Genomic DNA, 55,817 nt, shown 5'->3' on the forward strand with positions numbered 1-55,817 from the left:
AACGCCTCGCCGAAGAGGTCGATGGCCGCCTGTCGTGGGCCGGAGGACTCGGCGGAGAAGGGGCTCAGCGGCGAGGTGGGTTCCGCCGCCGTCTTGAAGAAGGTCGCCGCGAAGCCGTGTGAGGGCGTCAACACGTCGATCCCCGCGTGCAGCACTCCGGCGAGCCGGGGACCGAACGCCTCTTCCCGATCGAGCACGGGCTGCGCGGCGGCCCGGTGCTCGACCTGGGACTGGGCGTAGAACTCCTGAATCAGGTGGTCCTTGGAGCCGAAGTAGTAGTAGGCGTTGCCGACCGCCACGCCGGCCTCCTGCGCGATCGCCCGCATGGTGGTCTGGGCGTATCCGCGTTCGCGGAACAGCCGCATCGCGGTGTCCCGGATCAGCTGCCGGGTCTGCTCGCCTCGGGCGGTGGCTGGGTCACCCGCAGTGGTCGTCTGCGCAGGCTGTTCGGTCATCGAGGTCACCGTATCCCGCCGGTTCGTCGGTCGGCTCGGCCCACGGGTCGCGGATCCGCTCGCGGATCGCCGAGGCGGCGGCCACCGTCTGGCGGGCGAGGGGCAGCAGGTGCGGTCGGGCCAGCCGCTCGGCCGTGGACCGGTGGTCGGTCAGCGCCCAGAGGCAGGCGAACCAGGCGCCGTCGCCCGCGTACACCTCGCCGGTGTCGGCGATGACGGTGAGGTCGCGCAGCGTCGCGTCGTGGTTCAGGCCGGGGAAGCGTCGCCGGGCCTCGGCGGACCCGGCCGGCACGAACTCCAGGGGTACGAGCTGGGCGCGGGACGACAACCAGCGGCGGGCGGCGCGGCAGATCGGGCAGGCGGCGTCGAACAGGACGGTGAACCCCCGGATCCCACCGCCGGATTGAGCGGTGGGATCCGGGAGCCGACCGCCGCCACCGGTCGGGGGTCCGGTCATCGGGTTTGTGGGTTGTTCGTCGGGCCGACGCCCGGCTGCGGGCCAGCCGGCGGGGGTCCTGCCGGGTGTGCACCGGTCGGCTGCGGTCCGCCCGGGTACGCGCCGACCAACTGCGATCCGGGAGGAGCGGACGGCATGGGGAGTCGGCCGATCGGAGCGAGCGGGGGGTGGGTGGCGAGCTGGCGGAGTCGGTTTCGGCGGTAGCGGCCGAGCGCGAAGACGTTGAAGAAGTGCAGCGCGCCGAGCACCAGCAGCACCAAGCCGATCTTGAGAGACAGCTCCTCCATGGCCTGGCTGGTCGAGTCGACCGGGTCGGGGTGCTTCATCGCCACCGTGACGTAGCCGAGGTTGAGCAGGTAGAAGCCGACCACCAGGAGGCTGTTGACAGCCCGGGCGAGTCGTTCCTCGGCGAACACCTCCTCCAGGAAGACCTGCCCGTTGCGGGACAGCGCTCGCGCCACCCAGATGGTCAGGCCGATGCTGACCGCGAGGTAGATCACGTACATCCAGACCTTGGTGTCCATGTGGACGCCCTTCTTGAACGTGTTCAACTACCGACGTCATCAGACTAGGGCCGATGTTGAACATGTTCAAGAAGTGGCGACCAGTGACTGTGGACACTTCGGGGCCGGTGCCGGAGCGCGACATCCGGCCGAGCTTTTCAGCCCGGCCGGAGAACGCCGCGGCTCAGCCGGCCAGGCCGAGCACCTCGGCCGCCGCGCGACCGTTGGCGTGGCTCGCGCCGTAGGTGGTGACGAAGGCGCGGACGCCGACGGGCCGCCACTGTGCCGGCCAGCCCATCTCCACCACTGTCACCGGGTGCTGGGCCGCCAGGTCGGCGATCAGGTCCGGGCCGCCGGGCAGCCGGTGCAGGTGTCGTCCGACCAGGACGATGGGACGGTCGCCCGCCAGCCCGCGCAGCGTGGCCGGGTCGGTCTCGGCGGCGATCACCCGGATCTCCGACACCCCGTCCAGGTGCGGACCGAGGCCCCACGGGACCCGCCCCTCGGCGATCGTCGACTCGGTGTGCAGTTGCACCACAAGCGGCTGGTCCAGGCCGGTGAGCAGGCCATCCACCCGGACCGCTCGACGCGCCGCCGCGTACCCCAGCTCGGTGTCGCTGGTGGCCGGTGACCCGCTGACGGCCCGGGTCCAGGCGGCGAGATCGGCGGCGCGGCCGGCCGCCTCCTCGACCCGCGCCCTCGCCAGCCGGCCGTCGGCGAGCGCGTCGACGATCTCGGCGGCCACCCGCTCGACCAGTTCGGCGTCGACCTTCGCGCCGATGCAGAGCAGGTCGGCACCCGCGCTCAGGGCCCGGACCGCAGCCGGCCCGACTCCACCGGCGGCCACCGCGGCACCCTTCATCTCCAGCGCGTCGGTGATGACGGTGCCGGTGAAGCCGTACTCGGTGCGCAACAGGTCGACCAGGACGGCTCGGCTGAAGGTGGCCGGGTCGGCGCCGGTGAGCGCCGGAACCCGGATGTGCGCGGTCATCACGGCGCGCGCCCCGGCGGCGACGATGGCCGCGAACGGCGGTAGGTCCCGCTGGCGGAGCAGGCCCAGCGGAGCATCCACCGTGGGCAGTTCGTGGTGGGAGTCGGTGACGGTGGCACCGTGCCCGGGGAAGTGCTTGGCGCAGGCGGCCACCCCGGCGGCCTGCAACCCGGCCACGGCGGCGGCCGAGTGGGCGGCCACCCGCACCGGATCCGCGCCGAAGGACCGGGTGCCGATCACCGGGTTGTCGTCGGCGGTGTTGACGTCGACGGTGGGAGCGAGGTTGACGGTGATGCCGAGCGCTGCCAGTTCGGCGCCGATCGACTGGTAGACCCGTCGGGTGAGGGCCACGTCGCCGATCGCACCCAGGGCGGCGTTGCCGGGGTACGGGCTGCCGGTGGCGTGCGCCAGCCGGGTCACGTCGCCACCCTCCTCGTCGATCGCGATCAGCGCGTCGGGTCGACCGGTGCGCAGTGCGGCGGTGCTCGCCGCCACCTGCACGGGGTCGTGCACGTTGGTGCCGAACAGGGTGTGCCCGGCCAGCCCGTCGGCCAGCAGGTCGACCGCCCAGTCCGGCGGAACCGGTCCCGGGTACGCGGCCAGCAGCGTGCCCAGCGCGAGCCGGCGCAGTCCTGGATCCAACCCCACGTGTTTCCCCCTTCGGTGCCCCCGCGGGTACGAAACGTCGTACCGGTGGTGGTCCTGGCCCTGCCGACTCGGCCGAGCGTCCCACCGTCGGGTGACCGTTACGCTACGGCTACCCGTTCGCAGGTCGGTTTACAGTTAGCAAAGTTTACTAAAACTAGAGGACGTGTCATGAGTGCGACCCGGCTGCCCGGCACCCCCCGTCTGTTGCGGGCGCTCAACGACCGTGCCGCGCTGGAACTGCTCCTCGAACGCGGCCCGCTGACCCGGGCTCGACTCGGCGAGCTGACCGGTCTGTCGAAGGTCACCGCCTCGCAACTTGTCGAGCGGCTGGAGGAGCGCGGCCTCGTCGCGCGGGTCGGCGAGCAGGCCGGCGGGCGGGGGCCGAACGCCCAGCTCTACGCCGTCCGCCCGAGCAGCGCGCACGTCGTCGGCGTGGACGTCGGGCCGGACCGGGTGGTGGCCGCGTGCGCCGACATCACTGGCGCGGTCATTGGCCGGGTGGAGCAGTCGACCCGGGACACCGACGACCCGGTGGGCGTGGTGCACAACGCCGTCGTGCAGGCGGCGAGCAGCGCCCAGGCGCAGCTGAGCAGCGTACGACGGATCGTGCTCGGCACGCCGGGCCTGGTCGACCCCGGCACCGGCGACATCACCTTCGCCTTCAACCTGCCGCGCTGGCACAGCGGTCTGCTCGCCGCGTTGCGGGACGACCTGCACACACCTGTGGTCTTCGAGAACGACGTCAACCTGGCCGCCGTGGCCGAGGCGCAGTCCGGCGAAGCGCGAGGGCTGTCGGACTTCGTGCTGGTCTGGGTGGGCGCCGGCGTCGGCCTGGCGATCATGCTGGGCGGGCGGTTGCACCACGGCAGCAGCGGCGCGGCCGGCGAGATCGGCTACCTTCCGGTGCCTGGCGCGCCCATCCCGCGCGACGTCTCGCGTCGCGCCAAGCCGGCCTTCCAGCAGCTGATCGGCGCGGACTCGGTGCGCGCGGTGGCCCGCGAGCACGGCTACCCGGACGCCGACGCCGCCGAGGCGGTCCGCGCGGCCGTCGCGGCCGGCGCTGACGGCGGCCCGATGCTCGACGAACTGGCCCGTCGGCTCGCGCTCGGCGTGGCCAGCACCTGCGTCGTGCTGGACCCGCCGCTGGTCGTGCTCGCCGGCGAGGTGGGCCAGGCCGGTGGGGCGGCGCTCGCCGACCGGGTGCAGCAGGAGGTCGCCGCGATCACCCTGGTCCAGCCGCGAGTGGTGCCGACCGGGCTGACCGAGGAGCCGATCCTGCACGGCGCGCTGCGCACCGCCCTCAACGCCGTGCGCGACGAGGTGTTCGGCTCCACCGTCGGCTGAGCCCGCTGCGGCGGTCATGTGAAGGAATTCTTCACCGCGCCCTCACAGCTTGCAAGCTCCTGCCGGGCGTCGGCTCGGCCGTTCCGTCGGGCCGCCCGGACCCGGGCGACCCGACGGCCTCGACTCAGATCAGGTCGCGGCGACGGAACACGGCGAACGCCGCCGCGGTCAGACCGCCGGTGATCGCCAGCAGCACCAACAGCGCCGGCAGCCAGGTCACCGTATAGAACCCATCGCAGTAGGGGAGCTGGCCGCTGCCCCGGCAGACCTGTTCGTCATAGAACCGCGCCTCGCCGTTGAGCCACGCCCCGATGTGACTGGACAGCATGAACAGGTCCGACTTCCGCGCGTCGATGATCTCCAGGACCACTCGGCCACCCAACTCCCAGACCACCGCGTACGCGGCGAGCGCGCCGAGCGCCGCGGACGTGTGCCGACCCAGCGTGGAGATCGCGAAGCCCAGCGCGGAGGCCAGCAGCACCAGCACCAGTCCACGGCCGTGCACCGCGCCGAGTGAGCGCCAGAAGTCACCGTCCAGCCGGCCCGGCAACCCGAAAGCCTGCCCGATCACCCAGAACGTGGCGAGATAGGCCACCGACGCCAGCAGGGCCAGGACCAGCACCGCGCCGAGCAGGGTGCCCAGCTTGGTCGCGAGCACCGTCAACCGGCGCGGCCGCCAGAGCAGCAGGTTCACCACCCCGCCCGAGGTCAGGTCCGCGCCGATGTAGGAGGCGCCGACCAGGAACCCGAACAACACCAGGAACGCGATGAGGAAGTACAGCAACGGTTCGGCCTGCTCGGCGAAGGTGAACACACCCGGGAGGAAGTCGGCGGCGATCGGGAGGCGGTCCTGCCGGATCGGGTCGATCTCGGAGCAGTCGCTGGGGAAGTACCTGTCCCTGTCGGAGGTCGAGGTGCCGTCCTGGCGGGCCAGGCACTCCTGGTGGGTGGCCTCCAGGTCACGACGCGCCTCGGCGGCCTGCGTCCGCGCCGAGTTCAGCTCACTGACGCTCGGCTTGTGGGAGCCGGCAAGGGTGGTCGCCGCCGTGACGGCGAACGCCAACGCCAACAGGACGACCATGAGCTGCACGAAGCGACGCGCGGACAGTCGCTCCAACTCGGCACGCACCAGGTTCACGCGTCCACTCCCCGATTGAGGTCGATCACAGCTTCGCCCTGCGGCAGCGACGGGTCGCCGACCTGCCGGGGCACCGACGGATGCTCGTACGCGCCGGTCAGCTCCAGGAAGACGCTCTCCAGATCCGGTCGCAGCGGCGTCAGCTCGCCCACCCACAGACCCTGCTCACCGAGCACCCGGCTGATCGCCGTCGGGTCGCTCACCCCGCTCACCACCAACGCTCCGCCGTCCACCACCGCCGTCAGCTCGGCCGCGTGCAGCAGCTCGACGGCCCGCTCCGGCTCGGCCACCCGGACCAGGAACTCGTGCCGGTCGTGGCCCGCCAGCACCTCGTCCACCCGACCGGTCGCGACCCGCCGCCCCCGAGAGATGATCGTGACGTGGTCGCAGATCAGCTGGATCTCGCCCAGGATGTGACTGGACACCAGCACTGTCACCCCGTTGGCCGCCAGCGACCGCATCAGGTCCCGCATCTCCCGGATGCCCGCCGGGTCCAGCCCGTTCGCCGGCTCGTCCAGGATGAGCAGACGTGGGTCCTTCAACAGTGCGGACGCCACCGCCAGACGCTGCTTCATGCCCAGCGAGTAGCCCTTCACCCGCTCATCGCCCCGGTCGTGCAGGCCCACCAGATCCAGCACCTCGTCCACCCGCGAGACCGGCACACCACCGGCGCGGGCCAACAGCCGCAGCGTGCGGTAGCCGGTGAAGTTGCCGAAGAACTGCGGGCTCTCCACGATGGCGCCGACCTGACCCGCCACCCGGGGCAGCAACTCTGGCGACGGTTCGCCGAGCACCATCATCCGGCCACTGTCGGCGCGTACCAGCCCGAGCAGGGCCCGCAGGGTGGTGGTCTTGCCCGAGCCGTTGGGGCCCAGGAAGCCGTGGACCTGGCCCGCCTCGACCAGCAGGTCGAACCCGTCCACCGCCACCCGTTGGCCGCTGCGCAGGCTGCGGAAGCTCTTGCGTAGACCCTCGATCTCGATGACCGCGCTCATCTGCGCAGCTCCGTACGTCGGCTGGGCATGGGTCGTCCTTCGGGCTTGGTGATCAATGACACGGCGCTTCACCCTATGGCTGAGGTGCCGCCCATGGGGGGCACCCCGGCGCTGCGTGGTTGGATGGTGCGGTGAACCCGGATCTGGTGGTCAGCCTCGACGGCGTCGGCGTGCGCCGCTCCGGCACCGCCCTCCTAGAGGACCTGACCTGGCGTGTCGAGTTGGACGAGCGGTGGGTCGTGCTCGGCTCCAACGGGGCCGGCAAGACCACACTGCTCAACCTCGCCGCCGGCCGGCTGCACCCCACCACTGGTGTCGCGCACGTGCTCGGCGAGCGGATCGGCCGCACCGACGTCAACGAGCTGCGTACCCGGATCGGGCTCACCACCGCCGCGATCGCCGAGCGGCTGCCCGCCGACGAGCGGGTCAGCGATGTGGTGGTGACCGCCGCCTGGTCGGTGGTCGGCCGTTGGCGGGAGGACTACGACCGCGGCGACGAGGCGCGGGCGCGGGCACTGCTGAGTCAACTCGGCGTCGGTGGTCTCGCCGAACGCCGCTACGGCACCCTCTCCGAGGGTGAGCGCAAGCGGGTGCAGATCGCCCGTGCCCTGATGACCGACCCGGAGCTGCTGCTGCTCGACGAGCCCGCCGCCGGGCTCGACCTGGGCGGTCGGGAAGACCTGGTCGCCCGACTGGCCGAGCTGGCGTACGACCCGGACGCCCCGGCGATGGTGCTGGTCACCCACCACGTCGAGGAGATCCCTCCCGGTTTCACCCACGCGATGCTCCTGCGCGAGGGCGGAGTGGTCGCCCAGGGCCTGCTCACCGAGACGCTGACCGGTGACAACCTCTCCAAGACCTTCGGGCTGCCACTCGTCGTCGAGCGGTCGGGCGACCGCTTCACCGCCCGCGCCGCCTGAGCATCGGACAGGCGGAGACGGCCGTGCCGCAGACCCGGGTCGCCGTGGTGGGCAGCGCGAACATGGACCTGGTCGCGATGGCACCCGCGCTGCCCCGACAGGGCGAGACCATGCTCGGCACCGACTTCGTGATGGTGCCCGGCGGCAAGGGTGCCAACCAGGCCGTGGCCGCGGCCCGCGCCGGCGCCTCCTGTGCCTTCCTCGGCGCGATCGGCTCGGACGCCTTCGGCGTCACCCTCAAGGCCCGCATCACAGCGGCCGGTGTGGACACCAGTCAGCTTCGCGTGGTCTACGGCACCTCGGGAGTGGCGCTTGTCATGGTCAACGCCCAGGGGGACAACGCCATCGTGGTCACCCCCGGCGCGAACGACGCCCTGGTCGGCCTCAGCGAGGAGGAGCTGACCACCGTCCGTACGGCGGACGTCCTGGTCGCGCAACTGGAGATCCCGGTGCAGACCGTGACTGCCGCCGCGGTGGCCGCCCGCGAGGCCGGCACCAGGGTCATCCTGAACGCCGCCCCGGCGCGGGACCTCCCACCCGAGCTGCTCGCCGCCGTGGACCTGCTGGTCGTCAACGAGGGCGAGGCGCAGGCGCTCGCCGGCCGGGGTCGGGAGGAGCCGCGCGCGCTGCTCGACCTGACTCCCCGGGCCGTGCTCACTCTCGGCGGGGAGGGCGCCTGGTACGTCGACCGGGACGGCGCCGAGGTGCACGTGCCGGCGGTACGGGTCGACGTGGTCGACTCCACCGCCGCCGGTGACGCGTTCACCGCCGCGCTGGCCGTCGGCTGGGGCGAAGGGCGCGACCTGGTCGACGCGGTGCGCTGGGCGTCGGCGGCCGGCGCTGCCTGCGTCCGCAAGCTCGGCGCCTCGGTGGCGCTGCCGCAACGCGCCGAGATCGACGAGCTGTACGTACCGGCCTGAGCGCGGTCCGCGCTGAGCCGGCTGAGCGCGGTCCGCGCTGAGCCGGCTGAGCGCGTTCCGCGCTGAGCCGGCCCGACCGTCGCGGCGTGTCACGCCCGCTCGCCGGCGCCGGTGCGAAAGGCCCGGCGGTACGCCGACGGTGAGGTCAGCATGACCCGGCCGAAGTGGTGGCGGTAGGTCACGGGGGTGTCGAAGCCCACCGCGCGGGCGACCTGCTCGACAGCGGCGTCGGTCTCCTCCAGCAGTGTCAGGCTGGCGCGGACCCGCTGCTCGACCAGCCAACGGATCGGGCTGGTGCCGGTGGCTCGGGCGAAATGCCGCAGGTACGTGCGGGACGACATGTGCGCCCGGTCGGCGAGCTGGGCAACGCTCAGCGGCTCGGCGAGGTGGGCGAGTGCCCAGTCGAGGCTGACCGCGATCCGGTCGTCGGCCGGGTCGGCGGGCACCGGCGCCTCGACGAACTGGGCCTGCCCGCCGTCGCGGTGCGGCGGGATCACCAGTCGTCGGGCGACCGCGTTGGCGATCGCCGCGCCATGGTCACGCCGGATCACGTGTACGCAGAGGTCCAGCCCGGCCGCGCTGCCGGCACTGGTGAGCAGGTCGCCGTCATCGAGGTAGAGCACGTCCGGGTCCACCTCGACCAGTGGGTAGCGCCGCGCCAGCAGCTCCGCGTACCGCCAGTGGGTAGTGGCCCGGCGGCCGTCCAGGAGGCCCGCCCCCGCCAGCGCGAACGCTCCCGAGCAGATCGACATGATCCGGGCACCGCGCCGGTGCGCCTCACCCAGCGCGGTCACCAGCTCGGGCGACGGGTCAGCGGTCACGTCCGGTACGCCGGGCACGATCACCGTCCGCGCCGCCGCCAGCTCGGCCAGGCCGTACGGGGTGTGCAGGCTCGCTCCGCCGACCACCGGCACCGGCCCCGGCCGCTCGGCGCAGACCACGAGGTCGTACCAGTCGACGTCGAATTCGGGCCGGGCCAGTCCGAACACCTCGGTCACGATCCCGGTCTCGAACACCGACATCCCCGGGTACGCGAGCACGGCGACCCGGTGCGCGGCCGCCCGTCGTCGAGGCGCGGGGAGCGGTCGCGGACCGGTCGTGGTGGCCGTCGGGATCGGCATGGCGGGATGTTAGCGCAGGATGTCGTTCCCGCCACTCGTTCCGAGGTGGCCTGCTGGCGAGGATCGGTGCATGACTTTCACCTTCGCCGTTCCGCAGGCCGATCCGGCCACCGCCGCCGCCTGGTTCCGCAATCGGCTCAGCGTCGAGACCGACGTCAGTGACGTGCACGCCGACCTGTCGGCCCGTACCCCGGGTCTGGTGGTCGTCGACTCCCGGGGCGCGGCCGCCTGGGCGCAGGGGCACCTCCCCGGCGCGGTGCACCTGCCCACCGCTGAGATCGCGACCCGGTCGGCGGATCTGATCCCGCCGAGGTCGGCGGTTGTGACCTACTGCTGGGGTCCCGGCTGCAACGGCGCGACCCGGGCGGCGCTGGAGTTCGCCCGGCTGGGCCATCCCGTGAAGGAGATGCTCGGCGGGTTCGAATACTGGGTCAGGGAGGGGCTGCCGGTGGTGACGGAGGCCGGGCTGACCCGACGACCGGTCGACGACCTCACCGCGCCCGCCACGACGATCACCTGCGACTGCTGATCCACGGCAGGGGCGGGCTGGCGTTCACCCCACCGGCTCGTCGGCGAGCTTCTCGCCACGGCGGCGCAGCATGCCCAGCCCGGGGATGCCGGCCACGGCGAGCTTGAGGTCACGGGTGACGTCGAGCAGGTCGTGCAGGTCGGGGCCGACCCGGTCCAGCGTGGCCAGGATCGGCAGGATGTCCGCCGTCAGATGCTCCCGGAGCTTCGGCAGCTCGTCGATCAGGTGGATCGCCGCAGTGATCTCCTCATGGCTCAGCTCCCCGACGAACCGCTCGGCCATCGGTGCGGCCCGACGCAGCGCCGGCTCGTACGCCGCCAGCAACTCGGCTGCGGTGGCGGCGGCCTCCGTCGCGGTACCCACGGTGGTGGCGGCGCGGTTCGCGACACGGTCGGCCTCGGCGACCACCGTGGCCGCCGTCCGGGAGACCCGGTCGGCCTCGGCGACCACCACGGCGGCGGCGGAGGCCACCTCGGTGGCCGTGTCGATGGCGGTGGTCGCGGCGGCGCTGATGACTGCCACCTCGCGAACCGCGCCCTCGGCGTCGCTGAGCACCTGGTCGGTCCGGTCCAGGGTCGTCTCGATCCGGTCGACCACGCCGTTGATCCTGGCCAGCAGCTGCTCCACCCCGTCGAGCACGGCGAACGCGCGGGCGGGCACGGCGGCCATCGAGGCGGCCGAGCCGAGCGCCTGGTCGAGGGCGTAGCGGGTCAGACCGACCACGGCAGTCGGGGTGGGGAGGGGAATCGCCATGGGGTCAAGTGTGCGTCGGCCGTGCCACAACCGCCCGTCGGAGCAGGTCAGCGTGACTGTCGACAGGTCAGCGTGACTGTCGACCGGCGGTGTCGGCGCGGGCCACCCGCAGCGCCCACCAGATCAGCGGCACCTGCAATGGCACCCGGCCGTACGCGATGGCCCGCTGTGTCGGGCGTCGGCGCCGCCAGTCCACGGCCATCTTGACGTTCGCCGGCAGGACGGCGACGAAGAGGGCGGCGGCTGCGCGGCCGCCGGCCCGCCGGGTGGCCGGGTTCGCGACAGCCGCAGCCACCACCAGTTCGGCGACCCCGCTGGCGTACGTCCAGAAACGGGGCGGGCCGGGCAGCGCACGCGGCACGATCGGGTCGTAGACGCCGGGGCGTACCAGATGGGTGACGCCGGCCGTCGCGAGCAGGCCGGCCAGGGCGACGGCCTCGCGGCGGCGGGTGGTCATCGGTGGTCCCCCTGTTGTTCGACGGCGCGCTGCACGGCCCGGTAGATCTGCCCGAACCGTAGCGCGTCCGGGGTGCGCACCAGCAGGTCCTCCCGGCCGTGGTGCTGCACCCACAACTCGTGCACGTGGCTGCCGCGCTCGTAGGAGCGGTCCAGCCAGCCGAGGGGAATCTCCAGGAACGGTGCCAGCGCGAGCGCCCCCGCCGCGCAGGCGGCCAGGATGATCAGCGCCAGCTGCCAGTTGCCTCGATCCTGAGCCGACCAGGCCAGCGACAGCACGCAGACCACGGCGACCAGCGGCGGCAGCGAGAGCAGCAGGACCAGGACACCGCGCCCCAGCACACGGCCGCGTACGGCGAGGGTCTTCTGCCCCCGTGCGTGCCAGACGAACGTCACGTCGGACAGGGCGATCACGTGACCACCCGCCCGGATCGACTCGGAGGTCACCTGCACCGCGTCGTCCCGGTAATAGAGGGTCATCACTAAGCCTAACCACCGCGGTGCAAACCTCGGCGGGGTCGGCCGGCCGTGCCCGTGCCCGTGCGGTCTGCCGTGCCCGTGCCTCGAACGGGACAGGCTGGCTAGCGGCGCGTGACGGGGTGGGCCGGCTGGCTGTGCTCCACCGCGCGTTGCACCGCCCGGTAGATCTGCCCGAAGCGCAGCGCGTCACCGGTGTGCAGCAGACGCACCGGCTGGCCCCGCCAACGGGCCCAGATCTCCAGTTGGCGGCTGCCCCGGGCGTACGAGCGGTCCAGGTGTTCGAAGAGGAAGTCGGCCACCGGCCCGACGGCCAGGCCGACAAGCACCGACGCGCCGACGATCGCGATCGTCACGGTGGGGGAGCGGTGCAGCCAGACGGCCACGCCGATGCCGAGCACCGCCGCGACCAGCGGGCCGGCGAGCGCAGCGCCGAGCGCGCCCCGCCCCACCAGCACACGCCAGGAGCGGGTGCCCCGGCGGTGCCAGATCATGGTGATGTCGGCCAGCTTGTAGCTGCGACCGTCCACGCGAAGAGTGGTGGAGGTGACCTGCACCGACCTGTCGTCGTAATACGTGATCATGGCTGGACTCCCGCCCACGGGGCTGACACCACACTACTTACCCAAACGAGCCGGGTCGTAAGGTTGGCACGCGACTTCGACGAGGAAGTGAGGGCAGCGTGGGCGAGTTCGTTCGGCTGGAGACCACTGACGGCATCGGCACGATCCGGCTGGAGCGGCCGCCGATGAACGCGCTCAACACCCAGGTGCAGGAGGAGTTGCGCGCCGCCGCGACGGCGGCCACCGCCGATCCCGAGGTCCGCGCGGTCATCGTGTACGGCGGGGAGAAGGTCTTCGCCGCCGGCGCCGACATCAAGCAGATGGCTGACATGTCCTACGTGGACATGGCCGACCGGGCGGCGAACCTGTCCAGCGCGCTCGGCGCGATCGCCCGGATCCCCAAGCCGGTGGTCGCCGCGATCACCGGGTACGCCCTCGGTGGCGGCTGTGAGCTGGCGTTGGCCTGTGACTGGCGGATCGTCGCCGAGGACGCCAAGCTCGGCCAGCCGGAGATCAAGCTCGGCATCATCCCGGGTGCCGGCGGCACCCAGCGGCTCGCCCGCCTGGTCGGCCCGGCCCGCGCCAAGGATCTGATCATGACGGGCCGGATGGTCGACGCCGAGGAGGCCCTGCGGATCGGCCTGGCCGACCGCGTGGTCCCGGCCGCCGAGGTCTACGAGGCCGCTGTCGCCTACGTGAAGCCGTACCTGACGGGCCCGGTGCAGGCGCTGCGCGCGGCGAAGCTGGCGGTCGACGGCGGCCTGGACATGGACCTGAACTCGGGCCTCGCCTGGGAGAGTCAGCTCTTCGCGGCGCTGTTCGCCACCGACGACCGGCGCGAGGGCATGGCGGCCTTCGTCGAGAAGCGCAAGCCGGGCTTCACCGGCCGCTGACCCGTCGCCTCCCGCCCCGACGGCGCCCTGACCTCGGCACCGTCCACCGGCCGGGGCCACGGTCGCAGGGCCAAGTGACTGGCCGGTAACCTGTGATCCCGGCCACGGACGATGGGAGCGACATGACGGAGCGGATCGAGGGTCACGGCGGCGAGTTGGCGCTCGCGGCACTACGCGCGCACGGCGTACGGGAGATGTTCACGCTGTCCGGCGGGCACGTCTTCCCGCTATACGACGCCGCGTACAAGACCGACTTCCCGATCTACGACGTCCGGCACGAGCAGTCCGCGGTCTTCGCCGCCGAGGCCGTGGCCAAGCTCCAGCGCCGCCCAGGCCTCGCCGTGCTCACCGCGGGGCCCGGTGTCACCAACGGCATCTCCGGCATGACCAGCGCGTTCTTCAACGCCTCGCCGGTGCTGGTGCTCGGCGGGCGCGCGCCCGCGTTCCGCTGGGGCTCGGGCAGCCTCCAGGAGATGGACCACCTGCCGCTGGTCGCCCCGGTCACCAAGCACGCCGAGACGGTGTTCAGCACCGACGACATCCCGCGTGCGGTGGGTGCGGCGCTGAACGCCGCGCTCACCCCGCACCGGGGCCCGGCCTTCCTCGACTTCCCGCTGGAGACGGTCTTCTCGGTCGCGGAGGCCGAGCTGCCCACCGTGACTGGTGTCGACCCGATCGCCCCGGATCCGGAGGAGGTCGGCCGCGCGGCGTTGCTCATCGCCGGGGCGCAGCGGCCGGTCATCATCGCCGGCTCCGACGTGTACGCGGGCGACGCGGTCGCCGCGCTGCGCGAGGCGGCCGAGGCGTTGCAGGTGCCGGTCTTCGCCAACGGCATGGGTCGCGGCTCGCTCCCGCCGGAGCACCCGCTGGCGTTCGCCAAGGCCCGACGGGCCGCGCTCTCCGGCGCCGACGTGGTCGTGGTGGTGGGCACCCCGCTGGACTTCCGGCTCAGCTTCGGTGACTTCGGTGACGCCAAGGTGGTGCACATCGTCGACGCCCCCAGCCAGCGGGCGACGCACGTGCAGCCGGCCGCCGCACCCGCCGGTGACCTGCGCCTGATCCTCTCCGCGCTCGCCGATCACTCCGGTGACCGGGCCGACCACTCCGACTGGATCGCCGACCTGCGCATTGCCGAGGACGCGGCGAAGGCTCGGGACGCCGCGGAGATGGCTGCCGAGACCGACCCGATCCGCCCGGCCCGGATCTACGGCGAGCTGCGTCGGGCGCTCGCCCCGGACGCGATCACCATCGGCGACGGCGGCGACTTCGTGTCGTACGCCGGGCGGTACCTGGAGCCGGCCCAGCCCGGCACGTGGCTGGACCCGGGCCCGTACGGCTGCCTCGGCACCGGCATGGGTTACGCGATGGGTGCCCGGGTCAGTCACCCGGACCGGCAGATCTGCGTGCTGATGGGCGACGGCGCGGCGGGCTTCTCGCTGATGGACGTCGAGTCGCTGGTCCGCCAGAAGCTGCCGGTGGTGATCGTCGTCGGCAACAACGGCATCTGGGGGCTGGAGAAGCACCCGATGCGCGCGATGTACGGCTACGACGTCGCCGCCGACCTCCAGCCGGAGCTGCGGTACGACACGGTGGTCAGCGCGCTCGGCGGGGCGGGGGAGACGGTCGCCAAGGCGGCCGACCTGGGCCCGGCGCTCCAGCGGGCGTTCGACTCCGGAGTGCCGTACCTGGTGAACGTGCTCACCGACCCGACCGACGCGTACCCCCGGTCGTCGAACCTGGCCTGAGTCGCACCCGCCGCCGCCGTCGCTCCCGCGTCGGCGGCGGCGCGCTCACACCTCCGGTCGGTCGCCCTCGCGCGGCGGCTCACCGTCGCGGCGGCGCAGGTCGTCCTCGCGTCGCCGCAGGTCTTCCTCCCAGCGTTGGAACAGCTCCTGGTCCTGCTGCTGGGCGCGTTCCTCGACGGAGCGCAGGAACTCCGGGTCGTCGTCGGGGGCTACCTGCCGTGGACGCTGCCGCTCGCCGCCGCCCGGCCAACCCTTGCCGGCGCCGGGGCTGGGCTCCCGGCCGACGATGAACCAGGCGATCGAGCCGACCAGCGGGAAGAACAAGATGATCAGCACCCAGGCGATCCGGGGAAGGGCGCGGATCTTGCCCTCCTCGGCGGAGAGACAGCTGATCAGCGCGCAGACGGCGAGGACAATCTGCACCAGGAAGAGGAGTACGCCAAGCCGGGCCATGCACCCATGATGACGCACCGGCGCGCGTCACCACAGTCCGCGCAGAACCAGCAGCACCCCCAGTAACGCCAGCACCACGGTGCCCACAGTGACCAGGGGAAGTGTCCGGCCGCCGGTGCGGGCCGGACCGGTGCCCGTGCCCCGGGGCCAGCAGAGCACCAGCAGGGTGCCCCACACCAGAACGGTGCCGCCGGCGATCAACGCACCGGTCGGGTCGCCCGTCGCCGCCAGCCGGACGGCGAGCACGCTCACCACGGTCACAGTGAGCAGGGTGCGCCGCCAGGCCAGCCGGGTCCGCTCCGGTTGCAGCCCCGGGTCGCGTCCGGTGCTCACCGCCCGCCGACCGCGCGGAGCAGGACGGCGACCACCAGCAGTAAGGCACCGACGCCGACGGCGAGCGCCAGGATGGCGGGAAACCGGGACGCGGGCAGCTCCTGACCGAGCCGGATGGCCCGCTCGGTACGAGCCCAGTGGTCCACAGCGCGGATCGCGACCGCCGCGCCGAGCAGCAGCAACGACACCGCGATCACCTCCCGCAGGTGGCTCATCGGCAGGGGTGGCAGGAACTGCGCGGTGGCCAGCCCGCCACCGACGAGCGCCAACCCGGTGCGTAGCCAGGCGAGGAAGGTCCGTTCGTTGGCCAGGGAGAAGCGGTAGTCCGGTGTCTCACCGACAGCGCGTGCCTCCGCCGGGTCGAACCACCGCCTGATCGCCTCCCACACAGTGGGAGAATATCCGTTTCCCTTCCCGCTTAGCCTGGTCCGGTGACTGATCTCGACGTACAGACGCTGCGCGACGCCTACGACAACCAACTCCGCCCGGAGATCCCCGACCCGGTTCCGGCCGGAGTTTCCGTGGAGCGGGACGGGCCGCTGGTCCGCATCATCGGGCTCGACGCCGGCGGGTTCCTCACCTACCGCACCCTGGGCGGGTTGACAGGTGACGCTCTGGACGAGCTGATCGCCCGGCAGGTGCAGCTGTTCCGTGAGCGCGGCCAGTCGGTCGAGTGGAAGCTCAACGAGCACGACGAGCCGGCCGATCTGGCGGACCGGCTGCGCGCCGCCGGCTTCGTGCCGGAGGACCGCGAGACCGTCGTGGTCGGGCCGGTCGCCCCGCTGGCCGCCGCGCTGCCTGTCGTTCCCGAGGGGGTACGCCTGCGTGAGGTGACCGCCCGGGAGGACCTGGAGCGGATCGCCGCCATGGAGGAGGAGGTCTGGCAGGAGGATCGCTCGCACCTCGTGACGGGCCTGGCCAAGGAGATCGACGCCGACCCGAACTCGATCACCGTGGTGGTGGCCGAGGCGGGCGGGACGGTGGTGAGCGCGGGCTGGGTGCGGTTCCCGGCGAACACCGGCTTCGCCACGATGTGGGGTGGCTCGACCCTGCCGCAGTGGCGGCGCAAGGGCATCTACCGGGCGTTGGTCAACTACCGGGCGCGGCTCGCCGAGCAGCGGGGTCGGACGCTCATGCAGGTCGACTGTTCCGAGGACAGCCGGCCCATCCTCGAGCGGCTCGGCCTCGTCGCGGTCACCACCACCACCCCGTACGTCTACACTCCGTGATCGTGGAGCAGCGGTTGACGGACGAGGAGCGCCTGACCCTCAAGACCGGTGCCTTCGGTGCCGTCTTCCTGGTCTCCAACGCCGATCCCGGTGTGCTGGGGGTGATCCGGGAGAGCATCGCCGCTTCCGGCGCGCTGGCCGACGCCAGTGGCACTGTCAAGGAGGCGCTGACCACCGGCCCGCTGCCGCGACTTCCCCGGGACTCGCAGCTGGAGATCGAGTCGGTGGTGCTGCCGGCGCTGGGTGAGGCGGTGCGGATCCTGCGCGAGAAGTCCCCACGGGACGTGGACGCGTACCGCGATCTGGTGTTGGCGGCGGCGGACCAGGTGGCCCGCGCCCACGACGGGGTGGTGCCTTCCGAGGCTGCGGCCATCGACCAGATCCGGGTCGCGTTGGCTGAGCCGGCCTGACCGGCCGCGCGTCGGTGAGCTGTGTCACTCTGAGTGCTGCGGGAGTGCAACCTACTGGCAGGTAACATTGCGCCGTGGGCAACTGCACAACCGCCCGCGGTTGACCTGGCGTCGACCGACGCGCGACGCTGCGCCCCATACCGGGCGAGCGAATCGCAACACCACACAGGAGGGTCGTCGAAGCGCGATGAACATCGTCGTACTCGTCAAGCAGGTGCCTGATTCGGGCGCGGACCGCAACCTGCGCAATGACGACAACACCGTCGACCGCGGTTCGGCGAACAACGTGATCAACGAGATGGACGAGTACGCCATCGAGGAGGCGCTGAAGATCAAGGAGGCGCACGGCGGCGAGGTCACCATCCTGACCATGGGTCCGGACCGGGCGACCGAGTCGATCCGCAAGGCGCTCTCCATGGGCCCGGACAAGGCCGTGCACGTGCTGGACGACGCCCTGCACGGCTCGTGCGCCGTCGCCACCTCGAAGGTGCTCGCCGCCGCGCTCGGTCAGCTCAACGCCGACCTGGTCATCTGCGGTGCAGAGTCCACCGACGGCCGGGTCCAGGTCTTGCCGCACATGATCGCCGAGCGGCTGGGCGTCGCGGCGCTCACCGGTGCCCGCAAGCTCACCGTCGACGGCGCGACGCTGACCGTCGAGCGGCAGACCGAGGAGGGCTACGAGGTGGTCACCGCCGCCACCCCGGCCGTGGTCTCCGTCTGGGACACCATCAACGAGCCGCGCTACCCCTCCTTCAAGGGCATCATGGCCGCCAAGAAGAAGCCGGTGCAGACGCTCTCGCTGGCCGACCTCGGAGTCGCGGCCGACGAGGTGGGCTTTGACGGCGCCACCAGCGCCGTCGTCGAACACACCAAGCGCCCCCCGCGCTCCGGCGGCGCCAAGATCACTGACGAGGGCGAGGGCGGCGTCAAGCTGGTCGAGTTCCTCGCCACCGAAAAGTTCGTGTGAGAGGGGGGTCTGACATGTCCGAGGTTCTCGTCGTCGTCGAAGCCACAAAGGAATTCGGCGTCAAGAAGGTCACCCTGGAAATGCTCACCCTCGCGCGTGAGCTGGGCACCCCGAGCGCTGTGGTGCTCGGCGGCGCCGGCGCCGCCGAGGCGCTGAGCGGCAAGCTGGGCGAGTACGGCGCGGAGAAGATCTACGCCGCCGAGGGTGACGAGATCGACGGCTACCTGGTGGCCCCCAAGGCGACGGTGCTGGCCGAGTTGGTCAAGCGGGTGCAGCCGGCCGCCGTGCTGCTGGCGTCCGCCCAGGAGGGCAAGGAGATCGCCGCCCGGCTCGCCGTCAAGCTCGACAACGGCATCCTGACCGACGTGGTCGGCCTGGACGCCGACGGCACCGCGACCCAGGTCGCCTTCGCCGGCTCCACCATCGTCAAGTCCAAGGTCACCAAGGGCCTGCCGTTGGTCACCGTCCGGCCCAACTCGGTCACCCCCGCCCCGGCGGCGGCGACCCCGGCGATCGAGCAGCTCAGCGTGTCGGTCACCGACACCGACAAGCTGGCCACCGTCGTCGAGCGGGTCGCCGAGCAGAAGGGCTCCCGCCCCGAGTTGACCGAGGCCGGCGTGGTCGTCTCCGGTGGTCGGGGCGTCGGCAACGCCGACAACTTCAAGCTGGTCGAGGAGCTCGCCGACCTGCTCGGCGGGGCCGTCGGCGCGTCCCGCGCGGCCGTCGACTCCGGCTTCTACCCGCACCAGTTCCAGGTGGGCCAGACCGGTAAGACGGTCTCCCCGCAGCTCTACGTCGCCCTCGGCATCTCCGGTGCGATCCAGCACCGGGCCGGCATGCAGACCTCGAAGACCATCGTCGCGGTCAACAAGGACGGCGAGGCGCCGATCTTCGAACTGGCCGACTTCGGGGTGGTGGGCGATCTGTTCAAGATCGTCCCGCAGGCCGCCGAGGAGATCCGCAAGCGCAAGTAAGCCAGCGGTACGTCAGTGGCCGCCCGTTCGCACGGGCGGCCACTGCCGTGTGGGGAGCTGATCGGCGAGCCGGGGAGCTGAGCCGGCCCGCCGATCAGCCCGTCAGGGAGCCCCTCAGCAGACTGTCGCCGGAGTGACGGGTGTTGTTGTCGTACTGCTCGGCGGAGACGTCGACCACCGAGTAACTCTTGAGGTCGACATTCGGGGGCAGGGGTAGCAGGGCGTCCGAGCCGCCACCCAGGGTGCCGACCGAGAACATCTCCATGGTCGTCGGATTGATGAGCCAGACCTCGTAGTACCCCGGGACGCTCGGGAGATTCGCCACATGCAGATGTAATTGGCCGTCCTGGAAAACCCGGGCGTCACCCTTGGCCGTCGGCGGGGTCGCGCCGTACGCGGCCAGCGGAGCGCTCGCCACCACCACCGGCGTCGGGGTGGGCGTCTGATCGTCCGGTCGGAGCACCGAGACGGTGCCCACGACGGCGACCGCCGCGGCGGCGGCCGCGGTCACCGCTGTGGCCACCCAACCGGACCAGCCGCGACTCCGGCGGGATCGCCGCGCCGGGTCCAGCCGGGTCACCGTCGACCCGGCCGTCGTGGTGTCGGCCTGCCCGGCCGTCGTGATGTCGGCCTGCCCGGGCACCCGGTGTCGGCGGGTCTCGGTCAGCAACGGCCCGGCCTCTGCGGCCTTGACCTGGGCCTCGATGCCCTGCCAGACGTGCTCCGGTGGGTCGGGCAGGTCGGCCAGGCCCTGCGTCTCGGCGCCGAGCCCCGCCACCTGCTGAAGGCTCGCGACCTCCGCGCGGCAGAGCGCGCAGGTGGCGAGGTGGGTGCTCTCCCCGTTGTCCGCCTCGCTCTCACCGAGTGCCAGAAATACCAGCCGGTCGTGGTCCAGGTGCTGCACCGTCCACCTCCCATCTGCGCTTCAAGCTCGCCATGCCGCGACGGATGTGACTCTTCACGGTGCCCAACGGCACGCCGGTCACCGCGGCTATCTGTTGGTGTGTCAGGTCGTCGTAGAAGGCCAGCTCCAGCATCCGGCGCTGGTCGTCCGGGAGGCGAGCCAACTCGTCCGCGACCACCAACCGGTCCACCACGCGGTCCGGATCCGGCTCGGTCTGCGCCGGCTCGGGCAGTTGTCGGACCGTCTCCACCACCCGGGTCTCCCGGGCCGAGGCGCGCATCCGGTCGATCACCTTCCGCCGGCCGATGCCGAGCAACCAACCGATCAGCGACCCCTTTGACGGGTCGAACGTGTCGCGGCCCAACCAGGCGGCGACGAACGTCGCCTGGGTGGCGTCCTCGGCGTCGCTGCGGTTCGCCAGCATGGACGTGGCCAGATGGAGCACGGCACGACCGTAGCGGTCGTACGCCTCGCGCAGCGCCACGTCGTCACCGTCACGGAACCTGCGGTCGAGGTCGTCCACCGGAGGGTCCGGTTCCTGTCGTAGCGCCGTCATCGGGCGGCTCGCCTTCGATGGGGCATACCCGACTGTAGCTGCCACAGTCTCCGCCCCACTTCCCCGGTCGATGTCATCTCACCTGCTCTTCGTCTCCCGACCCCGTTGCGGATGCGGTCGGCGCCGGAAAAGAAAAGTGCCTCCGGGGCGCATCCGCCCGTCCGGCAGCCGGCGTAACCCGTTCTGCAAGCCAGGCCTGACGAATTAGCAGTTATCACCAGGAGGCAGACATGCAGCTCTCGTACTTCCGTCGGGTCGCCGCGGGCGGCGCGGTAGCCGCGCTGACCTTCGCCGGCGTCGGTGGGCTCACCGCCGGCCCGGCGTACGCCGCCACGTCGGAGGTCTCCGTCGTGCACGGCATTCCGGACACCCCGGTCGACGTCTACGTCAACGGCAAGAAGACGCTGGACAACTTCAAGCCCGGTGACGTCGCCGGCCCGCTGAACCTGGAGGAGGGCGAATACGACATCGCGCTCACCAAGCCGGGCGAGCCGATCGGCAGCGCGATCCTCAAGGCCGACAACGCCGCGGTGCCGGGCGGTGCGAACATCAGCATCGCGGCCCACCTCGACGCCGCCGGCCAGCCGAAGATCACCCCGTTCGTGAACGACGTCTCGAAGGTCGACGCCGGCAAGGCGCGGCTGATCGTCCGGCACACCGCCGCCGCTCCGGCGGTCGACGTCCGCGCCGGTGGCAAGCCGGTCTTCGAGGACCTCACCAACCCGAACGAGGCCAAGGGTGACGTCGACGCGGGCGAGGTGAAGGCGGACGTCGTGCTCGCCGGCACCGACACCGTGGCCATCGGCCCGGCGGACCTCAACCTCAAGGAGGGCACCGCCACGATCGTCTACGCGATCGGCTCCGCCGAGGGCAAGACCCTCGACGTGGTGGCCCAGACCATCACCGGCCTGCACTCCGCCCCGGGCGGCGTGCCCAGCGGTGACGGCGGCCAGGCCGGCACGGGCGTGGACACCTGGTGGTACGTGCTCACCGGTGCCGGCGTACTCCTGCTGCTTGGTGGTGGGGTGCGGATGGCGACCGCGCGGACCGGCCGCAAGTGACGGTGCGCAATCGCGGCGCGCTGGCGGCCCTGGCCGCCGGCGTTGCCGCGCTCACCGTCGCCACGCTCGTGGCGTGCGGCTCGCAGCCGGCCGAGGACGTGGGCGGCGACGAGGCGGCCAACCTCGCGACCGCCACCCCGACCCCGTCGGCCAGCGCGGCCGATGGCCAGTCTGTCCCGGTGACCGTCGGCGAACTGCCGGCCGGGGCGGAGATCGTCCCGCCGGTGCGGCTGGTGATCCCGGCGATCGATGTCACCGCCACGATCAACGCGGTCGGCATCAACAAGCGGACCGACGATTTCGAGGTGCCGCCGAGCGTCGACAAGATCGGCTGGTACCGGTACGGTCCCGGCCTGGAGGCGGACGCCGGCTCGATCGTCATCGCTGGTCACGTGGACAGCGCCCAGCAGGGCAAGGGCGCGTTCTTCCGGCTGCGGGAGCTCGATCAGGGCGACACCCTGACCGCGACCGGCAGTGATGGCGAGGCCCGCAAGTACCGGGTCGTGGCCCGGGAGGAGTACGACAAGACCAAGATTCCGTTGGAGCGCTACTTCGCCCGCGACGGCAAGCCGCGGCTGACCCTGATCACCTGTGGTGGGCCGTTCGACGCCAAGGCGCGCAAGTACCGCGACAACATCGTCGTCACCGCGGTGCCCGCCTGAGCGGGTCCGCGCATCGGGCCGGGGTGGAGTTTCCACCCCGGCCCATTGCGTGCGGTCCCCTCCGGCATCCGGCCCCCCAGGTGTCGGCCGTACGCTGAACGGTGATGGCTTACCTGGATCACGCGGCGACGACTCCCATGCTCGATGAGGCACTGGAGGCGTACGTCGCTACCGCCCGCGAGGTCGGCAACGCGTCCTCCCTGCACGCGTCGGGCCGCCGTGCCCGCCGCCGGGTCGAAGAGTCACGCGAACAGGTGGCCGCTGTGCTGGGCGCCCGGCCCTCTGAAGTGATCTTCACCGGTGGTGGCACGGAGAGCGACAACCTCGCTGTCAAGGGCGTCTTCTGGGCCCGCCGAGCAGCCCGCCCCGACCGCCACCGGGTGGTCTCCAGCGCCGTCGAGCACCACGCGGTGCTGGACGCTGTCGACTGGCTGGCCCAGCACGAGGGCGCCGAGGTCGGCTGGCTGCCGGTGGACGCCGTTGGTCGGCTCGACCCGCAGACCCTGCGCGCCGAGTTGGCCGCGCACGCCGACCAGGTGGCCGTGGTCACCGCGATGTGGGCGAACAACGAGGTGGGCACCGTCCAGCCGGTGGCCGAGCTGGCTGCCGTCGCCGCCGAACACGGTGTGCCCTTCCACACCGACGCCATCCAGGCGGTTGGACAGGTGCCCGTCGACTTCGGCGCCAGCGGGGTCGCCGCGCTGACCGTCACCGGGCACAAGTTGGGCGGCCCGATGGGAGTGGGCGCTTTGCTGCTCGCCCGGGACGTGCCGGCCACGCCGCTGCTGCACGGCGGCGGCCAGGAACGCGACATCCGCTCCGGCACCCTGGACACTGCGGGCATCGTCGCCTTCGCGGTCGCCGTGGAGACGGCGGTGAAGGGTCAGCAGGAGTACGCCGCCCGGGTGGCCGCGCTCCGCGACGACCTGATCGAGCGGGTCCGCCAGGCGGTGCCCGAGGTGATCTACAACGGTGACCCGACCGATCGGCTGCCCGGCAACGCGCACTTCTCCTTCCCCGGCTGTGAGGGGGACGCGCTGCTGCTCCTGCTCGACGCCCAGGGAATCGCCTGCTCGACCGGCTCCGCCTGCTCGGCCGGCGTGGCACAGCCCTCGCACGTGCTGCTGGCGATGGGCGCCGACGACGACCGCGCCCGCTCCTCGCTGCGCTTCACACTGGGCCACACCAGCACCCAGACCGACGTCGACGCTCTCATCGCGGCCCTCCCGGCAGCAGTCGACCGAGCCCGCCGAGCAGCAGCCCTCCGCACCCCCCGCTAACCCCCCACCCCGGGCCCCCACCCCCACCCCCACCCCCGCTGCCCCGCCCCGCCCCCGCGCCCCTAGCCGGGTCGATCAAGGAGTTGTGGTGGGTGGCAAAACGTGCTTATTGCTCGTTACCGGGCACCACAACTCCATGATCGACGGGATTGGTCGTTGGGGTTTGTGGGGTGGCGGGGGGTTCGGGGCTGGTGGATAGGGTTGTTGTGGGGGAACGGGCGGGGACGGGGAAGGGGAGTGGGTCAGTGAGGGTTCTGGCGGCGATGTCGGGTGGGGTTGACTCGGCCGTGGCGGCGGCACGGGCGGTGGCGGCCGGGCACGAGGTGACCGGCGTACACCTGGCCCTCGCGCGCAACCCACAGACCTACCGGACCGGCGCGCGCGGCTGCTGCACCCTGGAGGACTCCCGGGACGCCCGGCGGGCGGCCGACGTGATCGGCATTCCGTTCTACGTGTGGGACATGGCCGACCGCTTCCACGAGGACGTGGTCGACGACTTCGTCGCCGAGTACGCCGCCGGTCGTACGCCGAACCCCTGCCTGCGCTGCAACGAGAAGATCAAGTTTGCGGCGGTGCTGGACCGGGCGGTGGCCCTGGGTTTCGACGCGGTGGTGACCGGGCACCACGCCCGGCTCGGCGCGGACGGGCTGCTGCGGCGCAGTGTCGACCTGGCCAAGGACCAGTCGTACGTGCTCGCCGTGCTCACCCGCGAGCAGCTCGACCGGTCGATCTTCCCGCTCGGTGACCTGACGAAGGCGCAGGTCCGTGCCGAGGCCGCCGAGCGTGGCCTGGCCGTGGCCGACAAGCCGGACTCACACGACATCTGCTTCATCGCCGACGGGGACACCCGCGGCTTCCTGGCCGGCCGGCTCGGCGAGGCACCCGGCGACGTGGTGGACGCCTCCACCGGCGCTGTCGTCGGCAGTCACAGCGGCGCGTACGCGTACACGGTGGGGCAGCGTCGCGGGTTGCACCTGGACCGGCCCGCCCCGGACGGTCGGCCACGCTACGTGCTCTCCATCACGCCGAAGACCAACACGGTGACTGTAGGCCCGGCCGAGGCCCTGGACGTGTCCGACGTGCACGCCGTACGTCCGGTCTGGACCGGCGGCGCCCGTCCGGACGCCCCGGTCGAGTGCGAGGTGCAGTTGCGCGCGCACGGCGACGTGGTGCCGGCGACCGTCGCCCTCGATGGTGACCGGCTGCACGCCGAGCTGCGCCGACCGGTACGCGGCGTCGCCGCCGGTCAGGCTCTGGTGGCGTACCGACCGGATCCGGCCGGCGACGTGGTCCTCGGCTCCGCGACCATCACCGGCTGACCGCACGGCCCGGGTGTTCGCGGGATAGCCTTCGCCCGTGACAGATCAGGCGTGGCCCTGGCCGGCCGGCGCGGCAACCGGAATCGGCTCGCTGCCCGGCACCGACATCGGCGAGGCTCAGCGGGTGGTCCTCGGTGAGCTTCCCGAGCTGCCCCACCTGCCCGAGTTGCCGGCCCGTGGCCCCGGAGCGGACATCATCGGCCGGTCCGCCGGACTGCTCGTCGAGCTGCCGGTCGAGGTGTACGCGGGGCGGTGGCGGGTCGCCCCACGCCCAGGCCGCGACCTGCGCCGGGCCCGCGACCTGATGGAACGCGACCTGGACCAGCTCGCCGAGCAGGCCGAGGGGTACGCCGGGCCGATGAAGGTGCAGGCCGCCGGCCCGCTCACGCTGGCCGCCTCGCTGGAGTTGCCGATCGGTGGTCGACTGTTGCGCGATCCCGGCGCGGTCCGCGACCTGACCGGCTCCCTCGCCGAAGGGCTGCGCGCGCACGTCGCGGCGGTCGCCCGCCGGCTGCCCCAGGCGTCGGTCCTGCTGCAACTGGACGAGCCGTCACTGCCGACGGTGCTGGCCGGGCGGGTGCCGACCGAGAGCGGGTTGGGCGCGTACCGGGCGGTCGACTCGGTGGACGCCGCCGCCCTGCTGCGCACTGTCGTCGAGGCGGTCGGCGTGCCGACGCTGGTGCACTGCTGCGCCCCGGACGTGCCGCTGGAGCTGATCCGCTCCGCCGGCGCCGTCGCGGTCGCCCTCGACCTGGACCTGGTCACCAAGCTCGACCCGCTGGGCGAGGCGATCGACGCCGGCCTCGGGTTGCTGGCCGGGGCCGCACCGACCCGGCCGCCGTCGGCCGGTGGCGCGCCGACCTCCGCGCAGATCGCCGAGCGGGTACGCCAGGTCTGGGACCGCCTCGGCTTCCCTCGTCGCCAACTCGCCCAACAGGTGGTGGTCACCCCGGCCTGCGGCCTCGCCGGCGCCACCCCGGAGTACGCGCGGACGGTGCTCGCCGCGTGCCGGGACGCCGGGCGGCGCCTCGCCGAGGACTGAGTTTTCCTGTCGTACCCGGTGGGCAGGATGACGGTCATGATTGGACAGCTGCGTTCAGTGGTGATCGACTGCCCGGATCCGCGGGCGTTGGCGGCGTTCTACGCCGAGTTGCTCGGCGTACCGTTCGCCGAGGGCGACTCCGATGACGACTGGGTGGTGCTGGGCGGCCCGCCCGGTCACCAGCCGCGCCTCGCCTTCCAACGGGCGCTCAACCTGCGCCCACCGGTTTGGCCGGATCCCGAGCGCCCACAGCAGTTCCACCTCGATGTGACGGTGGACGACATCGAGGCTGCCGAGAAGGCTGCGCTCGCGCTGGGTGCACGGCGGCTGCCAGGTGAGGGTGAGGGCTTCCGGGTCTACGCCGACCCGGCCGGCCACCCGTTCTGCCTCTGCTGGGACTAAGGCCTGTTTCCTGAGGGCGGTCGAGCCGAGGCGGTGTCCGGGCGGCGATCCGGCAAGGCGCGGTTTCGTCCGGATACCGGTGTTGTATCCGGACGAAACCGCAACGCCGCCGGTCGTCGTCCGGGCCCGGCGCAGGCCGGCCAGTTCTTAGGAAACAGGCCTTAGGGCGCTGGTTTCGGAAGAGCTGGCCGGACCGGCGTGGGTTGCGGCGGCCGGGCATCATGGCCGCCGTGATCCACACCTCTGCGCTTCGCGCCTCCGGTTCGCTCTTCGGCCTCGCCTACGGTGACGCGCTGGGCAAGCCGACCGAGTTCCTGACCGTCGCCGAGATCGAGCGCCGGTACGGCCCGACCGGTCCACGTGAGCTGGTCGGCGAGCCCGCACTGGTCACCGATGACACCCAGATGGCCCTGGCGGTGGGTTGGGCGCTGCACGAGGCGCCGTCGTTCACGCCGGAGGCGGTCGAGCCACTGCTGCGGCGACGCTTCCTCGCCTGGGCGGTCAGCCCGGACAACAACCGTGCCCCGGGCATGACCTGCCTGCGCGCCTGCGCCGAGCTGAGCCGTGGGGTGCGCTGGCAGGAGGCCACCGTGAGCGGGTCGAAGGGCTGCGGGGCCAACATGCGGGTCACCCCGGTCGGGTTGCTCGACGTGGACCTCGACACGCTCGCCGGGTTGGCGCAGTTGCAGGCCGGGCTGACCCACGGCCATCCGACCGGGCTGGCCGCCAGCGAACTGACCGCGTACGCGGTCTTCGTGCTGCGCGCGGGCGCCACCCTGCCTGAGGTGCCCGCGCTGCTCACCGAGCGGGCGCTCGCCCAACGTGGGATCTACCGGGAGCGGTGGCTGGGCGACCTCTGGCAGCGCCCGGGGGTCGGCTCGCCGGAGGAGTTCATCGCGCGAGGCTGGGACGAGTGCCTGGCGGTGCTGGGCCGACTGACAGACACACTGGCGCAGCCGGACGACGGTGGTGACCCGTGCCGGGCCACCGGGGAGGGCTGGGTGGCCGAGGAGGCGCTGGCCACCGCGTTGCTCTGCGCCGTACGGCACGCCGACGACCCGGTCGCGGCACTGGCACGGGGCGCAACCACCGCCGGCGACTCCGACTCGATCGCCGCCCTGGCCGGCGCGTTCGTGGGCGCGGCCGTCGGCATGACCGCCTGGCCGCGCGAATGGGTCAACCGCATCGAGTACGCGGACCAGCTCGCCACACTCGGCGCGACCTGGGACTGACCCGGCCCGGCCGGCGCGGTCTGCCCCGGCCGGCGCGGTCTGCCCCGGCCGGCGCGGTCTGCCCCGGCCGGCGCGGCTGGGGCGGTCTGCCCCGACCGGCCCCGCTGGGGCGGTCTGCCCCGACCCGCGCGGCCGGGCACGCGGCTCATGATCAACTCGGGGTTCCTGCAAACCGGGGCATCCGGGAGCTCAGGACACCGCGACTTTCAGGAACCCGAGTCGATCATGGTTGGCGGGCGGGCATGAAGGCGGTCGAGGGTGGTCGGCGGGCGGCCACGGGGGGTGGTCAGGAGGTGGGGAGGTGGCGCAGGCTGCGGACCTTCCGCCACAGGTCCGCGTCGCAGCGGCCGGCGTGGTCGGCGAAGGCGGCCGAGTTGAGTCGGATCGGCTCGGTGAGGCTGAGGTAACTGTCGTGCTCCGCGCCCGGGTCCCAGTCCCGGGTGGGAATCCGCACGTGGTCGTCCCGGTCGCTCTTGTCCTGGCTGGTGATCTTCAGGACGTCGGCGCCCCGGGAGTCGGCGCGCAGCACCAGGCACGGGCGCACCTTCGACCCGGTGCCATCGGCGTACGGCACGTCGGCCCACCAGATCTCGCCGGCCGCCGGGGCGTCGCCGTGCCGGTCGGTGTCGCGCGAGCGGGGTTTGGTGGAGGGCCGTTCGGCGCCACGGGGCCGCGGCGGGGTGGAACGACGGCCACCGGCGTCGCCCCGATCCGGCCGTGTGCCCGGACGCCGGTTGGCCACCCGGTGCCGCCAACTGTTCCACGCCCAGCCGGCGGCCACGGCCAGCAGGATCGCCACCGCCCAGAGCAGTGCCTCGCGCATCCGTACCTCCGCGTCCCGGCGACCCGCCGGTCGCACCGTCCGGCGATCCTTGCACGTCGCCGCCCGTGCCGCCCGCCAACCACACCGCCGCCGCTCCGCCGGCGCCGATCTTGCAGTTTCGGTTGCCGAAACGAGCGGAACGCCCCTTATATCGCGACAGCAAATGCAAGATCGCGGGAAGGGTGGATCAACTGGCCATGGGACGCGGCTGAGGGCGGGGTCGCTTCGGGCGCGGGTGGGCGACGGATTGTCCCACCGGCCCGATACGGTGCCGGAGTAGCGTGATCAGGGAGGTCGCAGGCGTGTCCGAAGGTGGCGGTGTGTCCGAGGAGCAGATCGGTCAGCAGGTCAGCCCGGCGCAGGAGGCGGCGGCCGGGGCTGAGCCGACGCCGCAGGCCAGGGAACGGCACGCCGCGCTCAGTCAGGAGTTGACCGAGCACCAGTACCGCTACTACGTGCTGGACACGCCGACCATCCCCGACGCCGATTTCGACAGGCAGTTGCGCGAGCTGGAGGCACTGGAGGAGGAGTTCCCGGCGCTGCGGACGCCCGATTCGCCGACCCAGCGGGTGGGTGGCACGTTCTCCACCGACTTCACCCCGGTCACCCATGCCGAACGGATGCTCTCGCTCGACAACGCCTTCGCCGACGAGGAGTTGGCAGCCTGGGCCGAGCGGGTCGAACGGGACGCGGGCGGTCCGGTGCCCTACCTGTGCGAGCTGAAGGTCGACGGGCTGGCGATCAACCTGACCTACGAGAACGGCCGGCTGGTCCGGGCCGCCACCCGGGGCGACGGGCGCACCGGTGAGGACGTCACGGCAAACGTGCGCAGCATTCGGGACGTGCCCAGCCAGCTCGTCGCGTCCGCCGAATTCCCGGACGTCCCCGAGCTGGTGGAGGTCCGGGGCGAGATCTACTTCCCGATCGCGGCGTTCGCCGATCTCAACGCGGGTCTGGTGGAGCAGGGCAGGGCGCCCTTCGCCAACCCCCGCAACGCCGCCGCCGGCAGCCTGCGACAGAAGGATCCACGGGTCACCGCCACCCGGCCGTTGCGCCTGGTGGTGCACGGCATCGGCGCCCGCCGGGGGTTCCAGCCCACGGCGCAGTCCGAGTCGTACGCGGCACTCAGGTCGTGGGGGTTGCCGACCAGCGACCGGTGGCGGGTCGTCCCGGATCTGGCCGGCGTGGCGGAGTTCATCGCCTACTACGCCGAGCACCGGCACGACGTCGAGCACGAGATCGACGGCGTGGTGGTCAAGGTCGATCCGGTCTCCATCCAGGGCCGGCTCGGGTCGACCAGTCGTGCCCCCCGCTGGGCGATCGCCTTCAAGTACCCGCCGGAGGAGGTCACCACCAAGCTGCTCGACATCGACGTCAACGTGGGGCGCACCGGGCGGGTCACCCCGTTCGCCGTGCTCGAGCCGGTGCGCGTGGCCGGTTCCACAGTCGCGCTCGCGACCCTGCACAACGCCCGCGAGGTGGAGCGCAAGGGGGTGCTGATCGGCGACACGGTGGTGCTGCGCAAGGCCGGCGACGTGATCCCCGAGGTGCTCGGCCCGGTGGTGGACCTGCGGCCCGCCGACGCCCGGCCGTTCGTCATGCCGACCAGTTGCCCGGCCTGCGGCACCCCGCTCGCGCCCTCGAAGGAGGGCGACGTGGACATCCGTTGCCCCAACACCCGCAGCTGCCCGGCGCAGTTGCGGGAGCGGGTGTTCCACCTCGCCGGTCGGGGTGGCTTCGACATCGAGGTGCTCGGCTACAAGGGCGCCGCCGCCCTGCTCGATGCGGAGATCATCAGCGACGAGGGCGACCTCTTCCACCTCGACGCCGAGCAGCTGTCCCGGTCGCCGTTCTTCGTCAACAAGGACGGCAGCCTGGGCACCAACGCCACCAAGTTGCTGGACAATCTCGCTGTCGCCCGGGAACGGGACCTGTGGCGGGTGCTGGTGGCGCTCTCCATCCGGCACGTCGGCCCGACCGCTGCCCAGGCGCTCGCCCGGCACTTCCGCTCGATGGACGCCATCGACGCGGCCACCGAGGAGGAGCTGTCCTCCGTCGACGGCGTCGGGCCGACCATCGCCGCCAGCATCCGGGAATGGTTCGCTGTGGACTGGCACCGCGAGGTCGTCCGCAAGTGGGCCGAGGCCGGCGTACGGATGGCGGAGGAGGCCGTCGACGAGGGGCCGCGCCCGCTGGAGGGGTTGACTGTGGTGGTGACCGGCACCCTCGCCGGCTATTCGCGCGACCAGGCCGCCGAGGCCGTGCAGAGCCGGGGCGGCAAGGTCAGCGGGTCGGTCTCCAAGAAGACGAGCTTCGTGGTGGTGGGTGACAACCCCGGGTCGAAGGCCGACAAGGCCGTCAGTCTCAAGGTGCCGGTGCTCGACGAGGACGGGTTCCGGCTCCTGCTGGACGCGGGCCCGGACGCCGCGCGCGAGGTCGCTCAGCTGGGGGACTGACCCGGCCGGTGGCTGGGCGCGGCGACTGGCCGCGTATACCAACTTAATTACGACTACGACCGATTCGTGACTGTCATACCGGGAAACTGGGGGCCGAGGGCGTTTCATTGGGTCACGGCGCGCGCACCGGCACGCCGATGGTCGGTCGGGAGGTGTGGTGGAGGTCGCCGACCCACGCAACTCGCTTCCTGCGGGACGGGTCGCACCGTTCGCCGCCTTCGTCGCCGGCATCCTGGCGGTGGCCGCGCTGACCGCCGCCGTTCCACTCGCGACGCTCCCCGATGAGTTGCCCGACCTGCCGGTGGCGTTCTGGACGATGGCCGCGCTCGCTGTGGTCTGCGACGCGCGTCCGTTCGTGCCACCGGGGCGCCGGCAGACGTCGGCGGTGTTCCCGTCCACCTGCTTCACCTTCGCGATCCTGCTCGGCTGGGGTCTCGGCCCGGCGGTGGTGGTGCAGGCGGTGGGCGTCGTCGTCTCGGGTTGGCGGATGCGGCACGCCGCGTGGCGCACGGCGTTCAACGTCGGCCAGTACGCGTGTGCCCTCGCCGCCGCGTACGGGGTGATCCAGCTCGGCTCGGGCACCATCTTCTCCGGCGGGCGCTTGCACTGGACCGACGTGGCCGCCGTCGGGGGCGCCGCGTTGGCCTGGTTCGTCGTCAACTACGGGTTGGTCAGCTGGGCGGTGCGGCTGCGTTTCGGGGACCGGTGGTGGCCCACCCTCCGCCAGGGCCTCGGCTTCGAGTTGCTCTCCACCGGCTCGCTGCTGCTGCTCGCCCCGGTGCTGGTCGCGGCGGCGCAGATCAGCGCCGCGCTGATCCCGCTGGTGCTGGTGCCGCTCTTCGCCGTCTACCGGATGGCGCGGTTGACCAACGAACAGCAGCAGCTCGCCGCCGCCGACCCGCTGACAGGTCTGCCCAACCGCAAGGCGCTGCTGGCCGAGGTGGCCGAGCAGGTGCACCTGCACGCCGAGCGGACCGCCCGCGGCGAACCCGACGGGCAGCTCGCGCTCCTGCTGATCGACCTGGACCGCTTCAAGAACGTCAACGACGCCCTCGGCCACGCCGTGGGCGACCGGCTGCTGGTCGAGGTGAGCGCCCGGCTGACCGACATGCAGCCCCGACCACAGATGATCGCCCGGCTCGGCGGTGACGAGTTCGCGATCGTGATGACCGGGCTGACCGATGTCGCTCAGGCGCGGGAGTTGGCCGACCGGGTGGTCCAGGCGCTGGCCGAGCCGGTGCCGCTCGACGGGCTGCCGTTGGACGTGGGCGGGTCGATCGGAATCGCCCTCTTCCCCGAGCACGGTGAGGACTTCGCCACCCTGATGCGCCACGCCGACGTGGCGATGTACGACGCCAAGCACCGCAACGACACGGTCTCCGTGTACGCCCCGGAGTCCGACCACAACTCCGCCGAGCGACTCGGCCTCCTCGCCGACCTGCGGCGCGTACTGGAAGCCAGCCCGTCGACCGAGTTGCCGGCAGAGGCCGAAGCGGCAGCCCAGGAGGAGGACACGCAGCCGGACAGCAACGGCCGGCACAGCGGGCCGAGCGACGCCGAGCGGACTGCCGACGTACCCCTTGTCGCGTCGGCGGAGGTGCGCGGCGGTGACGGGGCGGCGCTGCCCACCGGCGCGCCGGCCGAGGGCGCGCTGCCCACCGCGGCGTCGGACCGGTCCGCGCCAGCGGCGGACCCGGCGTCAGCGGTCGCCACAGCACGGCCGGGAGCTGCCCGGTGGTGGGCCCGCCGTCGGCACACCGACACCGACCTGGTGCACTCCGATGAGCTGATCAACCGGATCGCCACCGGAGCCGACCCGATCCGGGGCCGCAACGCCCGTGCCACTGTCGCCGGCACCCGTTCCGGCTCGACCCGGGAGCGGCGCGCCGGGGGCGGGATCGGCCGGCGGTCCCCGAACGGGAGCGCGCTGGGCAGGGGTCGCACCGGGGCGCGGCGGGACGTCGGGCCGGGTACACCCGGGCAGCCGCTCGAACCGACCGGGTGGGCACACGCGGACGAGGAGCCGGCCGACGACGCCGGGGAAATCACCATGTACTACCAGCCGCAGATCGCCATCGCGACCGGCGAGGTGGTCGGCGTCGAGGCGCTGCTGCGGTGGCGGCACCCCCGTCGGGGCATGGTCGACCCGGAGGAACTGATCCGGGTCGCCGAGCAGAGCGCCGTGATGCGACTGCTCACCCGTCGTGTCGTCGACGACGTGGTGGAGCAGCTCGCCAAGTGGTCGGCGGCCGGCATCGGCCTGCGTGCGGCGCTGAACGTGAGCGTCCGTGACCTGCACACCGGCGAGATCGCCGACCAGATCGCCGACCGGCTGGCCCGCTACGGGGTGCCGGCCGAGCGGCTTCAGGTCGAGATCACCGAGGGTGCGTTGATGGCCGACCCGCGTCGGGTGCTGGCCACCATCTCCCGGCTGCACCGGATCGGGGTGGCCATCGCGCTCGACGACTTCGGCACCGGCTACTCCTCGCTCCAGCACCTGCGCCGGTTGCCGCTGTCCGAGGTGAAGGTGGACAGGTCGTTCGTCCTCGGCATGGCCGACGACACCGACGACGCGGCGATCGTCCGGTCGATGATCGAGCTGGCCGGCGCGCTGGGGCTGCGCGTGGTGGCCGAGGGTGTCGAGGACGAACGGACCTGGCGGATGCTGCACGCCGCCGGCTGCGACGCCGCGCAGGGCTGGTTCTACGCCCGGCCGATGCCGGCCGAGGAGTTGGTCACCTGGCTGACCCGGTACCGGCCGGTCCGGCCGACCGGCGGGCACCCGCAGCCGGATGCCGCTCGCCGCCCCACCCGTTGACCCGGCGCGAGTGCCGCTGGAGGGGGAGTCGGGGACGCGGCACCGGAGCGGAACAATAGACTCGCTCCGGTCACCGCGTGTCACGCTCCACCTGTCGCGCGGCCGGCACACCGCCCGACCAGCAGGAATTCAGAAGGGGGCACGGATGGCCGCCATCTCCCGCGAGGAGGTCGCGCACCTGGCGCGCCTGTCGCGGCTCGCCGTCACCGAGGAGGAGCTGGACACGTTCGCCGGCCAGCTCGACGTGATCCTCCAGGCGGTCGCCCAGGTCGGCGAGGTCGCCGCCGCGGACATCCCGCCGACCTCGCACTCGGTGCCGCTGACGAACGTCTTCCGCGAGGACGTCGTCACGCCGTGCCTGACCCCGGAGGAAGCGCTGTCGGGCGCGCCCGACGCCGAGGACCAGCGGTTCCGCGTACCGCGGATCCTGACCGAGGATGTGGCCTCATGAGCGACTTGATCAGCATGACCGCGACGGAGATCGCGAGCCTGGTCGCCGGGGGCGAGACCTCGGCCGTCGAGGTGACCCAGGCGCACCTGGATCGGATCGCCGCGGTCGACGACCGTGTGCACGCCTTCCTGCACGTCGACACCGAGGGCGCGCTCGCCGCTGCCCGCGCGGTGGACGAGCGCCGGGCCGCCGGCGAGGAGTTGGGCCCGCTCGCGGGTGTGCCGGTCGCGGTCAAGGACGTGCTCGCCACCCGGGGCATCCCGACCACCGTGGGGTCGAAGATCCTGGAGGGCTGGCGCCCGCCGTACGACGCGACGATCGTGCAGCGGCTGCGGGAGGCCGGCACGGTGATGCTCGGCAAGACCAACATGGACGAGTTCGCGATGGGCTCGTCCACCGAGTACTCGGCGTACGGCCCGACGCACAACCCGTGGGACCTGAGCCGGATCCCCGGTGGTTCGGGTGGTGGCAGCGCTGCCGCGTTGGCCGCGTACGAGGCGCCGCTGGCGATCGGCTCGGACACCGGCGGCTCGATCCGTCAGCCCGGCGCGGTCACCGGCACCGTGGGCGCGAAGCCCACCTACGGCGGCACGTCCCGGTACGGGCTGGTGGCCTTCTCCTCGTCGCTGGACACTCCGGGCCCGTGTGCCCGCGACGTGCTCGACGCGGCCCTGCTGCACCAGGTGATCGGCGGGCACGACCCGCGTGACTCCACCTCCATCCCGCAGCCGGTGCCGGACGTGGTGGCGGCGGCGAAGCTCGGCGCTACGGGTGACCTGACCGGTGTGCGGCTGGGCATCGTGAGCGAGTTCGTGGGCGAGGGTGCCGAGCCGGGCGTGATGGCCGCGTTCCGTGAGTCGGTGGACGCCCTGACCAAGATGGGTGCCGAGGTCGTCGAGGTGTCCTGCCCGACGTTCGCGTACGCCCTGCCGGCGTACTACCTGATCGCCCCGAGCGAGTGTTCCTCCAACCTGGCGCGGTTCGACGGTGTCCGGTTCGGCCTGCGGGTCGGCGACGACGGCAACCGGTCGCTGGAGGAGGTCATGTCGCTGACCCGCGAGGCCGGCTTCGGCCCGGAGGTCAAGCGCCGGATCATGATCGGCACGTACGCGCTGTCGTCGGGTTACTACGACGCGTACTACGGGCAGGCGCAGAAGGTCCGGACGCTGATCACCCGGGACTTCACTGCCGCGTTCGAGCGGGTCGACGCGCTGATCTCGCCGACCACCCCGTCGGTGGCGTTCCCGATGGGTGCGCGGACCGCCGACCCGTACCAGATGTACCTGGCCGACCTTTACACGATTCCGACGAACCTGTACGGCGGGCCGGGCATCTCGGTGCCGTGTGGGCTCTCCGAGGGGCTGCCGGTCGGTCTGCAGGTGATGGCCCCGACGATGGCCGACGACCGGATGTACCGGGTCGCCGCCGCGTTGGAGTCGGCGATCGGCACGTTCACCCCGCCGGCGCTGTAGATCGGATGTCACCGCATCGGCGCCGGGGAGATGTTCCCCGGCGCCGATCGCGCGTCTGCATGGGTTGGGTGTCGGTCAGGGCTGGTTCGGCGGCGCGGCGAGGTAGCGGCGGGCCTCCCGCAGACCACGCCAGCGCCACCAGGCGGCGCCTCCCCAGAGCAGGATCAGCAGCGCGGCCAGCAGGCGGCCGAACGGACGGCCCGGGCTCACCAGGGGCCCCACCTGGGTGAGGAGACCTCCGGCGAACAGCAGCAGCAGCCAGCGTTGACTGACCCGGGTTCGAGCCTCCTTGCGGGCAAGCGCGTCCAGGCGAGGGTCGTCGGTGGACCCGTCTCGTAGCGCCTGTGCGATCCGCCGCCTCGTCGCCGGGCCGGCGACGGCCGTCCGGGGCATCCGCCTGAGCAGCCGGCGGCCGAAGGTAAGGGCCACGACCGCGCCGACCAGCGACGGGATCAGTATCATCGCGAACGCCGCGAGGAGGTCGGGCAGCCCGACATCGCCGTCGGTCATCGCGGCGGTGCCCATCACGGCCGCGCCGACCACGACGAGCGCGGCGACGGCGTAGGTGCTGCGGTCCCGCCTCTGCGTCACCTGCTCATCGGCGGCACGTCCCTCGGCGGTCACTGCCGCCCCCGCTCCGCACGCCGCCTGTTCAGCAGGCGCACCACGGCGTACGCGATCGCCACCGCCACCACCCCGGGCAGCACCAAGCCGAGCACCAACGCGGCGGCCGAGTCCGGGTTTCGGTCCTCTCCGGCGGCGAACCAGCTGATCAGGCTGACCACGACGGCCACCGCCCACACCGCGACCACAGCGAGGATCACCGGCCCGGCCCGCACTCCTGACTCTCTCCCCGTATTCGTCATCGCCGTTCCCTACCCCACCGTCGACGACGCCACGCGCCCCTGACGAAACCCGCCCGAGGATTGATCGGACAACCCCATTAGGCTGGACAGGTTCTGTCCGGATCGCGCCTGGAGCGTCTCATGACCACGACACTGCCCGCGTACGACGAGGTCGTTGCGCGCTTCGAACCGGTGATCGGCCTGGAGACCCACGTCGAGCTGGGCACGAACACCAAGATGTGGTGCGGTTGCCCGACCGACTTCGGCGGCGAGCCGAACACCCGGGTCTGCCCGGTGTGCCTGGGCCTGCCCGGGTCGCTGCCGGTGGCCAACAAGGCGGCCATCGAGGCGATCATCCGGATCGGCCTGGCGTTGAACTGCTCGATCGCCGAGTGGTGCCGGTTCGCCCGGAAGAACTACTTCTACCCGGACATGCCGAAGAACTTCCAGATCAGCCAGTACGACGAGCCGATCTGCGTCGACGGTTACCTGGACGTCGAGGTGGGCGGCGAGACGGTGCGGATCGAGATCGAGCGGGTGCACCTCGAGGAGGACACCGGCAAGACGCTGCACGTCGGCGGCGCCACCGGCCGCATCCACGGGGCGACGGAGTCGCTCGTCGACTACAACCGGGCCGGCATCCCGCTGGTCGAGATCGTCACCAAGCCGATCACGGGCACCGGTGCGCTCGCCCCCGAGGTGGCCAAGGCGTACGTCGCCGAGCTGCGGGACGTGATCCGCACCCTGGGCGTCTCCGACGTGCGGATGGAGGAGGGGTCGCTGCGGTGCGACGTGAACACCTCGCTCAACCTGCCGGGCGCGGAGTGGGGCACCCGTACGGAGACGAAGAACGTCAACTCGCTGCGGTCGGTGGAGCGGGCGGTCCGCTCGGAGATGCTGCGGCAGGCGTCGGTGCTGGACGCGGGCGGCCGGATCACCCAGGAGACGCGTCACTTCCACGAGGACACCGGTGACACCACCCCGGGTCGCTCGAAGGAGACGGCCACCGACTACCGGTACTTCCCCGAGCCGGATCTGGTGCCGATCGCCCCGGACCCGGCGTGGGTCGCCGAGCTGAAGGCCGCCCTGCCGGAGCTGCCCCGGGTGCACCGGCGTCGCCTCCAGGAGCAGTGGGGCCTTTCCGACCTGGACATGCAGTCGGTGTTGAACGCTGGCGCGGTCGAGCTGATCGAGGCCACCGTGGCTGCCGGCACCACCCCGGCGGCGGCCCGCAAGTGGTGGCTGGGTGAGCTGTCCCGCCGGGCCAACGAGAGCGGTGTGGAGCTGGCCGAGATCGGTGCCACCCCCGCCCAGGTCGCCGAGCTTCAGGGTCTGGTCGACGCCGGCAAGCTGAACGACAAGATGGCCCGCACGGTGCTGGAGGGCGTGGTCGACGGTGAGGGTTCGCCCACCGAGATCATGACCAGCCGGGGCCTGGAGGTCGTGTCGGACACCGGCGCGCTCACCGCCGCCGTTGACGAGGCGATCGCCGCGAACCCCGGCATCGCCGACAAGATCCGCAGTGGCAAGGTCGCGGCGGTCGGCGCGCTGGTCGGCGCGGTCATGAAGACCACCCGTGGTCAGGCCGACGCGAAGACGCTGCGTGAGCTGATCCTGGAGCGCCTCGGCGTCCAGGGCTGACCCGACGCCCCAGCGTCCAGGACTGACCCGACGCCCCCAGCGTCGATCATGAGGTTGACGGCGGTTGGAAGATCGACTACTGCCGTCAACCTCATGATCAACATGTACCGCACCCCTCGCGAGGGCGTCAACGGCGACGCCTGGATGGAGTTACCGTGGCCCGGCACGACCTTGATGTTCTCGACGAGATCCAGCGGCGGGTGCTCTGGCTCGCCACCCGGATCGTGGACGCCGCCAATCATGACCGGGCCACCGGCGACGGTGTGAAGGTCGGCGGCCATCAGGCGTCCAGCGCCTCGCTGGTCACGGCGATGACAGCGCTCTGGTTCGCGCACCTGGACGCCGAGGACCGGGTCGCCGTGAAGCCGCACGCGTCTCCGGTGTTCCACGCCATCCAGTACCTGCTCGGCAACCTGGACCGCTCCTACCTACCCCGGCTGCGGGCCCGCGGCGGCCTCCAGTCGTACCCGTCGCGCACCAAGGACCCGGACGCTGTGGACTTCTCCACCGGGTCGGTGGGCCTGGGGGCTGCCGCGCCGCTCTTCGCCGCCGCCACCCGGCGGTACGTCGACGCGCACTTCGGGGCCCGCCCGCACTCCCGGTTCGTGGCGCTGATCGGCGACGCCGAGCTGGACGAGGGAAACATCTGGGAGGCGGTGGCCGACCCGGCAACCACCGGGCTGGGCAACGTCATGTGGCTCGTCGACTTCAACCGCCAGTCGCTGGACCGGGTGGTCCCCGGCATCCGGATCAACCAGTGGCGGGGCCAGTTCGAGGCGGCCGGCTGGCACGTCGTGGAGGTCAAGTACGGCCGTAAGCTCGCCGAGGCGTACGCCCGGCCGGGCGGTGAGGCGCTGCGCGACTGGATCGACGCGATGCCCAACGAGCAGTACCAGTCGCTGTTCGGGCTGGTCGGGCCGGCCCTGCGCAAGCAGTTCCTGGACGGCGCGCCGGCCGGGATCGCCGAGTTGATCGCCGGCATCGACGACGAGGACCTCGGCCCGCTCGTCACCGACCTGGGCGGGCACGACCTTCAGGCGATGCTCGACGCGTACGCCCAGTGCGACGCGGTCACCGACCGGCCCAGCGTCGTCTTCGCGTACACGGTGAAGGGTTGGGGGTTGCCCATCGCCGGCAACCCGCGCAACCATTCCGCGTTGCTCAGCTCGGAGCAGGTCGACACGCTGCGCGCCGCGCAGGGGTTGACCGCCGAGACAGAGTGGGACCGCCTCGACCCGGCGTCACCCGCCGGGATCCAGGCCGGCGCCCGCCGGGAGGCGCTGTCCCGCGCGCCGCGCGAGCGTGCGCTGGGGGTCACCGTTCCGGAAAGCACAGGAGTACGCGCAACCAAGCCGATCTCCACCCAGGAGGTCTTCGGTCGGGTGCTGGTGGACCTGGCGCGCGACCGGGAGGTGGGCCGCTACCTGGTCACCACAGCCCCGGACGTGGCCACCTCCACCAACCTCGCCGGGTTCATCAACAAGACCGGGGTGTTCGCCCCCACCGAGCAGCGTTCCTGGACCGAGGACCGGATGCTGCGCTGGACCGAGAGCCCCGCTGGGCAGCACATCGAGCTGGGCATCTCGGAGATGAACCTGTTCCTGCTGCTCGGTCAGCTCGGGCTGTCCTGGGACCTGTCCGGGCAGCCGCTGCTACCGGTGGGCACCGTCTACGACCCGTTCGTGCTGCGCGGCCTGGACGCGTTCCTGTACGGCACGTACTCCGGCTCCCGGTTCGTGGTGGCCGGCACCCCGTCGGGCATCACCCTCGCCCCGGAGGGCGGCGCCCACCAGTCCACGATCACCGCGTCGGTCGGCCTGGAGCTGCCCGGGGTGACCTTCATCGAGCCGGCGTACGCGGCCACCCTCGACTGGCTGCTCTGCGACGCGCTCGGTCAGATCGCCGGTGGGTCGGCTCCGGCCGCCACCGCCGCACCCGCCGAGGACGGTGCGTACTACTTCCGGTTGAGCACCCGACCGGTGGACCAGGCGCCGTTCGAGGCGGCCCGGGCGCGGCTCGGCGACGCGGTGCTGCGCCGGCAGGTCGTCGCCGGGGCGTACCGGCTGGTCGACGCGCACCAGGCGTACCCGCACCTGGTCGACGCCCCGGTGGTGCAGCTGGCCGCCTCCGGCGCGGTGCTGCCCGAGGTGCTCGCCGCCGCTGCGGAGCTGGCCGACGAGGGCGTCGCCGCGCACGTGGTGGACGTGACCTCGCTGGACCGGCTCTACCGGGCCTGGCAGCGCACCCTTCGCCAGGGCGTGCGGACGGCCACGGTGCCCAGCGTTCCGGGCGCGTTGCGGTCCGCGTTCGCCGATCGGGTGCCGGTGGTGTCGGTGCACGACGCCGCGTCGCACGCGATGGCCTGGCTCGGTTCGGCGGTCGGCGCACCGGCGGTGCCGCTCGGTGTGGACGAGTTCGGCCAGTCCGGCAGCGTCGCCGAGCTGTACGAACTGCACGACCTGCTGCCTGGCAGCATCGTCAACGCCGCCCTGGCCGCCATCGCCCTGCGCTGACCCGCCGGCCCGCCGGCCCGCCGGCCCGCCGGCCCGCCGGCGGGCGTCGGCGTCGGCTCAGCCGGTCGGGGTGGGCGCGGGTGTGGCGGGGACGCCGCCGCTCAGCGTCGGTGTCGGCGTGGGTGTGGCGGGGACGCCGGCGGTCGGGTTCTCCACCAGGCGTCGTTCCAGGTTGACCTGGGCCTGCCCGGTGCCGCCGACGGTGATGGTGTCGTACGCCTGGAGCAGCTTCTGCTGGTCGAAGTAGAGCACGCTCATCGACAGCGGGGTGGGCTTCTCGCCCTCCAGGCCGCGCAGCCCGGCACCGCCGGTGGAGCCCTCCACCATCAGCGTGGTGGGCTGCTGCCCGGGCGCCTGCGGCAGCTCGGAGACCTGCCGGGAGTGGGTGTGCCCGGCCAGCACCAACGGGCACGTGCCAGCGAGCGGCCCGGCCGACGCCGGGTCGTGCACCAGCGCGATGTTGACCGGTCGCGGTGAGCTGCGGACCGTCGCGGCGAGCTGGTTGCCGGCCGCGATCACCTGGTCGGCCACCTGCTGGGTCAACCCGCTGCCGGCCGGGGAGGTGTTCTTGTCCGGGGTGAAGCGCGGGTCGCCGATGCCGGCGATGGTCAGCCCGGCGACAGTCGTCGTCGTGTTGTTCAGCACGATCGCGTTCGGCTGACGGGCCACCGCGGCGGCGGTCTTGCCGGAGTCGTGGTTGCCACGGATGAAGACGTACGGCTTCTTCAGCAGGCCGATCGAGGCCACGAAGGAGGCTTCCGGTTCGCTGCCCCAGTCGGTGATGTCCCCGGTGTCGATCACCACGTCGATGCCGAACTGCTCCACGACCGTTCGGATCAGCTGCCAGCCGGTCGGGTTGAGGTGCATGTCGGAGACGTGCAGCACCCGGGTGGTGCCCGGGGTCGGCTCCAACAGCGGAAGCGCCGACACAGTCGTGTAGAGCTGGCTGACGTTGCCGACCAGGCGCTGCAACTGCTCCGCGTACTTGGTGTAGTCGTTGGCGATCCGGCGGGCGTCACCGACGATGGCCGGCGCGTTGACCAGCAGCCCCTCGTAGCGCGGTTCCTCGATGGCCTGCGGGCGAAGGGTGGCCGCCGCCGTGCCGAGGCTGCTGGCGGTGACCAGCAGCGCCAACCCTCCCGCCCAGGCGGTCCGCCGGACGTCGCGGAAGATCAGCCCGGCCAGGATCAACGTGACGAGCACCGACGCGCCGAGGGTACGCAGACCGAGGCGCATCACCCCGGAGCGGACGTCCTCCACCGCGCTCTGGCTGGCCCGGCTGATGCTGGCGGGGTCGTCGATCAGCGCCTCGGTGCGCCCCTGGTCGAGGGCCCCCAGCCGGACGGTGAGATGGGTCGGCCCGTCGTGGCTGTCGAGCAGCAGCGCGCCGAGCGGCGGGATGTCGACGGTGGTGCCGCCGTCCCGGGCGGGGGAGATGCTGAGATTGGCCCGGAACGGGCCGATGTCGGTGCTCACCTGGCCACCGGCCAGCACCCCGAGCACCGCCCCGGCCAAGGCCACGGCGAGGACGGCGACGATCAGCCCGAGGCGACGCAGCGGGCCGGCCGCTCCGACCCACCAACCGGTCGGGCGCGGCCGATCGTCGCCGGTCACCGGGTCGTCCCGGTCATCGGCGTCGTCCTGCCGCTCGTCGCGTTGCCCGTCCATGCTTGAGATTCTGACCTGCCCGTCGGAAGATCTTGGCAAACCTGAACGGATGGTGACGCAATCAGCTGCGTCCGCCGTCACCACCCGCGAAGACCACCCGCAGGAGCCGGTCGTCGTCGCCCGCCGGGTCGCCCCGGCCGTCGTGGTTGGAGGTGCTCACCCAGAGCGACCCGTCCGGTGCCGCGGCCACCGCACGCAGCCGACCGTAGCGGTTGGTGAGCAGCTCACTGGGCTTTCCGAGCAGGGTGCCGGTGTCGGTCAGCTCCATCACCCAGAGGCGCTTGCCGCGCAGACAGCCGGTGACCAGCAGCCGGTCCGTGGCGGCCAGACCGGAGCAGGACGCGTCCGACGTCGCCCACTGCACGATCGGGTCGGTGAACCGCTTGTCGCCGGCCTGGCCCTCGACCTCCGGCCAGCCGTAGTTGCCGCCCTTGGTGATCTGGTTGATCTCGTCCCAGGTGTTCTGGCCGAACTCGACGGCGTACATCCGCTTCGCGGCGTCCCAGGCGAAACCCTGGACGTTGCGGTGCCCCAGGGACCAGACCGGGGAGTTGGGGTACGGATTGCCGGCGGCGGGCTTGCCGTCCGGGGTGATTCGCAGGATCTTGCCGCCGAGGCTCTTCACGTCCTGCGAGAGGGGGCGCTGGCCGGCGTCACCGGTGCTGACGTAGAGCTGCTTGTCCGGGCCGAAGCCGAGCCCTCCGCCGTTGTGCACATTGGCTTTGGGGATGCCGGTGAGGATCGGGGTGGGCTGCCCGCCGAGTTGCAGTCGGGCGACCCGGTTGTCCCGTTCGGCGGTGTAGTAGACGAACACCGTCCGGTCCCGGGCGTAGTCGGGGGAGACGGCGATGCCGAGCAGGCCACCCTCGCCCGCCGCCGCCACGTCGGGGATCGTCTGCACCGGGCGGACCCGCAGCCCGTCCGGCCCGGACTCGGGCCCGACCTGGAGGATCCGGCCGTTGTCCCGTTCGGTGACCAGCGCGCCGCCGTCCGGCAGGAAGGCGATCGCCCACGGCACCCGCAGCCCCTTGGCGAGCACAGTCGCCACCGCCTGCTGGCCGGCGCCACCGGGGCCCGCCGACGCGGACGGGGTGGGCAGGTTGGGCGGTTCGCCGGCCGGGTCGGGCTCCGGCTCACCGAAACTGCAACCGGCGGTGAACAGCAGCGCCGCGCAGGACGCCGCGAGGGCCGCCCGGAGGCGGCGGATGCGAGGGTACGGGGGACGGGCGCTCACCCGGCCCAGGGTAGCCCGCCGCGCGACCCGGCCGGGCCCGTCGAGATGCAACGGATGCCGATGGACCCGCCCGATGAGCCCCGGTGGGCCACTCACCGAGCCCGCAGGGCCAGCAGCGCGGTGTCGTCCTCACGGTGCTGGATCGAGGCGAGCAGCAGGTCGCACAGGTCGTCGAGGGGCAGCTTGTCGGTTTCGGACAGCCGGCCCGCCAACTCGGCCAACCCCTCGTCGATCGAGCGGTCCCGCCGTTCGATCAGCCCGTCGGTGTAGAGCAGCAGGGTGTCGCCGGTGGCCAGGCTGGTGCTGTGGCTGCTCCGCGGCGACGGACGGGCCAGGCCGAGCAGCGGCTCCGGTGTGGCCTGGAGGACCTCGACCGCCCCGCCGAAGCGGACCACCAGGGCCGGCGGGTGCCCCGCGTTGGACCAGGTCATCTCGTGCACGCCGGCGCGCTGCGGACAGATCCGCACCAGCGTCGCGGTGGCGGCGATCGGCAGCCGCAGGCCACGGATCGCGCCGTCCAGGTTGCTCATCAGCGCCCCGACCGCGTCCGGCCGGCCGAAGGCGTCGCCCCGCACCAGGTTGCGCAGCTGGCCCATTGTCGCTGCTGCCTCGATGTCGTGCCCGGCCACGTCCCCGATCGCCGCGATCACGTCGCCGTCGGGCTGCACGAAGGTGTCGTACCAGTCACCGCCCACCTCCACCCGGTCGGCCGCCGGCTGGTAGCGGGCCGCCAGCTCCAGCTCCGCCACCACCGGCAGCCGGGGCAGCATGCTGTGTTGCAGGACCTCGGCGACGTGCCGCTGCTCGCCGTACATCGAGCTGTTGCCGACGGCCTGGCCGGCCCGGCGGCCGATGTCGACTGCGGTGAGCAGGTCGCGGTCGTCGAACGGCTGACGCTGGCCGCCGTTGACGAGCGTGATCGCCCCCAGCACCGTGCCGCCGGCGGCCCGCACCGGCACGCTCAGGTAGGAGGCGATGCCCAGGCGCTGCGCGATGAGTGTCATCTCCGGGTTTGTGCTGCCCCTCGTGACGTCGGCCAGCGACGCCACGCTGCCGAGCCGGGGCTGGCCGGTCCGGAGCACCGCCCGGATGACCGACTCGGCGCTCAGCCCGCTGCCCAGCAGCTCGCCGAACCGGTCGATGTCCGCGGTGCGGGCTGGGTCCCGATGCACCGACACCACCTCGCGGGGCAGGCCGGTCGGCCCGATCAGGGTGAGCAGGCACCAGTCGGCGAGCAGTGGCACCATGGCGGCGGCGAGCCGGCGCAGCGCGATGCCTACGTCCAGGGTGCCGGCCAACGTCTCGCTCACCCCGGCCAGCAGCTCCAGCCGCTCGTTTGCCTGCACGGCCCGCCGCTGCGCCTCCTGTGCGCCGTCGAGCGCGATCCGCAGCCGCAGCTCCGAAGAGCAGGCGGCGGCAAGGTCGGCCAGGGTCCGCAGCTGCGCTGCCGTCCAGGCGCGGGGCTTGCTGTCGATGGCACAGAGCGAGCCGAGCACCCGGCCGGAGAGGTCGGTCAGCGGCATTCCCGCGTACGCGACCACGCCGAGGTCGTCGATGGCCAGGTTGTCCCGGACGCGGGGGTAGAGCCGGGCGTCCGGCAGCACCATCGGGGCCTCGATGTCCACCACGTGCTGGCAGAACGAGTGGCTCAACGGAGTCTGCCGCCGCTGCGACCAGGGGTCGGGCAACCCCACAGCGCCCGGGAAGAACTGTCGGTCGGCGGAGACCAGGGAGACCAACGCGACAGGCACGTCCAACAGGTCGCTGACCAGCCGGGCGAACCTGTCGAACGCCTCGTCCGGGGTGGCGTCGAGCCCGGTGTCGGCGAGCGCGCGCAACCGTTCCGGATCGCCGAGCGCCGCGGGTGGGGCGATCGAACGCCGGTTGGTGGCGGGGGAGCCGTCGGTCATCCTGCACCTGTCTGCCGGGCGGAGGCGGACCGGCCCTCCGACCCTTCGTTATACCTCGCACGGGCTCGTGCCGAACGTCGGTGTGCTGAGTCTCGCCCGTCCCGGCCTCGTGCGCCACAGCCCGGCATACCCGTTCGCCGCCGTGCCCGCACCAGCCGCCGCGTCGGGGACTATCGTCGGCGGACGTGAAGGTATGGATTCCGCACCAGGCCGGCCTGAACCTCCTGGGCGAGCTGCCCGCGAACGTGACGGTGGAGGTCTTCGAGCACACCGACCGGATGCCGTCCGAGCCGGCCGACGTCCGCTTCTGGGTGCCGCCGTTCCTGGGTGGCTCGGACGGGACGGCGGTGCTGCGGGAGCTGCCCGACCTGGCGGTGGTGCAGTTGCTCTCCGCCGGGGCGGACGCCTGGGCCGGCCGGACACCGCCTGCGGTGACGCTCTGCGATGCCCGGGGCGTGCACGACCCGTCCACAGCCGAGTGGGTCGTCACCGCGATCCTCACCCAGCTGCGGGCGTTCCCGGCGTTCGTCCGGGCACAGGCCGAGCGGCGCTGGACGTTCGCGGAGAACACCCCGACCGACGAGCTGACCGGCAAGCGGGTGCTCATCGTCGGGGCTGGCTCGATCGGCGCGGCCGTGCGCGACCGGCTCGCCCCGTTCGACGTGAGCTTCACCCTTGTCGCCAGGACGGCCCGCCCGGAGCAGGGGGTGCACGCCGTCGAGGAGCTGCCCCGGCTGCTGCCCGACGCGGACGTGGTGGTGGTGATCGTGCCGCTCACCGACCAGACCCGTGGCCTGATCGACGAGAAGTTCCTGGCCGCGATGCCCGACGGGGCGCTGCTGGTGAACGCCGCCCGGGGCCCGGTGGCGCACACCGAGGCGCTCGTCGCCGAGCTGGGGACCGGCCGGATCTCGGCGGCGTTGGACGTCACCGACCCGGAGCCGCTGCCCGCCGACTCGCCGCTCTGGGTCATGCCGAACGTGCTGCTCACCCCGCACGTTGGCGGGTCGGTGCGCGGGTTGTTGCCACGGGCCTACCGACTGGTGGGCGATCAGATCCGCCGGTTCGCCGCCGGGCAACCGCTGATCAACACGGTGGTCGACGGCTACTGACCGGGGGTCTCCGCCGCAGCGTCCGGCAGCGACTGGCCGGTCGCCGCGACCAGTCGGGGCAGATCCGCTCCTCGGACGGCCGGCAGGGTGACCTGGTGGCCGTCGTCGAGCCGGGCCACCGCGCGCCCGCGCTGGTCGGTGGTCAGCTCGAGGACCTGGTTCCAGTCGATCCGACGCTGCCCGACCAGCGCCCGGATGCGCAGCTCCCGCGCGTCGGCGTCGGTGCCGGCCCGCCAGGCCCACACCGCGACGGCGAGTGGGACGAGCAGCACCGGCAGCAGGTAGTCCCGGGCGTTGGCCAGCGGCAGGGCGCCGACGAAGGCGATGATCGCGGCCACCAGGATGGCTTGGTTGTACCGGAAGCGGACCGTGTCGGGCTTACTCACCCTCCGATGATCCCACTCCGGGTTGTTTCGGCTCGCGGCGGGCGGTGCCGGGAGCGTGCGGTACGCCGTACAGTGACACAGGTCGTTGTCTCCACTGAGTGACCGGCAAGTAACCAATTCGGCCGTCCATCGTTGCCAATCGTGGGTAGCGGACTCGCAACGTCCGATGTCCCGCACCGCCGCACCGCCCCCGTGCCCCCTCACGAAGGCGACCGCCGTGCTCCTCGCGTACCCGTTCCGCGTTCTCGTCCCCCGCCGTGCGGCACCGGAGGCCGCCACGTCCGTGGCGGTGGCGCTGCTCCTTCTCGCCGGTTCCGTCGACCTGGTCCCGCCCTCGGTGGTGATCGCGTTGGCCGCCGGCGCCGGCGCCACGCTCGCGGGCCTTCGACTGTCCCGGCTGGCCGCCCGGCGCGGCATCGACCCGACACCGCGTGCGGCGGGGGTGCTGCTCGACGCGGCGGTGGTGGCGGCGGGTCTCACTGCCGTCGTGTTGCCGCTGGCCGGCATCGGGCACGCCGTCGCCGTGCTGATCGGGTCGCTGGTCGTGGCGGCCCTCTCGACGGCCGGTCTGCACCGGCTCCCCGGCCGATCCCGGGCGGCGGCCCCGGTCCGGTTGCGGTGGCTGGTCGAGTCGACCGGCCCGGCCGTCGGTCTGGCTCTCGCCGGCTGGTTGCTGCTGCCCCCCGACAGCCCACCGGCCCCGGTCCGGCTGGTCGCCGCGTTGACGCTCGGCGGGTTGGGCATGGCCGCGTTGAACGCGTTCGCGGGGCCACGACGGCGCTCGGGTGCCGCGGTCTGCCGGGGCGGCGTGCTGCTCACACTGGGCGGGCTGGTGCTGCTGGCCACGCTGCCGGCCGCGCCGGCCGGTCGGGTGGCGCTGCTGGCCGTACCCCCGTTGGTGTTCGGGATGTTGCTCGTCGCCGTCGGCGCTGCGGATGCGGCTGACGACACGGAGCCGGTGGAGCCGGTCGCCGCGGCCTGGCCCCGGTCGGTGCTTCCCGCGGCGGTGCTGCTGCTGGCATCGGGTCTGCACCTGAGCGCCGGCCGCGCACCGGACCAGACGAGCGTGCTGTTGGCCCTGGCGGCGGTGCCGCCCCTGGTGCTGCGCGAGCTGCTGCGCGCCGGTGACGCGTCCAGGTCCACCCGGCGGGCCGCTCATCGGCGACCGGCCGGCCGTTCGCTGCGGCACCGCCGAGCGGTGCCGGCACGCTGGCCGGGCACGCCGGAGCCGCCGCCCGAGCAGGCCCTCGGCGTCCCGGAGGGCGCGGCCACCGCGACGGGCGTCGGCTCCACCTGGTCGCCTGACCACAGTTCCGCGTGGTTGGGGCTCAACCGGCCAGCCGCGTCGGCGGGCGGCACCCCCGGCGACCGGGCCGCCCTGCTGGACGCCCTGGCCGCGATCGGCGACGTTCCGGCGCCGGCCGGTGCGCTGCTGCTCGTGGACCTGCACGGCACCGAGGGGTTCGGCCCGACGGCCAGGGAGGACGTGCTGGCCGAGGCGGTGCACCGGGCCCGCTCGGTCATCGCCCCGGACGATCTGGTCACCGGCTGCACGGCAACCGGCTTCGCTGTGGTCACGGCCGCCGGCCCGGTGCTGGCGTACGCGCTGGGCACCCGACTGTTGAGCGCGCTCGATCCGCCCTACCGGCTGGCCGGCGCGATGCTGCGCGTGCAGACGAGCATCGGGTTGGCCGAGGTGAGCGGCGCCGGGCCGGCGGACGTGCTCCGGCAGGCCGAGCTGGCCCGGCGACGGGCCGTGCAACTGGGCCGGGACCGGGTGGAGTGGTACGACGCGTTCCTGGAGGAACAGCTGGTGCGCCGGCTCGACCTGGAACGCGAGCTGCCCGGTGCGGTGGCGCGCGGGGAGCTGGACCTCGTCTACCAGCCGGTGGTCGACCTGGCCGACGGGCAGCCGGTGGGCGCGGAGGCGCTGCTGCGGTGGCGCAGCCCGGTGCTCGGCACCGTGCTCCCGGCCGAGTTGCTGCCGGTCGCCGAGGACCTGGACCTGGTCGGCGAGTTGGAGTGGTGGGTGCTGGACCGGGCCTGCCGGCAGTTGTCCAACTGGTCGGTGGGCGTCCGGGAGCTGTGGATGGCCGTCAACGTCACCACCCGGGAGCTGACCACTCCCGACTTCGTCCAGCGGCTCGCGGCCGTGCTGGCCGCGTACGGGGTGCCGCCGGAGCGACTGGTGGTGGAGGTGAGCGAGCCGAGGGTCGCCGGTGACCTGTCGACGGTGGTGGCTCGGCTGGCCGGGCTGCGGTCGCTGGGCGTTCGCACCGCGTTGGACGACTTCCGGGCCGAGCACGCCTCGCTGGCCCAGCTTCGCCGCCTGCCGATCGACCTGCTCAAGGTGGGCCCGGAGTTGGTGGGCGCACGGCCGGACGGGCAACCGCCGTTGATCGACGTGGTGGTCAACGTGGGCGAGCGGTTGGGCGTCGAGATCGTCGCCGAGGAGTTGGAGTCGTCGACGGAGGTCGAGGGCGCACGCCGGGGCGGTTGCCGGTACGGGCAGGGGTTCGCGCTGTCCCGGCCGGCGACCGCCGAGCGGGTCGAGGCGTACTTCGAGGAATTTCCCTCAGCGTCCCGCTGAACCGGTTCATCTCCCTCGCGGCGGTGCGGTGCTGCCGCGCGGCGTGAGGTGGGGTGTCTCGTCCTGCACCCGCCCGGCCGGTTGCCCGGCGACGACGGCGAGCAGTTGCCGGGCGGCGTGCGCGCCGTACGCCGGGATGTCCCGGCCCAGCGCGGTCAGCGGCGGGTGCACCAGCCGACACAGCGGCGAGTCGTCCCAGGCCACGATGGACAGGTCGCCGGGCACGGTAAGGCCCATCTCCTGAGCGACGGAGAGCCCGGCGATGGCCATCACGTCGTTGTCGTAGACGACAGCTGTGGGCCGGCCGGCCGAACTCAGCAACCGGCGGGTGGCCCGGCCGCCCTCCTCGCCGGTGTAGTCGGACCAGACGGTGACCGCGTCGACCAGGCCGAGCCGCTGGCAGACCGCCGCGAAGGCGTCGGTGCGGATCTCGGTGTGCCGCAGCTCGGGCAGACCGGCGACCCTGGCGATCCGGCGATGCCCGAGCGCGACCAGGTACTCCACCGTCTCGGTCAGCGCGGCGGCGTCGTCGGACCAGAGACTGGCCAGCTCACCGGTGCCGCCGGGGCCGCCGATCACCACCGCAGGCAGTTGCAGCTGTTCGAGTGCGGGGATGCGACGGTCGTCGGTGCGCAGGTCGCAGACGAGCACCCCGTCCACCCGTCGTTCGCCCCACCAACGCCGGTAGACCGCGATCTCGGCATCCGGGTCGGCCACCACCTGGAGGGTCAGCGCGTACGAGCGGGCGGAGAGTTCGGCCTCGACGCCACTGATCAGCGCCATGAAGAACGGCTCGACGCCGAGGGTCCGCGCCGGGCGGCACAGGGCCAGGCCGACAGCCCCGGCGGTGGCGGCCGAGAGGGCGCGGGCGGCGCTGCTGCGGCTGAAGCCGATCTCCGTGGCGATGGCGAGGATTCGCTGCCGGGTGGCCTCGGAGACGCCGGGCTGCCCGTTGAGCGCGTACGACACGGCGCCCTTGGACACCCCGGCGCGTTGGGCGACGTCGGCGATGGTCGGCCGCTTCACCGGCGTGCTCCTTCGCTCTCTGGCCGTTGACAGCCCTGATTCCGGACCGTAGCGTGGCTCAGCTTATCCGGTTCAGTTGGCATCTTTCGATGCGGGAAGGTGCAGTGACATCGTGAGTCGACAGGCACTCTACGACGGTTGGACGGTGCGGGCGGCCCCCGGAGCGCAGGTGCCCGAGGAGGTCGCCGGCCGGTCGGTGCCGGCGACAGTGCCGGGCTGCGTGCACACCGATCTGCTCGACGCCGGGCTGATCGGAGACCCGTACCTCGACGACAACGAGTTGGCGCTGGCCTGGATCGGGCGCACCGACTGGGTCTACCAGACCACATTCGTCCACCGGGCGGGCGACGAGGAGCGCGTCGACCTGGTCTGCGCCGGCCTGGACACCGTCGCCACGCTCACCGTCAACGGGGTGGAGGTCGGCCGGACCGCGAACATGCACCGCGGCTACCGGTTCGACGTGCGACCGCTGCTGCGTGACGGCAACAACGACCTGGTCGTCACGTTCGACTCCGCGTACCGCTACGCCGAGGCACAGCAGGAACGGCTCGGCGACCGGCCGAACGCCTACCCGGAGCCCTTCCACTTCATCCGCAAGATGGCCTGCAACTTCGGCTGGGACTGGGGGCCGACACTGGTCACCGCCGGCATCTGGCAGGAGATCAGCCTGCACTCCTGGTCGACCGCTCGACTGGCCACCGTCCGTCCGCTGGTCACCATGGACGGTCGCGACGGCCGGGTCGAGGTGCACGTCGAGGTCGAGCGTGTCGCGGACGTCCCGCTGACCGTCCGCGCCGCAGTGGCCGGCGTCCGCGCCGAGGTGGTCGTCCCGGCCGGGCAGCGCACGGCCGTGCTCACCCTCACCGTCCGCGAGCCCGCGCTGTGGTGGCCCCGGGGGTACGGCGAGCAGGCCCGCCACCCGATCGCTGTGACACTGCACGCACCGGACGGCGACACAGTGGACAACTGGTCGCACCAGATCGGCTTCCGATCGGTACGGCTCGACACCACCCCCGACGCGCACGGCACCCCGTTCGCGTTGTCGGTCAACGACGTCCCGGTCTTCGTCCGCGGGGTCAACTGGATCCCGGACGACGCGTTCCCCACCCGGATCACCCGCGCCCGGTTGGCCGAGCGCTTCGACCAGGCGGTCGCGGCCAACGTCAACCTGTTGCGGGTCTGGGGTGGCGGCCGGTACGAGTCGGCGGACTTCTACGACCTCGCCGACGAGCGTGGCCTGCTCGTCCAGCAGGACTTCCTCTTCGCCTGCGCCGCGTACCCGGAGGAGGAGCCGTTCGGCACCGAGGTCGCCGCCGAGGCCGTCGAGCAGGTGACCCGGCTCGCGCCGTACCCGTCGCTGGTGCTCTGGACCGGCAACAACGAGAACATCTGGGGCTGGCACGACTGGGACTGGCAGCAGGCCCTCGCCGGGCGCACCTGGGGGCGCGGCTACTACCTCGACGTGCTGCCCCGGATCGTCGGCGAGCTGGACCCGACCCGCCCGTACTGGCCGGGCAGCCCCTGGTCTGGCAGCGAGGCGCTCCACCCCAACGACCCGGCGCACGGCACCACCCACATCTGGGACGTGTGGAACACCGACGACTACACCAGATACCGGGAGTACGTCCCGCGCTTCGTCGCCGAATTCGGCTACCAGGCCCCACCGGCGTACGCGACGCTGCGCCGCGCGTTGAGCGACGAACCCCTGGCCCACAACTCAGCGGGCATGGCGCACCACCAGAAGGCGGCCGGCGGTGACGCCAAGCTCCAGCGGGGCCTCGACGCGCACCTGCCCACCCCGGCGGACTTCGACGACTGGCACTACCTGACACAGCTCAACCAGGCCCGGGCGATCCAGCTCGGGGTGGAGCACTTCCGCTCCCACCGGGACGTCTGCGCCGGCACCATTGTCTGGCAGCTCAACGACTGCTGGCCGGTCACCTCCTGGTCGGCCGTCGACGGCGACGGCCGCCGCAAACCCCTGTGGTACGCGCTGCGCCGCGCGTACGCCGACCGGCTGCTCACCGTGCAACCCCGTGACGGCGGCCTGGCCCTGGTAGCGGTCAACGAGACCGCCGAGGCGTGGGCCGTACCGGCCGCGGTCACCCGGTTCACGCTCACCGGGGAGCCGAGGGCGAAGACCTCGGTCGACCTCGACGTCCCGGCGTACTCCTCGGTGGTGCTGCCGTTGCCGGCGGACCTGGCGCGGCCGGAGGATGCCCGGCGCGAGTTGCTGGTCGCGGAGTCCGGTGGCACCGCGGAGCGCGCTCTGTGGTTCTTCGCCGAGGACCGGGAGGTGGACTGGCCGGCGGCGGCCTGGGACGCGACGGTCGAGCCGGTCGACGGTGGGCAGCGGGTCCAGGTCACGGCCCGCACCGTGCTGCGCGACCTGACGCTGTTCGCGGACCGGCTGGACCCGTCCGCCGAGGTCGACGAGGCACTGGTCACCCTGCTGCCCGGCGAGTCGACGACCTTCACCGTCCACGCCGACACCCCGCTGGACGCCGCAGCTCTCGCCGCCCGCCCGGTGCTGCGCTGCGTCAACGACGTGACGTCGAGTTAGCACGCCACGATTGCGCTCGATCCAGGAAGTAGTGGTCTCCGTCGACAGGGGAGGCCACTACTTCCGTGTTCGAGCACGTTCGACTGCAACCCCCGGCTGCCGGCGAGCGCATCCGTCAGGGCAGTATTACCGGTTCGTCGCCGCTGGTGACAGCGCGGCCGACAGCGACGAAGCCGATCGCGCGGTACCCCGGGAGCACAAATGATCACGGAACTCGTCCGAGATGCGGCGGCGACGGCCTTCGTCTTCGGGTTCTTCGCCTCCAGTTGGTTCGGCTGGGCTCAGGAAGCGCCTCCGAGGTCCTGGCGGCCCGTGCTCATCGCCGGTTCGGTTCTCGCACTGCTCACGGCTACCGCCGGGGGCCTCCTCGCCTGGAGGCACTGGTCGGACGGAACAGCGTTCGACGACGACACCAGCCGGACCTTCGGCATCGTCGTCGGGATCGAGTTCGGGGTTGCCGCCGTCGGTGCCGGGGTGCTCGCCCTGCTACGGCGCCGTGAGCTGACCGCCCCCTGGGTGGCCCTTGTCGTGGGCCTGCACCTCTTCCCGGTGGCGGCGCTGATGGACTACCCACTGATCCATGTGGTCGCAGCGCTGGTCACCGTGGTGGCGCTCGCAGCCGTGCCGATGGCCCGGGCCCGCGCCCTGGCGGTGAGTGCGGTGGTCGGGCTCGGCACCGGCGTCGTGCTCGTGGTCGCCGCGGTGTCCTCGCTGATAATCGCCCTGGTCGCGTACTGAGGTTGGCTGCCGTCAGAGCACGGTGACTTCGTGCGGTGCTGGCCGCCGGAACAGGCACGTGCGGTGGACCTGGAGAACATCTCCGCCAGGTCCACCGCTCGTCAGACAGTGCGGCGGGTCAGGCCCGGGCGGCGGCCAGCACCTGGCCGACCAACGTGCCGGACGTGCCGGACCGCTCGTACTCGGGCCGGTTCAGGCTGCCACCCATCAGGGGCGCCGGGTTGCGGTGCACGGCCGGGCTGTCCGAGCTGACCAGCGCCGCGAAGTGGTACTCGTCGGCGCCGGTCGCCTCGACGATCCGGGCGATGTTGCGCGGGGTGATGCCACCGCCCGGCATGACGATGATCCGGCCGGCGGCCCGGCGCACCAGGTCGGCGATGAGCGGAGCACCCTCCAGCACGCTGACCTCCTGACCCGAGGTGAGCACCCGGTGCACGCCCAGCTCGATCAGCTGCTCCAGCGCCGCGTGCGGGTCGCGGGTCATGTCGAACGCCCGGTGGAAGGTGATGCTGGCGTCGCCCGCGGCGGCGATCAGTCGGCGGGTGGTCGGCACGTCGACGTCACCCTCGGCGGTCAACGCGCCGATCACGATGCCGTGCGCTCCGGCCGCCACGGCGGCCCGGACGTCCCGCTCCATGGCCTCGATCTCGAAGGGCGAGTAGATGAAGTCGCCGGCCCGGGGACGGACGATCACGTGTACCCGGATCCGGCTGACCGCGCGCATTGTCGTCTCGATGGTGCCCAGGCTGGGGGTCAGCCCGCCGTCGAAGAGCGCGGAGCACAACTCCACCCGGTCGGCGCCGGCCTCCTCGGCGGCGACCGCTCCCTCGACGCTGTCGATGCAGATCTCGAATGTGTTCATGATTCTTCCTTTTCCGTGCGAGGCGATGCCGCTTCGGTCCGAGACGATGCTGTGGCCCAGTCGATGACGGCCGTGACGGCACCGACGGGTACGCCGCCGCCGAGCACCGGCACCTGGCGCAGCGCGTCGGCTCCACCCACCGGTACGCCCACGGCGTCGAGGGCGGCGAGGGCGATGGCGGTGGTGGCCCGGGGCGAACCGTCGATCGCCTTCACCGCCACCGCGTGACCATCCGGTGCGGCCACCGCGAGCACGCCTTCGGCCCCACCCTTTGCGAGGACGCCGGGCAGCGCCCGCATCAGGTCGGTGTTCGGGTGCCCGTTCCAGCCGCCGACGTACTCCGGGTGTTGGCGCATGGCCTGCGCGACCAGCGCCTCGTCGCTGCCGGCGGGCGCGGTGACCAACGCCTGGAAGGTGCGGGCCAGGCCGGTCAGCGACAGGCCGAACAGCGGTGCACCGCAGCCGTCGACAGCGTGGTGCGCGACCGGCGTGCCGGCCAGCCGGGCGACGGCGGCGGCGGTTTCCCGCTGGAGCGGGTGGTCGGGGTCGAGGTAGTCGTGGGTGCTCCAGGACCTGGCGACGCAGGCGATGAGCATCGCGGCGTGCTTGCCGGAGCAGTTCATCCGGATCCGGTCGCGCTGTCCGCCGGCGTGGATCAGCCGGTCCCGGGTCGGTTCGTCCTCCGGCCAGTCCACCGGGCAGCCGAGCGCGTCCTCGGTCAGGCCGGCCCGGGCCAGCATCGCCCGAACCACCTCGACGTGCCGGTCGTCGCCGGTGTGACTGCCGGCGGCGACGGCCAGCGCCGGGCCGGTCAGCTCGTCGCCAGCAGCGATCCGGCAGGCCAGTGCCTGCACCGGCTTGAGGGTGGAGCGGGGCAGCACCGGCTCGTCGGGTACGCCGGCGGCGAGGGCGACAGCCCCGTCCGGGGCGAGCACCACGACGCTGCCGTAGTGCCGGCTCTCGACGAAGCCGTTACG

Annotated in this window: 53 protein-coding genes (2 of these 53 cut by a window edge); 27 read left to right on the top strand and 26 right to left on the bottom strand. The window is 72.5% G+C overall.

Annotated features, from left to right (window positions below; all coding sequences use genetic code 11):
- From ACFYPG_RS25720 to ACFYPG_RS25735, 4 genes are all read right to left on the bottom strand, one after another.
- Positions 1–455, bottom strand: the 5' portion of a protein-coding gene (locus ACFYPG_RS25720) for a TetR family transcriptional regulator (RefSeq protein ID WP_387354137.1). Its footprint begins 244 nt before the window's first position; only the first 455 of its 699 coding nucleotides appear in the window; its start codon is at positions 453–455; its stop codon lies off the left edge, out of view.
- The gene (locus ACFYPG_RS25725; protein WP_387354138.1) at positions 418–912 is read right to left on the bottom strand and encodes a thiol-disulfide oxidoreductase DCC family protein; all 495 of its coding nucleotides are present in this window, start codon (positions 910–912) and stop codon (positions 418–420) included. The genes ACFYPG_RS25720 and ACFYPG_RS25725 overlap by 38 nt, the downstream gene beginning before the upstream one ends.
- Positions 909–1,463, bottom strand: coding sequence for a hypothetical protein (locus tag ACFYPG_RS25730; RefSeq protein ID WP_355005376.1), 555 nt, complete (start codon positions 1,461–1,463; stop codon positions 909–911). Before ACFYPG_RS25730 ends, ACFYPG_RS25725 begins: the two co-directional genes overlap by 4 nt.
- 136 nt (positions 1,464–1,599) lie before the next feature.
- Complete coding sequence (locus tag ACFYPG_RS25735) at positions 1,600–3,054, bottom strand: glycoside hydrolase family 3 N-terminal domain-containing protein (protein ID WP_355005375.1); 1,455 nt, start codon at positions 3,052–3,054, stop codon at positions 1,600–1,602.
- Between the two features lie 168 nt (positions 3,055–3,222).
- Between ACFYPG_RS25735 and ACFYPG_RS25740 the strand changes: the two genes are divergently transcribed.
- Positions 3,223–4,398: an ROK family transcriptional regulator gene (locus tag ACFYPG_RS25740; RefSeq protein ID WP_355005374.1), complete on the top strand. Its 1,176-nt coding sequence runs from the start codon at positions 3,223–3,225 to the stop codon at positions 4,396–4,398.
- 124 nt (positions 4,399–4,522) lie between these two features.
- Here ACFYPG_RS25740 and ACFYPG_RS25745 read toward each other — a convergent pair whose 3' ends face one another.
- Positions 4,523–5,536: an ABC transporter permease subunit gene (locus ACFYPG_RS25745; RefSeq protein WP_387354139.1), complete on the bottom strand. Its 1,014-nt coding sequence runs from the start codon at positions 5,534–5,536 to the stop codon at positions 4,523–4,525.
- On the bottom strand, positions 5,533–6,531 hold the full coding sequence (locus ACFYPG_RS25750; RefSeq protein ID WP_387354140.1) for an ABC transporter ATP-binding protein: 999 nt from the start codon (positions 6,529–6,531) through the stop codon (positions 5,533–5,535). The genes ACFYPG_RS25745 and ACFYPG_RS25750 overlap by 4 nt, the downstream gene beginning before the upstream one ends.
- 119 nt (positions 6,532–6,650) lie before the next feature.
- Here ACFYPG_RS25750 and ACFYPG_RS25755 point away from each other — a divergent pair, with 119 nt between their 5' ends.
- Positions 6,651–7,451: an ABC transporter ATP-binding protein gene (locus ACFYPG_RS25755; protein WP_387354141.1), complete on the top strand. Its 801-nt coding sequence runs from the start codon at positions 6,651–6,653 to the stop codon at positions 7,449–7,451.
- Positions 7,452–7,474: 23 nt separating this feature from the next.
- The gene (locus tag ACFYPG_RS25760) at positions 7,475–8,371 is read left to right on the top strand and encodes a ribokinase (RefSeq protein WP_387354142.1); all 897 of its coding nucleotides are present in this window, start codon (positions 7,475–7,477) and stop codon (positions 8,369–8,371) included.
- A gap of 89 nt (positions 8,372–8,460) precedes the next feature.
- Here ACFYPG_RS25760 and ftrA read toward each other — a convergent pair whose 3' ends face one another.
- The gene (ftrA, locus tag ACFYPG_RS25765) at positions 8,461–9,492 is read right to left on the bottom strand and encodes a transcriptional regulator FtrA (RefSeq protein ID WP_387354143.1); all 1,032 of its coding nucleotides are present in this window, start codon (positions 9,490–9,492) and stop codon (positions 8,461–8,463) included.
- A gap of 70 nt (positions 9,493–9,562) precedes the next feature.
- Between ftrA and ACFYPG_RS25770 the strand changes: the two genes are divergently transcribed.
- Positions 9,563–10,021, top strand: coding sequence for a rhodanese-like domain-containing protein (locus ACFYPG_RS25770; protein ID WP_387354144.1), 459 nt, complete (start codon positions 9,563–9,565; stop codon positions 10,019–10,021).
- Positions 10,022–10,045: 24 nt separating this feature from the next.
- Here ACFYPG_RS25770 and ACFYPG_RS25775 read toward each other — a convergent pair whose 3' ends face one another.
- From ACFYPG_RS25775 to ACFYPG_RS25790, 4 genes are all read right to left on the bottom strand, one after another.
- Positions 10,046–10,774, bottom strand: coding sequence for a hypothetical protein (locus ACFYPG_RS25775; protein WP_387354145.1), 729 nt, complete (start codon positions 10,772–10,774; stop codon positions 10,046–10,048).
- Positions 10,775–10,841: 67 nt separating this feature from the next.
- The gene (locus ACFYPG_RS25780) at positions 10,842–11,231 is read right to left on the bottom strand and encodes a hypothetical protein (RefSeq protein WP_355005367.1); all 390 of its coding nucleotides are present in this window, start codon (positions 11,229–11,231) and stop codon (positions 10,842–10,844) included.
- Positions 11,228–11,710, bottom strand: a complete 483-nt coding sequence (locus tag ACFYPG_RS25785) for a DUF6232 family protein (protein WP_355005366.1) — start codon at positions 11,708–11,710, stop codon at positions 11,228–11,230. The genes ACFYPG_RS25780 and ACFYPG_RS25785 overlap by 4 nt, the downstream gene beginning before the upstream one ends.
- Before the next feature lie 101 nt (positions 11,711–11,811).
- Positions 11,812–12,291, bottom strand: a complete 480-nt coding sequence (locus ACFYPG_RS25790; RefSeq protein WP_355005365.1) for a DUF6232 family protein — start codon at positions 12,289–12,291, stop codon at positions 11,812–11,814.
- A 98-nt stretch (positions 12,292–12,389) separates the two neighbouring features.
- Between ACFYPG_RS25790 and ACFYPG_RS25795 the strand changes: the two genes are divergently transcribed.
- Positions 12,390–13,163 carry an enoyl-CoA hydratase-related protein gene (locus tag ACFYPG_RS25795; protein ID WP_355005364.1) on the top strand — a complete coding sequence of 258 codons (774 nt, stop codon included), beginning with the start codon at positions 12,390–12,392 and terminating at the stop codon, positions 13,161–13,163.
- 122 nt (positions 13,164–13,285) lie between these two features.
- On the top strand, positions 13,286–14,908 hold the full coding sequence (locus tag ACFYPG_RS25800) for an acetolactate synthase (RefSeq protein WP_355005363.1): 1,623 nt from the start codon (positions 13,286–13,288) through the stop codon (positions 14,906–14,908).
- A gap of 45 nt (positions 14,909–14,953) precedes the next feature.
- Here ACFYPG_RS25800 and ACFYPG_RS25805 read toward each other — a convergent pair whose 3' ends face one another.
- The 3 genes from ACFYPG_RS25805 to ACFYPG_RS25815 are packed head-to-tail and all read right to left on the bottom strand — an operon-like array spanning position 14,954 to position 16,083.
- Positions 14,954–15,361: a PLD nuclease N-terminal domain-containing protein gene (locus ACFYPG_RS25805; RefSeq protein WP_355005362.1), complete on the bottom strand. Its 408-nt coding sequence runs from the start codon at positions 15,359–15,361 to the stop codon at positions 14,954–14,956.
- 27 nt (positions 15,362–15,388) lie between these two features.
- Positions 15,389–15,694 carry a DUF202 domain-containing protein gene (locus ACFYPG_RS25810; protein WP_355005361.1) on the bottom strand — a complete coding sequence of 102 codons (306 nt, stop codon included), beginning with the start codon at positions 15,692–15,694 and terminating at the stop codon, positions 15,389–15,391.
- Positions 15,691–16,083 carry a DUF202 domain-containing protein gene (locus tag ACFYPG_RS25815; protein WP_355005360.1) on the bottom strand — a complete coding sequence of 131 codons (393 nt, stop codon included), beginning with the start codon at positions 16,081–16,083 and terminating at the stop codon, positions 15,691–15,693. The genes ACFYPG_RS25810 and ACFYPG_RS25815 overlap by 4 nt, the downstream gene beginning before the upstream one ends.
- Positions 16,084–16,125: 42 nt before the next feature.
- Here ACFYPG_RS25815 and ACFYPG_RS25820 point away from each other — a divergent pair, with 42 nt between their 5' ends.
- The 4 genes from ACFYPG_RS25820 (at position 16,126) to ACFYPG_RS25835 (ending at position 19,274) form a co-directional block, all read left to right on the top strand.
- Complete coding sequence (locus ACFYPG_RS25820; protein WP_355005359.1) at positions 16,126–16,923, top strand: GNAT family N-acetyltransferase; 798 nt, start codon at positions 16,126–16,128, stop codon at positions 16,921–16,923.
- Positions 16,920–17,333 carry a hypothetical protein gene (locus ACFYPG_RS25825; RefSeq protein WP_355005358.1) on the top strand — a complete coding sequence of 138 codons (414 nt, stop codon included), beginning with the start codon at positions 16,920–16,922 and terminating at the stop codon, positions 17,331–17,333. The genes ACFYPG_RS25820 and ACFYPG_RS25825 overlap by 4 nt, the downstream gene beginning before the upstream one ends.
- 187 nt (positions 17,334–17,520) lie before the next feature.
- Positions 17,521–18,300, top strand: a complete 780-nt coding sequence (locus tag ACFYPG_RS25830; RefSeq protein ID WP_355005357.1) for an electron transfer flavoprotein subunit beta/FixA family protein — start codon at positions 17,521–17,523, stop codon at positions 18,298–18,300.
- Positions 18,301–18,314: 14 nt separating this feature from the next.
- Positions 18,315–19,274, top strand: a complete 960-nt coding sequence (locus ACFYPG_RS25835) for an electron transfer flavoprotein subunit alpha/FixB family protein (RefSeq protein ID WP_091393283.1) — start codon at positions 18,315–18,317, stop codon at positions 19,272–19,274.
- Between the two features lie 94 nt (positions 19,275–19,368).
- Here ACFYPG_RS25835 and ACFYPG_RS25840 read toward each other — a convergent pair whose 3' ends face one another.
- Entirely contained in the window at positions 19,369–20,178 is an 810-nt protein-coding gene (locus ACFYPG_RS25840) for an anti-sigma factor (protein WP_387354146.1), read from the bottom strand.
- Positions 20,132–20,734 (bottom strand): RNA polymerase sigma factor, encoded by a 603-nt coding sequence (locus ACFYPG_RS25845; protein ID WP_387354147.1) that lies wholly within the window; start codon positions 20,732–20,734, stop codon positions 20,132–20,134. Before ACFYPG_RS25845 ends, ACFYPG_RS25840 begins: the two co-directional genes overlap by 47 nt.
- 230 nt (positions 20,735–20,964) lie before the next feature.
- Here ACFYPG_RS25845 and ACFYPG_RS25850 point away from each other — a divergent pair, with 230 nt between their 5' ends.
- From ACFYPG_RS25850 to ACFYPG_RS25880, 7 genes are all read left to right on the top strand, one after another.
- Entirely contained in the window at positions 20,965–21,795 is an 831-nt protein-coding gene (locus ACFYPG_RS25850) for a DUF4397 domain-containing protein (protein WP_355005354.1), read from the top strand.
- Positions 21,792–22,457 carry a class F sortase gene (locus ACFYPG_RS25855; protein ID WP_387354148.1) on the top strand — a complete coding sequence of 222 codons (666 nt, stop codon included), beginning with the start codon at positions 21,792–21,794 and terminating at the stop codon, positions 22,455–22,457. The genes ACFYPG_RS25850 and ACFYPG_RS25855 overlap by 4 nt, the downstream gene beginning before the upstream one ends.
- A 104-nt stretch (positions 22,458–22,561) precedes the next feature.
- Positions 22,562–23,737 (top strand): cysteine desulfurase family protein, encoded by a 1,176-nt coding sequence (locus ACFYPG_RS25860; RefSeq protein WP_387354149.1) that lies wholly within the window; start codon positions 22,562–22,564, stop codon positions 23,735–23,737.
- Between the two features lie 245 nt (positions 23,738–23,982).
- Positions 23,983–25,056 carry a tRNA 2-thiouridine(34) synthase MnmA gene (gene mnmA, locus ACFYPG_RS25865; protein WP_355005351.1) on the top strand — a complete coding sequence of 358 codons (1,074 nt, stop codon included), beginning with the start codon at positions 23,983–23,985 and terminating at the stop codon, positions 25,054–25,056.
- Positions 25,057–25,093: 37 nt separating this feature from the next.
- A complete protein-coding gene (locus ACFYPG_RS25870) occupies positions 25,094–26,098 on the top strand; it encodes a methionine synthase (RefSeq protein WP_387354150.1) in 1,005 nt (334 codons plus the stop codon).
- A gap of 36 nt (positions 26,099–26,134) precedes the next feature.
- Positions 26,135–26,500 carry a VOC family protein gene (locus ACFYPG_RS25875; protein WP_355005349.1) on the top strand — a complete coding sequence of 122 codons (366 nt, stop codon included), beginning with the start codon at positions 26,135–26,137 and terminating at the stop codon, positions 26,498–26,500.
- Positions 26,501–26,721: 221 nt separating this feature from the next.
- Positions 26,722–27,732: an ADP-ribosylglycohydrolase family protein gene (locus ACFYPG_RS25880; protein ID WP_387354151.1), complete on the top strand. Its 1,011-nt coding sequence runs from the start codon at positions 26,722–26,724 to the stop codon at positions 27,730–27,732.
- A 286-nt stretch (positions 27,733–28,018) separates the two neighbouring features.
- Here the strand turns inward: ACFYPG_RS25880 and ACFYPG_RS25885 are convergent, their stop codons facing one another.
- Positions 28,019–28,591: a type II toxin-antitoxin system PemK/MazF family toxin gene (locus tag ACFYPG_RS25885; protein ID WP_387354152.1), complete on the bottom strand. Its 573-nt coding sequence runs from the start codon at positions 28,589–28,591 to the stop codon at positions 28,019–28,021.
- Between the two features lie 284 nt (positions 28,592–28,875).
- Here ACFYPG_RS25885 and ligA point away from each other — a divergent pair, with 284 nt between their 5' ends.
- From ligA to gatA, 4 genes are all read left to right on the top strand, one after another.
- Positions 28,876–31,011 (top strand): NAD-dependent DNA ligase LigA, encoded by a 2,136-nt coding sequence (gene ligA, locus ACFYPG_RS25890; RefSeq protein ID WP_355005346.1) that lies wholly within the window; start codon positions 28,876–28,878, stop codon positions 31,009–31,011.
- Between the two features lie 157 nt (positions 31,012–31,168).
- On the top strand, positions 31,169–33,829 hold the full coding sequence (locus ACFYPG_RS25895) for a putative bifunctional diguanylate cyclase/phosphodiesterase (RefSeq protein WP_387354153.1): 2,661 nt from the start codon (positions 31,169–31,171) through the stop codon (positions 33,827–33,829).
- 145 nt (positions 33,830–33,974) lie between these two features.
- Positions 33,975–34,280, top strand: coding sequence for an Asp-tRNA(Asn)/Glu-tRNA(Gln) amidotransferase subunit GatC (gene gatC / locus ACFYPG_RS25900; RefSeq protein ID WP_354889995.1), 306 nt, complete (start codon positions 33,975–33,977; stop codon positions 34,278–34,280).
- Complete coding sequence (gene gatA / locus ACFYPG_RS25905) at positions 34,277–35,752, top strand: Asp-tRNA(Asn)/Glu-tRNA(Gln) amidotransferase subunit GatA (protein ID WP_387354154.1); 1,476 nt, start codon at positions 34,277–34,279, stop codon at positions 35,750–35,752. Before gatC ends, gatA begins: the two co-directional genes overlap by 4 nt.
- A gap of 75 nt (positions 35,753–35,827) precedes the next feature.
- Here gatA and ACFYPG_RS25910 read toward each other — a convergent pair whose 3' ends face one another.
- Together ACFYPG_RS25910 and ACFYPG_RS25915 are read right to left on the bottom strand one after the other, a co-directional pair.
- Complete coding sequence (locus tag ACFYPG_RS25910) at positions 35,828–36,376, bottom strand: hypothetical protein (protein WP_387354155.1); 549 nt, start codon at positions 36,374–36,376, stop codon at positions 35,828–35,830.
- Complete coding sequence (locus ACFYPG_RS25915) at positions 36,373–36,618, bottom strand: hypothetical protein (protein WP_387354156.1); 246 nt, start codon at positions 36,616–36,618, stop codon at positions 36,373–36,375. Before ACFYPG_RS25915 ends, ACFYPG_RS25910 begins: the two co-directional genes overlap by 4 nt.
- A gap of 120 nt (positions 36,619–36,738) precedes the next feature.
- Between ACFYPG_RS25915 and gatB the strand changes: the two genes are divergently transcribed.
- Positions 36,739–38,238 (top strand): Asp-tRNA(Asn)/Glu-tRNA(Gln) amidotransferase subunit GatB, encoded by a 1,500-nt coding sequence (gatB, locus tag ACFYPG_RS25920; protein ID WP_145785165.1) that lies wholly within the window; start codon positions 36,739–36,741, stop codon positions 38,236–38,238.
- 155 nt (positions 38,239–38,393) lie between these two features.
- Positions 38,394–40,751 carry a pyruvate dehydrogenase gene (locus ACFYPG_RS25925; RefSeq protein WP_387354157.1) on the top strand — a complete coding sequence of 786 codons (2,358 nt, stop codon included), beginning with the start codon at positions 38,394–38,396 and terminating at the stop codon, positions 40,749–40,751.
- Positions 40,752–40,808: 57 nt separating this feature from the next.
- Here ACFYPG_RS25925 and ACFYPG_RS25930 read toward each other — a convergent pair whose 3' ends face one another.
- The 3 genes from ACFYPG_RS25930 to ACFYPG_RS25940 all read right to left on the bottom strand — a co-directional run bounded on the left by ACFYPG_RS25930 (position 40,809) and on the right by ACFYPG_RS25940 (position 45,563).
- Entirely contained in the window at positions 40,809–42,419 is a 1,611-nt protein-coding gene (locus ACFYPG_RS25930) for a metallophosphoesterase (RefSeq protein WP_355005338.1), read from the bottom strand.
- Between the two features lie 61 nt (positions 42,420–42,480).
- Positions 42,481–43,653, bottom strand: coding sequence for a PQQ-dependent sugar dehydrogenase (locus tag ACFYPG_RS25935; protein WP_355005337.1), 1,173 nt, complete (start codon positions 43,651–43,653; stop codon positions 42,481–42,483).
- A gap of 92 nt (positions 43,654–43,745) precedes the next feature.
- Positions 43,746–45,563 carry a SpoIIE family protein phosphatase gene (locus ACFYPG_RS25940; RefSeq protein WP_355005336.1) on the bottom strand — a complete coding sequence of 606 codons (1,818 nt, stop codon included), beginning with the start codon at positions 45,561–45,563 and terminating at the stop codon, positions 43,746–43,748.
- 185 nt (positions 45,564–45,748) lie between these two features.
- Here ACFYPG_RS25940 and ACFYPG_RS25945 point away from each other — a divergent pair, with 185 nt between their 5' ends.
- Entirely contained in the window at positions 45,749–46,675 is a 927-nt protein-coding gene (locus tag ACFYPG_RS25945) for a 2-hydroxyacid dehydrogenase (protein WP_355005335.1), read from the top strand.
- On the opposite strand, the gene ACFYPG_RS25950 is transcribed toward ACFYPG_RS25945, so the two are convergent.
- On the bottom strand, positions 46,669–47,061 hold the full coding sequence (locus ACFYPG_RS25950) for a PH domain-containing protein (protein ID WP_355005334.1): 393 nt from the start codon (positions 47,059–47,061) through the stop codon (positions 46,669–46,671). The two genes, ACFYPG_RS25945 and ACFYPG_RS25950, sit on opposite strands and share 7 nt — an antisense overlap.
- A gap of 217 nt (positions 47,062–47,278) precedes the next feature.
- Here ACFYPG_RS25950 and ACFYPG_RS25955 point away from each other — a divergent pair, with 217 nt between their 5' ends.
- On the top strand, positions 47,279–49,651 hold the full coding sequence (locus tag ACFYPG_RS25955) for an EAL domain-containing protein (protein ID WP_387354158.1): 2,373 nt from the start codon (positions 47,279–47,281) through the stop codon (positions 49,649–49,651).
- A gap of 6 nt (positions 49,652–49,657) precedes the next feature.
- Here the strand turns inward: ACFYPG_RS25955 and ACFYPG_RS25960 are convergent, their stop codons facing one another.
- A complete protein-coding gene (locus ACFYPG_RS25960; protein WP_387354159.1) occupies positions 49,658–50,677 on the bottom strand; it encodes a LacI family DNA-binding transcriptional regulator in 1,020 nt (339 codons plus the stop codon).
- Between the two features lie 112 nt (positions 50,678–50,789).
- Here ACFYPG_RS25960 and ACFYPG_RS25965 point away from each other — a divergent pair, with 112 nt between their 5' ends.
- Together ACFYPG_RS25965 and ACFYPG_RS25970 are read left to right on the top strand one after the other, a co-directional pair.
- Entirely contained in the window at positions 50,790–53,240 is a 2,451-nt protein-coding gene (locus tag ACFYPG_RS25965) for a glycoside hydrolase family 2 protein (protein WP_387354160.1), read from the top strand.
- Positions 53,241–53,441: 201 nt separating this feature from the next.
- Complete coding sequence (locus tag ACFYPG_RS25970) at positions 53,442–53,978, top strand: hypothetical protein (RefSeq protein WP_387354161.1); 537 nt, start codon at positions 53,442–53,444, stop codon at positions 53,976–53,978.
- Positions 53,979–54,096: 118 nt separating this feature from the next.
- Here ACFYPG_RS25970 and ACFYPG_RS25975 read toward each other — a convergent pair whose 3' ends face one another.
- Both ACFYPG_RS25975 and ACFYPG_RS25980 read right to left on the bottom strand, forming a co-directional pair.
- Positions 54,097–54,840, bottom strand: a complete 744-nt coding sequence (locus ACFYPG_RS25975; RefSeq protein ID WP_387354162.1) for a copper homeostasis protein CutC — start codon at positions 54,838–54,840, stop codon at positions 54,097–54,099.
- Positions 54,837–55,817 carry the 3' portion of an asparaginase gene (locus ACFYPG_RS25980; protein WP_387354163.1) on the bottom strand. It continues 39 nt past the right edge of the window, so 981 of the gene's 1,020 nt are visible here — the last part of the coding sequence; its start codon lies beyond the right edge, outside the window; it ends in the stop codon at positions 54,837–54,839. Before ACFYPG_RS25980 ends, ACFYPG_RS25975 begins: the two co-directional genes overlap by 4 nt.

It is taken from the genome of Micromonospora sp. NPDC005553 (genome assembly GCF_042871765.1).
Taxonomy (GTDB): domain Bacteria; phylum Actinomycetota; class Actinomycetes; order Mycobacteriales; family Micromonosporaceae; genus Micromonospora.

What these genes read in the sequence shown, in the direction of transcription:
- ACFYPG_RS25775 (WP_387354145.1), bottom strand. Translation starts at nt 10,774, where the DNA reads ATGGCGATTCCCCTCCCCACCCCGACTGCCGTGGTCGGTCTGACCCGC.
- ACFYPG_RS25805 (WP_355005362.1), bottom strand. Translation starts at nt 15,361, where the DNA reads ATGGCCCGGCTTGGCGTACTCCTCTTCCTGGTGCAGATTGTCCTCGCC.
- ACFYPG_RS25930 (WP_355005338.1), bottom strand. Translation starts at nt 42,419, where the DNA reads ATGGACGGGCAACGCGACGAGCGGCAGGACGACGCCGATGACCGGGAC.
- ACFYPG_RS25830 (WP_355005357.1), top strand. Translation starts at nt 17,521, where the DNA reads ATGAACATCGTCGTACTCGTCAAGCAGGTGCCTGATTCGGGCGCGGAC.
- ACFYPG_RS25875 (WP_355005349.1), top strand. Translation starts at nt 26,135, where the DNA reads ATGATTGGACAGCTGCGTTCAGTGGTGATCGACTGCCCGGATCCGCGG.
- ftrA (WP_387354143.1), bottom strand. Translation starts at nt 9,492, where the DNA reads ATGCCGATCCCGACGGCCACCACGACCGGTCCGCGACCGCTCCCCGCG.
- gatC (WP_354889995.1), top strand. Translation starts at nt 33,975, where the DNA reads ATGGCCGCCATCTCCCGCGAGGAGGTCGCGCACCTGGCGCGCCTGTCG.
- ACFYPG_RS25750 (WP_387354140.1), bottom strand. Translation starts at nt 6,531, where the DNA reads ATGAGCGCGGTCATCGAGATCGAGGGTCTACGCAAGAGCTTCCGCAGC.
- ACFYPG_RS25880 (WP_387354151.1), top strand. Translation starts at nt 26,722, where the DNA reads ATGGCCGCCGTGATCCACACCTCTGCGCTTCGCGCCTCCGGTTCGCTC.
- ACFYPG_RS25940 (WP_355005336.1), bottom strand. Translation starts at nt 45,563, where the DNA reads ATGACCGACGGCTCCCCCGCCACCAACCGGCGTTCGATCGCCCCACCC.
- ACFYPG_RS25835 (WP_091393283.1), top strand. Translation starts at nt 18,315, where the DNA reads ATGTCCGAGGTTCTCGTCGTCGTCGAAGCCACAAAGGAATTCGGCGTC.
- ACFYPG_RS25915 (WP_387354156.1), bottom strand. Translation starts at nt 36,618, where the DNA reads ATGACGAATACGGGGAGAGAGTCAGGAGTGCGGGCCGGGCCGGTGATC.
- ACFYPG_RS25845 (WP_387354147.1), bottom strand. Translation starts at nt 20,734, where the DNA reads ATGACGGCGCTACGACAGGAACCGGACCCTCCGGTGGACGACCTCGAC.
- ACFYPG_RS25860 (WP_387354149.1), top strand. Translation starts at nt 22,562, where the DNA reads ATGGCTTACCTGGATCACGCGGCGACGACTCCCATGCTCGATGAGGCA.
- ACFYPG_RS25780 (WP_355005367.1), bottom strand. Translation starts at nt 11,231, where the DNA reads ATGACCACCCGCCGCCGCGAGGCCGTCGCCCTGGCCGGCCTGCTCGCG.
- ACFYPG_RS25740 (WP_355005374.1), top strand. Translation starts at nt 3,223, where the DNA reads ATGAGTGCGACCCGGCTGCCCGGCACCCCCCGTCTGTTGCGGGCGCTC.
- ACFYPG_RS25770 (WP_387354144.1), top strand. Translation starts at nt 9,563, where the DNA reads ATGACTTTCACCTTCGCCGTTCCGCAGGCCGATCCGGCCACCGCCGCC.
- ACFYPG_RS25790 (WP_355005365.1), bottom strand. Translation starts at nt 12,291, where the DNA reads ATGATCACGTATTACGACGACAGGTCGGTGCAGGTCACCTCCACCACT.
- gatB (WP_145785165.1), top strand. Translation starts at nt 36,739, where the DNA reads ATGACCACGACACTGCCCGCGTACGACGAGGTCGTTGCGCGCTTCGAA.
- ACFYPG_RS25850 (WP_355005354.1), top strand. Translation starts at nt 20,965, where the DNA reads ATGCAGCTCTCGTACTTCCGTCGGGTCGCCGCGGGCGGCGCGGTAGCC.
- ACFYPG_RS25725 (WP_387354138.1), bottom strand. Translation starts at nt 912, where the DNA reads ATGACCGGACCCCCGACCGGTGGCGGCGGTCGGCTCCCGGATCCCACC.
- ACFYPG_RS25785 (WP_355005366.1), bottom strand. Translation starts at nt 11,710, where the DNA reads ATGACCCTCTATTACCGGGACGACGCGGTGCAGGTGACCTCCGAGTCG.
- ACFYPG_RS25800 (WP_355005363.1), top strand. Translation starts at nt 13,286, where the DNA reads ATGACGGAGCGGATCGAGGGTCACGGCGGCGAGTTGGCGCTCGCGGCA.
- gatA (WP_387354154.1), top strand. Translation starts at nt 34,277, where the DNA reads ATGAGCGACTTGATCAGCATGACCGCGACGGAGATCGCGAGCCTGGTC.
- ACFYPG_RS25975 (WP_387354162.1), bottom strand. Translation starts at nt 54,840, where the DNA reads ATGAACACATTCGAGATCTGCATCGACAGCGTCGAGGGAGCGGTCGCC.
- ACFYPG_RS25970 (WP_387354161.1), top strand. Translation starts at nt 53,442, where the DNA reads ATGATCACGGAACTCGTCCGAGATGCGGCGGCGACGGCCTTCGTCTTC.